The following is a 57,671-nucleotide window of genomic DNA, read 5'->3' on the forward strand; positions in this document are numbered from 1 at the left end:
AAGACTCTTTGCGCCGATGGTACTGCAGGGGGGACCCTGTGGGAGAGTAGGACACCGCCGGACTTAACTTAGTAAAACCAGAAAAGCCACCCTTCGGGGTGGCTTTTCTGCGTTAACGTGCGATTCTTCACGTGCGGGCGAGGAACGGCTACTCTCGGAGACACCAACGCTCACGAACGAAGGAGTTCCGTGGCCAGCAGGGTTGTCATCCGTGCCGAGAGAGCACCCGGCGAAAAGCGCGTCGCCGCCACGCCCGAAAGCGTCAGGAAGCTGCGAGGATCCGGCCTCGAGGTCCGGGTCGAGACGGGTGCCGGTCGCCACGCCGGCATTCCCGACGCCAGTTACCTGGCTGCGGGGGCCGACGTCGAAGCTCGATCTGCTCTGACAGCCGGCGACGTGTTTGTCCATGTCCGGCCGTTGTCGGTGGAGGAGGTTCGCGCCCTGCCGGGGGGCGTACTCACCGTCGGCACCGCCGACCCGTTCCAGCACCCGGACGTGGTGAAGGCATCCGCCGTCACAGGAGTCACCGCATTCGCCCTGGACCTCCTGCCCCGGATCTCCCGCGCCCAGTCGATGGACGTGTTGTCGTCGCAGGCCCTCATTGCCGGCTACAGGTGTGCGCTGATCGCGGCGGACGCCTTCGAGCGCATGTTCCCGATGACCATGACGGCCGCAGGAACGCTCGCCCCCGCCCGGGTCCTCGTGCTCGGCGCCGGTGTCGCCGGGCTGCAGGCGATCGCCACCGCGAAACGGCTCGGAGGTGTCGTCAGCGCCTACGACGTTCGGTCGTCATCGGCCGAGGAGGTCCGTTCGGTTGGAGGAACGTTTCTCACCCTCGACCTTGAGTCGGCGGACGCCGGCGGCGGGTATGCGAGGGAGCTCGGTGAGGAGCGGTCCCAACGGCAGCGGGAACTCCTGACGCCGCATGTGGAAGCAGCCGACATCATCATCACAACGGCGGCGGTCCCCGGACGTGCCGCCCCCCGGTTGATCACGTCGGCGATGATGACGGGGATGCGAGCGGGCTCGGTCGTCGTGGATCTCGCCGCCGAATCCGGGGGCAACGTCGAGGCATCCGTCCCAGGCGAGCGGGTGCCGTTCGCTGTGGACGGCGGGACGGTCACAGTGATCGGGATCCGGGACGTCCACTCCGAACTCGCGGTCGACGCTTCCAAACTTCTCGCGATGAACGTCGCGAACTTTGTCGCGGTGCTCACGGTCAACGGCTCCATCGATCCCGACTTCAGCGATGAACTCGTGAGCGGTTCGTGCCTCACTCGGGGAGGAGCCATCGTCCATCCCCGCCTGGCCGACCTGCTCGCGGAGGAGGTGAGCAGCTGATGGATCTCTTCGGGCTCGTGACGATCACCGTTCTCGCGGTCTTCCTCGGCTTCGAGGTGGTCTCCAAGGTCTCGAGTACGCTGCACACGCCGCTCATGTCCGAGGCGAATGCCATCCACGGCATCATTCTTCTCGGCGCCATCATGGTTGCAGGGCAAGCGGACGACCCCCTCATCCTCGCGGTCTCCCTTCTCGCGGTGGTACTCGCGACCATCAACATCGTCGGAGGCTTCGTGGTCACGGACCGCATGCTTGTGATGTTTGCAGCCAAACCCCGTCGTGCCCGCAAGGACGACGCCTCATGAAGCTCCTCGACGAGTCAGCGGTTCTCGCCGGCTACCTCATTGCAGCCGTGCTCTTCATCCTCGCGCTCAAGGGTCTCAGCTCGCCGCGGCGCGCCCGGCGGGCGAACCGGCTTGGTGCCGCCGGCGCGATCGTGGCGATCGCCGTCTATGTGCTCGGCCACGACATCGCCAACGCGGCATGGATCGCCGGCGCGGTTCTCGTCGGCATTCTCGTCGCCGTCCCCGCTGCCCGGCGGGTCCAGATGACGCAAATGCCGCAGCTGGTGGCCGCGTTCAACGGGGTGGGTGGTGGCGCAGCTGCGCTCGTCGCCGTCGTCGAGTTCACCCACGGACCGGACGGATGGGCACGTTCGGTCATCGCGTTCACGGTGTTCATCGGCGGACTGTCGCTGACCGGGTCATTCGTCACCTTCGGCAAGCTCCAGGGCATCATCACATCGCGGGCGGTGATGTTCCCCGGGCTCGGCGTTCTCCTTGCCGTCCTCGTTGCGGGTGCCGTGGCATCCGCCGTCGCGATGGTCCTCACGGGAAGCATGCTCTACGCGATCGTCCTGCTGGCCCTCGGGCTCGTCGTCGGGGTTCTGTTCGTGCTTCCGATCGGCGGTGCCGACGTCCCGATCGTCATCTCCCTGCTGAACGCCTTCACCGGGCTCGCCGTCGCGGGCTCCGGGCTGGTGCTCTCCAATGTTCTCCTGCTCATCGCCGGCACACTCGTCGGTGCCAGCGGAACCATCCTCACGGTGTCGATGGCTACCGCAATGGGCCGCAGCGTTCCCGGCATCGTGTTCGGCGCCTTCCGTTCCACGTCATCCGGTGGGGTGGATGCCGGTGGCCCCGATCGTCCGGTGCGCACCGTGAGCGCTGCGGACGTCGCGATCCTCCTCGAGTACTCCAGCAGAATCGTGATCGTGCCCGGCTACGGTCTCGCGGTCGCCCAGGCTCACCACGCCGCAGCCGAGCTCGCCGAGATCCTCACGGCGAGAGGTGCCGACGTCGTCTTCGGGATCCACCCCGTCGCCGGCCGGATGCCCGGCCACATGAACGTCTTGCTCGCCGAGGCGAACGTGCCGTACGAGTCGCTCGTGGAGATGGATGTCGTGAACGGACAGTTCAAGTCCACCGACCTGGTGCTCGTCATCGGAGCCAACGACGTCGTCAACCCGGCGGCGCAGTCGTCGCCGGGTTCGCCGATCTACGGGATGCCCATCCTCCACGTCGCCGAAGCTCAGCAGGTCATCTTCCTCAAACGCAGTCTCAAGCCCGGGTTCGCGGGAATCGAGAACGAGCTGTTCTTCGATCCGAAGGTGTCGATCGCGCTCGGAGACGCGAAGGCAACCCTGTCGGAACTGCTGACCGCTGTGAAAGCGGGCGTCTGACGGGAGTTGAAGGAGGCGGCATCCGTCTCTAGGCTGGGAAACCGTTCGTACGAGGGAGGCGATATGGAACAACTGACGGAGGCGCAGATCCGGGAAGCGATGGTGAACTGTTCCCGCCAGGAAGCATCCGCCCTGTTCGTGCCGTCAGGACTCGCGTTCGCCCCGTGGGACGAACTCGACTATTTCGGCTGGGGCGATCCGAACACGCCGGGGCGTTTCTCCCTCGTGTACTGGCGCGGTAACCGGCCGGTGGGCATCGTGCTCCGCCGTGCCGACCGCCGGACGTCTCGTCGACCGCAGATCCACATGTGCAGTTTCTGCCACACCTCTCAGCCGTCTGGCGAGGTCGCGTTGTTCACCGCGCCGCTTGCCGGGGTCGCCGGACGCAACGGCAGCACCGTTGGGACCTACATCTGCGCCGAGCTGACCTGCTCGGCCCACGTGCGGGCGCAGCCGATAGCAGCACCGATCCCGACGACGGCTTCGACGATCCTGCGCGGCAGCAGGACGCAGTTGCTCGAGCGCCTCGATCGCTTCGTGGCCGACGTTCAGCGCCCCAGATAGCGCCGGATCAGGTCTGGCAGCGTGGGCACCAATAGGTGACCCGCTCCTGCAGGTCGGTCGGGCCAAGCTCGCCTGTCCGGATGCGGGTGCCGCATCGACGGCACGGTTGTCCTGCTCGTCCGTACACCCAGGTGCGTCGTCCTGGCCGGGTATCTCCCGTCGTCGTGCGCTCGGTCCTGTCGCGATTGGCGAGGATGAGGCGAGCCGACAGTGCAACGAGCGCTGAGGCATCCGTCTCACCGATCGGATGGGTCGGAAGGATCCCACGGACGAAACAGATTTCGTTGGCGTAGACATTCCCGAGCCCGGCAAGGTTCCGCTGGTCGAGGAGGGCGACGGCCGCTGGACGCTCCGGTGCAGCTTTGAGCCGGGTGAGAGCTTCGGCAGCGTCCCAGTCCTCGCCGAGCAGATCGGGTCCCAGATGACCGACGACGGTGTGTTCTTCCTCACGGGCGATGAGCTCGACGACTCCCAGGTCGAACCCGACGCTGAGCCACTCGGCAGAACCCACGAGCGCTCGGGCCTGGAACGCCGGACGTTTCCAGCGCGAACCCGGCTGGTAGAGGTGCCACGAACCCTCCATCTTGAGATGACTGTGGAGGCTGAAGTCCCCGACGCGGTGAAGGAGGTGCTTGCCGCGGCTGACGACTCCGTCGATTCGCTCTCCGGTGAGATCACTCGTGGCGAACGCAGGGACCCGGATATCCCAGGTCGTGACGACGGCACCGGCGAGCACCTCGTTGAGATGGCGGGCAGCTCGCCAGACCGTATCGCCCTCAGGCATGCCGCATCCTCAGCCCGCGCGGAGTTTCGGTGAACCCCGCTTCGCGGAGAGCAGCGCCCGCTGGCGTGCCGAGCACGAAGCCGCCGTTCACCTTCTCGACGGCGAGTTTGTCGACCCGGCCCTGGCGGACCAGGCCGGCGAGGGATGCCGCGGCAACCCCGAGAACAGCCTCATCATCGGTGAACGCGAGCAGCGTCTTTCCTCCGCGCTCGACGTAGAGGATGAGCGCGCCGTCGACGAGCGTGACGAGGCTTCCCGCTTTGCGGCCGGGGCGGTGCTTCGTGCCCGGGCTGTCGACCGCCGGCCAGCCCAGTGCGGCGCCGTAGGGGTTGGCCGGGTCGGTGGCGGCGAGGCTCACAACGACCCTGTCTGCTGCGTCAGGGACGTCGTTGCCGTCACTGCGCGCGAAGGACCGCAACCGGTCGATCGTGCCCGCGGTTGCGAACTGGGCGGCGCCAAGTCCGTCGATGAAGTACCCGCGCCGGGCCCTGCCGGTGTCTTCGAACGTGCTCAGCACACGATAGGTGAGGGCGAAGCCGCCCGGAACGCCCTCGCTCATCACCGAGCCGCGGGTCACGACGCCGTAGCGTTCGAGCAGGGTTTCGGCCGTCGCCGCGGTGCGCACCGTGGCATCCTGTTCGGCGAGGGGGAGGATCGACCAGCGTCCGCCGAGGGCGGGAGCGACTCGTGTCTTCATGCTGGGGCGGCTGAGCGGACGTCCGCGGTACATCCGCGACCGGGGTGCAGCGCGCTGGGTCCGGTGCGCTCCGCCGCCGTGACCGGTGAGCGTTCGCAACGGAGCGAGGGTGTCGTTGGTGATGAGGCCTGCCCACACCAGTTCCCAGAGGGCGGAGACGAGCGATGCGTCGTCGGCAGCGCCGGTCGCTTCGGCGAGTTGCGGGAAGAAGAACGCGCCTCCGCCACCGAGGGCGAGGAGAACCTCGCGCTGCAGTTCGTCTGGCTGGTGCTCGGGCACGAGCGGAAGGGTGAGGTGCGCGGTCTCAGCGAGATGCATCGCGACCCAGCCGTCGTTGCCCGGCAGCGATCCTGCGCCGGACCAGAGGACCTCTCCGGTCGCCGTGAGCTCGTCGAGCATCGCGGGTGAATAGTCGTGGACTCGCTGCGGGAGAATCAGCGACTCCCACGCCGATGCCGGAATGTGGACTCCGGCGAGCTGGTCGATGACGGATGCCACACCGTCGACCCCTCGCAAACGGCTGCCCACGTTCTGCCAGCTCGGCAGGAACCGTGCGAAGGCATGTTGCTCCACCGGTTCGACTTCGTGCCGGAGAGCCGCGAGGGAGCGGACCCGGAGGCGGCGGAGAACTTCGGAGTCACACCACTCGGTGTTGTCGCCGATCGACTCGCGGCCGGTGGCGAGGAACTCGCCGCGCATCACCCGGCGGGCATCGGCGAGGCGAACCAGAGTGTGCTGAGCAATGGCGCTGCCCAGCCCGAACCGGTCGGCTGCCTCCTGCGTCGTGAACGGCCCATGGGTGCGGGCGTACCGCGCGATGAGGTCGCCAAGCGGGTCGGCGACGGGCTCGATGAATGCGTCGGGAACGCCGATCGGCAGCGGAACCCCGAGCGCGTCACGCAGACGGGAGGCGTCTTCGATCGCCGCCCACCAGTCGCGGCCCGCAAAAGCCACGTTGAGGACGCGTTTCGTGCGTACCAGTTCGGCGAGGTGCACCGTGGCGTCCTCGAGCGGATGCTCCGACTCGAGCCGCTCGGCCGTCTCTTCGAGCGTGAGCGGACCGAGCATCCGCAACAGGTCGGCGACCCCTTCGACGCCGCGGGCCTTGCGGGATTCCGCAAGGCGCTGCAGCTCGCTCTCGGTCTGGGTGATGACACCGGGGTCGAGCAGTTCCCGCAGCTCGACCTGGCCGAGCAGCTCGGCGAGCAGAGCGGAGTCGATCGTGAGCGCGGCAGCCTTGCGTTCGGCGATCGGGCTGTCGCCCTCGTACATGAACGCCCCGACATACCCGAAGAGGAGCGACTTGGCGAACGGCGACGGCGTATCCGTCGTGGTTTCAACGATGCGGATGCCGCGACTCGCGAGCTTCTTCGCGATGCCGAGGAGGGCGGGAAGATCGTAGGCATCCTGCAGGCATTCACGGACCGTCTCGAGGATGATCGGGAACGCAGGATATTTGCGGGCGACGTCGAGCAGCTGCGCCGACCGCTGGCGCTGTTGCCAGAGCGGGGCACGTTTGCCGGGCGAGTAGTTGGGCAGGAGGAGCGCGCGAGCGGCGCACTCCCTGAACCGTGAAGCAAACAACGCGGACCCACCGACCTGCTCGGTGACGACGGCTTCGAGTTCGTCGGCGTCGAAGACGAACAGTTCGGCGCCCGGTGGCTCGAGCTCCGTGTCGGGAATCCGCACGATGATTCCGTCGTCGCTCGCAATCGACGCTCCATCGATGCCGAACCGCTCCTGCACGCGCGCGCCGACGGCGAGGGCCCATGGCGCATGCACCTGCATGCCGTACGGGGAATGAAGGATGACCCGCCAGTCTCCGAGTTCGTCACGCGAGCGTTCGACGACGAGCACCTTGTCGCTCGGGATGTGCCCGGTCGCGGTGCGCTGCTCGGTCAGGTACGCGAGAAGGTTGGTTGCGGCGCGGGAATCGAGGCCGGCCCTGGTGAGCCGGTCGGCGGCATCCGTCGTTGTCGCGGTGTCGATGTCTCGCCTGAACGCTCCGACCGCTTCGCCGAGCTCGGCGGGGCGGCCGAGTCCGTCGCCCTTCCAGAACGGCAGTCGTCCGGGTTGACCGTACGCGGGCGTCACGATGACGCGGTCGTGTGTGATCTCCTGGATCTTCCAGCTCGTCGCCCCGAGGGCGAAGACGTCGCCGACGCGCGACTCGTAAACCATCTCCTCGTCGAGTTCACCGACTCGGGAGCCGGCCCCTGACGCATCGCCAGACGCCATGTATACGGCGAAAAGGCCGCGATCGGGGATCGTTCCGCCGCTCGTCACCGCGAGTCGCTGAGCACCGGGTCGGCCGGTGAGGGTGCCTGCGTCGCGATCCCACACGATGCGGGGACGGAGTTCGGCGAACTCGTCGCTCGGGTAACGGCCGGCGAGCAGGTCGAGGGTCGCCTCGAAAGCCGAGCGCGGGAGCCGGGTGAACGGAGCACTGCGTTGAACCTGTTCGAACCAGACCTCGACGTCGATGGGTTCGAGCGCGGTCGCCGCGACAGTCTGCTGCGCGAGGATGTCGAGCGGGTTCGTGGGAACGGCGAGGGATTCGATCTGCCCGGACACCATGCGTTCGGATGCCACGGCCGAATTGACGAGGTCGGCCCGGTGCTTGGGAAACAGGACTCCACGGGAGATCTCGCCGACCTGGTGGCCCGCCCGGCCGACTCGTTGGAGCCCGCTCGCGACGGAGGGAGGCGACTCGACCTGCACGACGAGGTCGACCTCGCCCATGTCGATGCCGAGTTCGAGGCTCGAGGTCGCAACGACGCAGCGGAGCCGACCGGACTTGAGGTCGTCCTCGATGAATGCCCTCTGCTCTTTCGACACCGATCCGTGGTGGGCTCGGGCGAGTTGCGGGGCTGAGTCGTCGCGCGCGGCCGTCTGACCGCTTGCGCCGAGAAGGGCCGCCGGCGGCCGCGGGCTGCTCGATGCACCGCCGCCCACCGAGATGAGGTCGTCGGCCGGCTGCTGCTCGGCCATGCGCTCGTCGTAGATTTCGTTGAACCGCGCGGTGAGGCGTTCGGCGAGTCGCCGGGAGTTGCTGAACACGATCGTGGAGCGGTGTTCGAGGATCCGGTCGACGATCGCCTCCTCGACGTGGGGCCAGATCGAGCCGGCCCGTTCACCGTCTTCGACGACAGCGCCGGCTGCCGATCCTTCGCGGGGCTGGGCGGCCGATGCGAGGTCGGTCATGTCGTCGACGGGAACGACGACGCGCAGATCGAACCGCTTCGATGCCGGAGGGGCGACGATCTCGACGGGGGCGGTACCGCCGAGGAACCGGGCGACCTCCTCGCGTGGTCGAACGGTGGCGGAGAGCCCGATTCGTTGTGCCGGTTTCTCGAGCAGCGCGTCGAGCCGTTCCAGCGACAGCGCCAGGTGGGCGCCGCGCTTGGTTGCTGCGACGGCGTGGACCTCGTCGATGATCACCGTCTCCACAGACCGCAGGGTCTCGCGTGCCGCTGAGGTGAGCATGAGGAACAGTGACTCGGGGGTCGTGATGAGGATGTCTGGCGGATTCTTGGCGAGATTCCGCCGGTCGGCGGCGGGGGTGTCGCCGGAACGGACGCCGACGGTGACGTTGGGGACGCTGGACCCGTGACGGAGAGCTGTTTGCGTGATGCCGACAAGGGGTGCCCGGAGATTTCGCTCGACGTCGACGCCGAGCGCCTTGAGCGGGGAGATGTAGAGCACGCGAGTGCCCGTCTCCTCCGGCCGCGGTTCGGCGATGAGCCGATCAATCGACCAGAGAAAGGCCGAGAGCGTCTTGCCGGACCCGGTCGGAGCGACGACGAGCGCGTGTGAGCCGCGGGAGATGGCATCCCACGCCCCGGTCTGGGCGTCGGTCGGCGCGGCGAACGCACCCTGGAACCAATCGCGGGTCGCGGGGGAGAACCGCTCGAGAACGTCGCTCACGTTCCCATCCTGCCGCACGCCACCGACATCGATCAGGGGTAGCGGATGCTGCCGGTGCTAGAGCTGGCGTTCGATGAACGCGCGCACATCGGCGAGCTCCTGCTGGGAGATCGCGTGGCTGAGCCCCTCGTACACCCGGCCGACGAGTCGGGAGTGGGCGGGCAGCCACTCGGTGGTGTGTGCGATCGCCCGTGCGGGGATGACGTCGTCGAGGGTTCCGCGGCCCCAGAACACCGGCGGGCGGCGCTCGGCGAGAGCTTCGTCGCCTGGATGGGAGTTGATCGCGCTGTAGCCGGAGAGGTTCACCGCGAACGAGAACCGCTCGGGAGCGGCACGCAACAGCTCGATCGACATCGCGCCTCCCTGCGAGAACCCGAGCAGGCCGACGGAGTCCGGCGTGTACGGAAGGCTGTCGAGCCAGCTGAGCACTGCCGCGGTCGACGCGGCAAGTCCAGTCTCTTCCGGGTGGCCGGGCTGGTCGATCGGATACCAGGACCAGCCGTCGATCGGGAACGGCGCGACCAGCGGAGCGCGGAGCGCGGCGATGACCGGCTCGAGAGGCAGGAACGGCGCGAGCTGGAACAGATCGGCTTCATTCGATCCATAGCCATGCAGAACAATCAGCAGCGATCGCCCCTCACGGTCATCGCCTGATGCCGACCACAGGACGGCATCCTCATCGATGGTGTGCGTGATCATGTATCCGTCTCCCTGGTTTCCGGCCAGCGACCAGCCTACCGACGCCAAACCGGGTGTCCGCCGTGACCGGTGTCAGGGAACCGGGTAAGAATGGAGCATGAGCGTTCGCACCCCAGACCCCGACCAGCCGCAGGACCCGACACCAGACCCCACCCCCGGCTGGCTGAGCGACATCGAGCTGGAAGAAGTGCGGAGGCGGCTTCCGCTCCTGTACGTCGAAGCGGTCCCGGTGCGCGTGGATGGACTCGGCGTCGTCACCGAAGTGGGCATCCTGCTGCGGGCGACAGCGACGGGTCAGATGACCCGCACCCTCGTCTCGGGTCGGGTGATGTACGGCGAAACGCTGCGCGACGCGCTGTTCCGGCACCTCGAGAAGGACCTCGGTCCGATGGCCTTCCCGCTGCTGCCGGCGTCTCCGACTCCGTTCCACGTCGCCGAGTACTTCCCGATGCCCGGCATCTCCGCCTACACGGACGACCGCCAGCACGCCGTCGCGCTCGCCTACGTCGTCCCCGTGACCGGAACGTGCGATCCGCGGCAGGATGCCCTCGAGATCACGTGGATGTCGCCCGAAGAGGCCCAGTCGGATGCTCTCAGTGCAGAGATGGAGGGCGGGCGGGGAACGCTTCTGCGCCTCGCCCTCGCCTCGGTCGGCCGGTTGCGTTAACGACGAAGAAGGCGGATGCCGGTGCATCCGCCTTCTCCGATCGTTCGTCGAACGCTAGCGAACGTAGCGGACTTCGTGGATCTCTTCACCGAGGAACGGCTCTGTGTGCTCGGCGCCGTCAGCAACGAACCCGTTCTTTTCGTAGAAGTGACGGGCGCGGCCGTTCGCCGATGACACCCACAGGTAGGCGGGCTCGTCCTTATCGATGGCGGCGTCGAAGAGCTTCTGGCCGGTACCCGTGCTGCGGAACTCGGCCAGCATGTTGATGAAGTACAACTCGCGATCGCGCGGCGCATCGGCGTCGCGGGCGGGGCCGGAACCGGAGAAGCCGACGATCTCGCCATCCCTGACAGCAGCGAACTGGCGGTACGCGGGGCCCTGGTTCATCCAGTGTGTCCAGAGCTCAGCCATCCGGCGCGGGGAGAGCCGCTCCAGTGCGGCCTTCGAGATGAGCTCGTCGTAGCTTTCGTGCCAGCACTGCGCGTGAACGCGGCCGAGCGACTCTGCGTCAACATCGCGCACGGGGCGAACAATGATCTCTGAAACGGAGGGAGCTGCAACATCGGTGTCCATACCGTGACCATACCCCCGGGTGTGGCGGGGTGTGAAATCGGCGGAACTGCCCCTTGACACCTGCGCGCGAAACCGCGCGACCGCGCGAAAAAAGCCACCGCCCGGCCGGCGCATCCGAAGATGAGCCGGCGCGAACCGGTGGCTGTTTCCGAGGGGTGTCTAGCGTCCGGTGGAGACGCGGCGGTTGGTCCGCTGTCCGCCCGTTGAAGCGCCGCCGGACGTGGCCGGACGAGCCGAGCGCTCGGGGCGTCCCTGAACGGGGCGTCCCTGTGCGGGACGGCCGGAGGGTGCACCCTCGTGGTGACGGGTTGAGGAGCCTGCGGTCGAGGTCGAGTAGTTCCGCGATCCGGAACTCGAACGGGTCCGTCCACCGCCCTGGCCGTCGCGGGCTGCACGCTTGCGCTGGGCGTTGGCGCCCTGTGAGCGTCCGCCACCCTGAGCCTGCACAACGCGGGGGACCGGCTTGACGTATGCGGCGACCTCGCCGATGAGAGCGGTGACTTCGGGAGACGTCGCTGTGACGGAGACCGGGGTCACCTTGATCTCGGCCTTGCGGAGAAGAACGGCGAGGTCCTTCTTCTGGGTCGGGAGGCAGATGGTTACGACGTCACCGGCGCTGCCGGCGCGTGCCGTACGGCCCGAGCGGTGCAGGTACGCCTTGTGCTCCATGGGCGGGTCGACGTGGATGACGAGTTCGACGTCGTCGACGTGCACGCCGCGAGCCGCGACATCCGTTGCCACCAGAACGCGAGCCGAGCCGTCGCTGAACGCGGCGAGGTTGCGGTCACGCTGCGGCTGGGACAGGTTGCCGTGCAGGTCGACGGACGGGATGCCCGAGTCGGTGAGCTGCTTGGCGAGCTTCTTCGCGTGGTGCTTGGTGCGCATGAAGAGGATCCGGCGGCCGGTTCCTGACGCGAGGGCCTCGATGAGCTGCTTCTTGGAGTCGGGGCCGTTGACCTCGAACACGTGGTGGGTCATGGCCGAGACGTGGCTCGTGGCCTCGTCGACGGAGTGCAGGACCTCGTTGTGAAGGAAGCGCTTAACGAGCTTGTCCACACCGTTGTCGAGGGTTGCCGAGAAGAGGAGACGCTGTCCGTTGGACGGCGTCTTGTCCAGGATGCGGGTGACGACGGGGAGGAACCCGAGGTCGGCCATGTGGTCGGCCTCGTCGAGCACGGTGATCTCGACGGCGTCGAGGTTGACGAAGCCCTGCTTCATGAGGTCCTCGAGACGACCAGGGCAGGCAACGACGATGTCGACGCCTGCCTTCAGTGCGGTGACCTGGCGGGTCTGGTTGACGCCACCGAAGATGGTCGTGGTGTTGAGGCCGTATGCAGCCGCGAGCGGTGTGAGCACAGCGGAGATCTGCGTGGCGAGTTCACGAGTCGGAGCGAGGACCAGGCCGAGCGGGCGACCCGGGCGGCGCTTTCCGCCGGCGAGCTTGCCCCCGAGGCGGGCAGCCATCGGAATGCTGAACGCGAGCGTCTTGCCCGAGCCCGTCTTGCCGCGGCCGAGCACGTCACGTCCGCCGAGGGTGTCCGGGAGAGTGTCGACCTGGATCGGGAAGGCGAGCGTTTTACCGTCTGCGGCGAGGGCCGAGACGAGGGCGGCGGGAACGCCGAGATCGGCGAACGTGGTTTCTGGGAGTGTTTCTGACAAAGTGGTGCCTTTCGGGGCATCAGCATCCCGTACGGATCTCGACAGGCGAAATCGCTGGAGCGGGAGAGAGTGGCGAAGGTGGCAAAGGCCACATCCGTTCGCCGTATGAAGAGTCATCGACCCGAAATCCTTATCGGATATGCCGGGGAGAGAGGAAGCGTTCTACGACGCAAGGGGCACAATGATGGGCCCGCAAGTACCCCCAGCCTAGCCCACAAGTCTCCGCGCTGCCTGACAGCGCTCGTCTGCGCGGCGAAACGCGGCACCAACGGCATCCCCTGAACCCCGTTGTCTTCGGCATTCGCCTTTTGAATCGTGTCTCATAGAGGATCGACGATCGACGGCTTCGTGACAGCATTCGAACCCGTGCACCGCCCGTTTTACAAAGGAGTAAGCGATGACCTACGCGTTCTCGCAGCTGCCCGCCGGGTTCCTCGTCGACAAGCTCGGCGCCCGCAAGATGTACTTCATCGCGATCGCCGGCTGGAGCATCGCGACCGCGCTCATGGCGTTCGGCACCAAGCTGTGGCACTTCGTCACTTTCCGTGCCCTCCTCGGCCTGATGGAGTCCCCGAACGGTCCTGCATCTGCCAAGCTCACCGCAGACTGGTTCCCGCGCTCGGAGCGCGGCCAGGCAACGGCGATCTGGGACAGCGGATCCAAGTGGGGCCCTGCGGTCGCGCCTCCCGTGCTCACCTTCTTCCTGATCACGTTCGGTTGGCAGTCGATCTTCGTCTTCCTCGGTGTCATCGGAATCGTCCTCGCCGTCGCGTTCTACATGTTCTACCGGATGCCGGAAGAGCACCGTCGGGTGTCTGAAGAAGAGTTCGCTCACATCAAGTCCGAGCGTGACATCGAAGAGGCCGGCACCACGAAGGCGTCCTGGATCGGCCTGTTCAAGCACCGCCAGGTGTGGGGAATGATGGCCGGATTCTTCTGTGTCATCTGGATCTGGAACATCTTCATCGTCTTCATGCCCCTCTACCTGCAGGACGCACACGGCGTGACCATCGCCGGCACCGGCATCCTCGCGGCCATCCCATACGTCGGCGCCGCCATCCTCGGTATCACCGGCGGCTGGCTGATGACCCGCTACACCAAGCGGTCGGGTCGCGACGCCCTCACGGCGAAGCGCTACTTCATGTCTGGTGCCGCGATCGTGGCCGGCATCCTCGTTGTTCTCATCCCGTTCCTCCCGACGCTTCCGCTTGCTCTCGGCGTCATGACGCTCGCACTCGGTTTCGTGGCGACCATGCAGGCGGCCGCCTGGGCGATGCCCGGCGACATCGTTCCGCGCAGCCAGATCGCATCCGTCGGAGCCATCCAGAACTTCGGTGGTTACTTCGGCGGAGCGTTCGCCCCGCTGCTCACCGGTGTTCTCTATGACGCGACTGGTTCGTACACGCCATCGTTCGTCATCGGTGGCATCATCGCGTCGCTCGCAGCTGTGGCGTACACCGTGCTCGTCCGCAAGCCGATCACCGCGTCGAAGACGGTCACCGCGTGAGCGCGGCCACCGGCTACCTGGTTGCCGTGACGGCGGATGTCGTTCGGCCAGACGGGTCGTCCGTTCACGGTGATCTCGGCTTCGACCGTCTGACGAAGCGGGGAATCGACTGGTCTGTGCTTCCCGGTGACGCCCCGGTGCTCCCGCCCGCGTACTTCGACGACGTCGACGCCGTGCTCGTGATGGGGCACACGCACTTCGACGCCGAGACGGTGGACCGCACTCCGCGGCTGCGGCACATTGCACGCTTCGGAGCGGGTTTCGAAACCGTCGATCTTGACGCGTGCACCCGGGCCGGTGTCGTCGTGACCAACACGCCGACCGCGATCAAGCGGACGTTGTCGACGGCTGCAGTCACGATGATTCTCGGCCTTCTGCACAATGTTGTTCCCAAGGACCGGATGGTGCGCGAGTCGCGTTGGGAAGACCGGGAACACTTCCGGGGTGTCGGCCTCGAGGGGCGGACGCTCGGTATCGTCGGCTTCGGCAGCGTCGGAGCGGATGTCGCTCTGCTGATGCAGAACTTCGACATGACGATTCTCGGCACCAACCGCAGCGGCACGAGCGAAGCGGCCGACCGGCTCGGGGTCGACCTCGTGTCGCTCGACGAGCTGCTGGAGCGTTCGGACGTCGTGCTGCTCACCGCGGCCCTCACCCCGGAGACGACGGGCATGATCGATGCGTCCGCGCTCGCGAAGATGAAGGCATCCGCTTTTCTCGTCAACGTTGGGCGGGGAAAGCTCGTCGACACCGATGCTCTCCGTGATGCCCTGCTCACCGGGGAGATCGCTGGAGCCGGGCTCGACGTGTTCGACCCCGAACCGTTGCTGGCGGACGACCCGATCCTCGGGCTCGACAACGTGCTGCTGAGCCCGCACGCTCTCGGCTGGACCGATCAGTTCACGTCGACGGCGGCGCTTGATGCCATCGTCGCGATCGCCGAAGGGGCAATGCCGGACTCGGTTCTCAACCCCGAGGTGTTCGAGACCGAGGCCTGGCGCCGCAAGGTCGCTGCTGGCTGAGGCTCCTTCGCCGTCAACGCCCGTCCCGTGTATGTCGCGGGGCGGGCGTTGTGCGTTCTCCTGGTGTTGTGGTTAGAGGACGTCGGCGCCGGCGTCGACCTTGTCGGCCGGCGGTCGAGGGTCGAAGCCCCAGTTCGGTGCCATCTCCTTCAGACGGACGCCGCGCCACTGCCACATCGTCCACATCGGCATCCACAGGGCGGCGGCAGCCGGGCCCCCGAAGTCGAGCCGGTCACGGTACAGGGTGCGTGCCGGGTTCCCCGGCGCCGGAGCGACGGCCATCTGGTGTTTCCAGTTGTCGAGCAGGCTGAGCGGACCGGAGAGCGGGCGACCGGAGTCGACGAGGATCCGCACCCCCGGCATCCGGGTCAGGTCGAAGTCGAGGTCGATGCGCTGCCGCCCCACCGGGACGACGCCCGCGCCGCGCACGGTGACGTCCATGCTGCCCGGCTCCCACAGTGTCGGCACCGGTCCACCGGGGTCGAGCTCGAGCAGCGGCGAGTAGAGCTCGCGCAGCACGGCGGGGGAGCGGAGCGCTCGCCAGGCATCGAACGGATCGCAGTCGAGGATCATCTTGAGTTGCACGCGCATGCTCCCAGTCTTCCGCGCGAAACAGGGCGGTGTGCCGAAATGCGGGAATTCGGACCGAACTCCCCGCAAACAGCATCGGATTTCAGCAGTGGGCCGACTCCTGCGACGTTCGGAACACCGGGTGCGCTAGACAGGGAGCATGGCGATTCGATTCTGGCTGGCGGTGGCCTCACGCGACCATGTGCGCAGCGCCGTCGACCAGGGGATCGCGCAGGTCAACCATGGATCACGTGCGGGGCTCGACTCGATGGGCGAGTCCGATGGGCTGGTCTACTATTCGCCGAAGACCGAATACCCCGACGGCGAACCGCTCAAACACTTCACCGCGATCGGCCGGATCGCGAGCAATGAGCTGTACCAGGCGCTGTCGCTCGACCGCCGGCCGTGGCGGCGCAAGGTCGACTGGGACCTGTCCGCCGAACCCGCGCCGATCCGGCCGCTACTGGGTGCTCTCGATTTCACGCGCAACGCGCCGAACTGGGGCTACCAGTTGCGCGGTGGCCTCATCGAGCTCTCGCGGCATGATTTCGAGATCGTTCGGGATGCCATGCGTCGCCCCTCTCCCGACGACCGCCGGTACCCGGAGGAACGTCACTGGCTGTAACACGACAGGGAACGCGAACGAGCCCTCGTTACGCTGGAACCATGTCGAACAGCACTGCCCCGTCAGCCCCACCCGTCGCCACGCCGGCCGCCCAGTCGAAGTACCAGGTCCGCTTCGACGCCGGCGTTGCCGGGCTCGACCGGGTCGCCGACGTGGACCTGCTGATCTGGGTGGATGCGCTCGCGCTCGCCGATGCCAGCGCCGCCCTCGACACGCCGGCAGCCACCGTTGTTGCAGCCAACCTCACCAACCGGAGCGCCGTCGCCGCGTGGGCTCTCGAGCACCAGGTACGCCTGGGCCGCCGGGTCTCTATCGCCGTCGTCGCCGGAGGGACAGGTGCTGCCGATTCCCTAGCCGCCGGCGCCGTCATCGACGCGCTCGTCGTCCGTGGCATCGACTTCACGTCACCGGAAGCCGCGGTCGCGTGTGCGGCATTCGACAGCCTGCGGAACGCAGTCGGGCACCTGTTCACGGCATCCGTCGACGGTCAGGCGCTGATCGCGGCAGGCGACCGGGACCGCGTCGTCGCAGCCGCTCGAGTGGACTCCACCACCGAGGTGGCCGTTCTCCGCGACTGACTCGTCCGCGATCGGATTCTGTGGGCACTCGAGGATTGCGCGCGTATGCTGCAGCCATGAAAGCCACACATCACGACACGGTTCTCGCGGAAGCGCCCGAGAGCGATCTCATCAAGATCGAGGGCAACTGGTACTTCCCGCCGTCGAGCCTCTCCAGTGAACTGTTCACCGAGAGCCCGACTCCCTACACCTGCCCGTGGAAGGGCGAGGCGCAGTACTTCACGGTGACGACCGGCGGAGAACCCCAGAAGGACCTGGCCTGGAGCTATCCGACGCCGTACCCCACCGCATTCGACCGGGTCGGCAAGGACTTCTCCGGTTACGTCGCGTTCGACCGGTCGGTGACCATCACGGATTAGCGGCGCCGTCGTCGCGGCTCGCCCGCGCCCGGTGCGAGCGCACCTTGTGCCGGTTGCCGCAACGCTGCATCGAGCACCAGCGGCGGTTGGCTGCGCGCGACGTATCGAGGTAGATGAGATTGCAGTCCTCGGCGTCACAGCCGCGGATGCGGCCGCCGCTCGTCCCCGAGAACAGGGCGACAGCATCCCGGGCGATCGTCGACAGGGCCTGCGCTGCCCGCGGTTCGGTGCGACCCGCCTGCAGGCTGCCGCCGGCGAGCCGGGGCGGGATGTCCGGGGTCGCCGCATACAGGTTGAGCAGGTCGACGTCGCGGCCATCGCCTGGCGTGCCGGTCAACGCTGCGAGCGAAAGATTGCCGATCGCAGTGCGGAGGGTGATGGCGTCCGCAAGGTCCCGGTCGGTTGCCGGTGTGCTCGGATGACGGGCGCCGAGCCACTCGGTCAGCCCTGCGGCGTCGCGGAGCGTGTCGCCGGAATGCCCCGAGGGGATTTCGCCGCCGACGGGTCCTGTCCAGGCGAAGTCGAGCGCGAGCGAGCCGGAGTCGAACCACCAGCGAGTTCCTTCGACCGAGACGAATTCCTGGCCGGTTGCAGGGCTCCACCCGGTCACGTCACTCATGCCTTCAACTGTATGTGTTCGGGCGCGAAGGCCAGTGACGCCCGGAGGTCACCCGTTCAGAGCAGTTTGCGCAGTGTGCGCAGATTCCGGGTGGTCGTGAGCACCGGTGTCGACTTCGCCGTGCGCTTCGAGAACGTGCTGTCGGTCGACAGCCCCTTCTTCACCTCCCAGTAGAGGACGCCGTCACCGGCCCGCACGCGCTCGATGCTCTCGTCGAGGTCAACGGCTTGATCGGCGAGTGAACGGATGTCACCCGGTTCCGATACGAAGACGACGTACGGTTGCCGGTCGTCGATCTCGTCGAAAGGATAGGCCTCGACGATCTGTCGCACCGCGGCCTGGTCGGTGAGGATCACGCGGGCGGTATAGCCGAACTCTGCCGAGAGCGCCTTCTCGATCGCCGTCGTCTGCTCGGTGCGGCTGCCGGACCCGGAAAAGAGCACGTTGCCGCTCGCGAGCACCGTTTTGACGTCGGAGAAGCCGAGCCCGCGGAACACGTCGGCGAGGGCCTGCGACTTCACCGTCACTCCTCCCACGTTGACGCCGCGGAGGAGCGCGATGCTGAGGTTCGTGGAACTCATGAGGCTCGTGCTGCCGCCCGCTGCCGCATCGCCGGGGTGATGACGCGGTGCTCCCAGGAGAGCGCGAATCGGGGGTCGAAACGGCGCGAGCACACGCCGCATGAGGTGTGGTTCTTGGGTTGGCGATACCGGTACAGCGTGTGGCCGTTCGGGCAGGACCCGACCCAGGGGGCGAGTTCGTCTGCCGTCTCGCCGTGGTGCACCCGGGAACCCTCGTAACCGAGGTCGGCGGCGATGCGCTTCCACGCCTGGCCGTGGCCTGCGCGGGGGCCGGCGAGGGCGTGGGCGACCTCGTGCAGAAGAATCTGGTGGATCTCGTCGTCGTCGAAGCGGGATGCAAGGTACCGCGACACCGTGATCCGTTTGGTCGTGAAATTGCACAGCCCGGCACGCCGCTTCGCGTTGTCGAACCCGAACGACCACACGGAAGGATCGAGGTGCAACTTAATCAGTGAGTCGGCCCACAACCGGACTCGAACCAGATCGGACATGGCAATACGCTAGCGCGTGCCCCCGACATTCGCCCGGAACCGCGCTCAGCGGCCGACGAACGACTCCGTGACGGCGACCGCGATGAGGGCGGATTCGAGCTGCTCGTCTGTCGCGCCGAGATCGGTCCGGAGCCGGACAGCGGTACGGAAGTCGGCGAGCGCTGGACCATACTCGCCCTGGTCGAAGTACACCCGGCCGCGGTGCTGCAGTGCGAGAGCTTCGAGCAGGGTCCACTCGTGGGTGTGGGCTTCGTTGGCGAGGGACGAGAGCTCGTGCAGGGCTTCGTCATATGCGCCCCGGAATTGCAGAACCTGGGCACGAAGCATCCGGGGCTGCATGAGTCCCTTGCGGTCGCCGGTGAACCGGGCGAGCCGCACGCACTGGTTGGCCACGTCGAGGGCTTCGTCGAGCTGGCCGGCGACCTTGAGCAGCCACGCCTTCTCGCAGAGGGCGCTCAGGCTGCGCATGTCGCCCAGCTCAGAGAGCCGATCCCCAACAGCCTTGAGGTCGACTTTCTCGCGCAGGGTTCCGGCGTCATAGCCAAGGATGATGCTCAGGGTGTACTCCAACGATGTCGGGAGCCCGGAAGGTGATTCGAACCCGGGCTCTCCTCGACTTTAACCCGCGCTCCGGGCAAGGCGAGTCAGCCGCGCGCGCCTGTCGTCTTTCGCGAATCGAAATCTCAGCCTTCGACGAGGGGAGCGAGTTCGACCTGGATGAGCCGGTCGTCATCCGGGCCGGCAGACCCGCGACCGTCTGTGTTGTTCGTGATCAGCCACAGGGTGCCGTCCGGCCCGGGAGCCACGTCGCGGATCCGACCGAATTCACCCTCGAAATAAGCGGATGCCGAGACGACACCTTCGAGGCCGTGGCTGCCCTCCGGAACATGGATGCCGTCGAGAATCCCCCACAGGCGCTCGCCGCGCAGGGCGGCCATGAACAGGGTGTTGTTCACCATCGTGAGGCCGCTCGGGCTCGCCTCGCTCGTCGACCACTGGTAGGCGGGATCCACGAAGTCGGCGTTGCCTGCCTGTCCCTCGACGACCGGCCAGCCGTAGTTCCCGCCCGGCTCGATGAGGTTCAGCTCATCCCAGGTGTTCTGGCCGAACTCACTCGCCCAGAGTCGCCCGTCTGCGTCCCAGGCGAGGCCCTGCGGATTGCGGTGCCCCAGCGAGAACACGGCGGAGCCGTCGACGGGATTGTCCTGCGGAACATCCCCGGTCGCCGTGACGCGGAGGATCTTCCCGTTGAGAGAGCCCGGGTCCTGCGCGGAATCGGCGTCGCTCGCGTCGCCGACGGTGACGTAGAGCATCCCATCCGGCCCGAACGCGATCCGGCCCCCGTTGTGGTTGCCCGCTTTCGCGAGCCCGTCGAGAACGACCTGGGGTGTGCCCAGGGTGAGGCTCCCCGGGGAGCCGCCGAGCGGCATCCGCACGACCCGGTTGTCGTCGCTCGCCGTGAAGTAGGCATAGATCCAGTGCTGCTCACCCTCGGCGCGTGCGGCGAGTCCGAGCAGCCCACCCTCGCCTCCGGCGTCGACGCCCGGCACGACGGTGGCCTCACGGAGTTCGTCTGCGGGGGTGAGCTCCATGATCTGGCCGGTGTCGCGGTAGCTGAGCAGCGTGCTGTCGCCGAGGGGGAGGATCGACCATGGAGCCTCGAGGCCCGTCGCGAGAACGGTCGTCTCCCCGGTCGGGTACACCGGTGGCGCTCCCGACGGTGCGGGCGCTGGAGTGTCAGGCCCCGCCGGTCGTTCGCTCGGCAACGGGGCTGACGCGGTGCAGCCGGCCAGGAGCAGAACGGCGGTGAGAGCCACGAGTACCGGGATGCGCCTCGACATCACTACTTCCCTGATCGGAGCTGGAAGATGGTTTGGGCTGGGGTCGGTGAGGGCACCGCGGTGTCATCGGTGACGACCGCTGCGCCGGCGACGAACTGACGCAGCTCCTTCCCGGTCACGGCCTTGGCCGGATGGGGGCCGCCGGCGAGCAATCGCGGAATGAAGTGCATGGGCAGCTCGGAGGGTGAGCCGATCAGCACGACGTTCCCGAAGCGCCTGCCCTTGAGGATCTGGGCCTCGGCGAGCACGGCGGCATGGCCGAGCACGTCCTGCACGGTTGCTGCCTGGCCGCGGGCGAACGCGAGACCGGGGCCGTCGGCGATGTTGACGACGAGGATGCCGTCCGGTGCGAGCAGGGCTGCCGCCTGCCGGTAGAACTCGACACTCGTGACGTGGGCGGGCGTTCGGGCGCCGGAGAAGATGTCGACGACGACGAGGTCGACGCTACCGGCGAGCCCGGCGGGGAACCGGCCGAGTACTTCGCGGGCGTCGCCGTAGCGGACCCGGATCGCTGCACGCTTGGACCACGGAAGGTGCTCGCGAACGAAGTCGATGAGGTCCTTCTCCAGTTCGACGACCTGCTGCCGGCTTCCCGGGCGAGTGGCATCGATGTAACGGGGGAGGGTGAGAGCACCTGCGCCGAGGTGCACGGCGGTGATCGGTTCGCCCGGCGCACGGACCTCATCGATGACGTGGCCGATCCGCTGGATGTATTCGAAGAACAGGCTCGTCGGGTCATCGACATTGACGTGCGACTGTGGTGTCCCGTCGACAACGAGCTGAAAGCTCCCCTGCACCCACTTGTCCGCTTCGATGACCGCCACCTGGCCGCTCGACGCGAGACGGATCCGGGGGTTGTCTGTCTCTCGCGTTGCCATGCGTCGAGCCTACCTTCGGCGGTAGCCTGAGCGTATGCGCGTCGATCTCAACTGCGATCTCGGCGAGACGGTGGACGGCCGTCCGACCGCCGACGACGCGGCCCTTTTTCCCCTCATCTCGAGTGCGAACGTCGCCTGCGGATTCCACGCAGGCGACGCCGACTCGATGCTCGCGTCCTGCCTCCTCGCCGTGCAGCACGGTGTGAGCGTCGGTGCCCACGTCTCCTACCGTGACCGCGCCCACTTCGGGCGGTCCGACCTCGAGGTGTTGCCGGCCGTTCTCGCTGACGACGTGGTCGAGCAGCTCACTGCCCTCGCGAGCATCGCGGAGAAGGCGGGCGCCGGCATCCGTTACGTGAAACCGCACGGTGCCCTCTACAACCGCATCGTCCACGACGATCGAAAAGCGGATGCCGTCGCGAGTGCCGTCGCACGGTTCTCGCCCGGTCTTCCCCTCATGGGCCTTGCCGGGTCGCGGGTGGAGGCGGCCGCCGCGAAGCATGGGCTTCCGTTCCTGCGGGAGGCGTTCGTCGACCGGGCGTACCAGCACAATGGATCCCTCGCGCCGCGGAAGTGGCCGGGTGCCGTTCTGCACAGCGTCGACGAGGTCGCGGATCGTGCTGTGCGGATGGTGACGGAAGGTACGGTGCGAGCGCTCGACGGCACGATGCTGCGGCTCGAGGTCGACTCGCTGTGCGTGCACGGCGACACCCCGGGGTCCGTTGCGATGGCGACGGAGGTCCGGCGGGCGCTCGCCGCAGCCGGCATCGACGTGTTGGCGGCGGTATGACTACGCTGCGGGCCGTCGGCGATCGCGCGGTGATCGTCGATTGCGCCGATCTCGAGGCGGTTCTCGCCCTGCACGCCGCGCTCGCCGCCTCGCCGCCCGACGGTGTGATCGACCTCGTGCCTGCGGCGCGCACGGTGCTCGTCACCTTTGACCCGTCGATCCTCGCGGGGGATCGGGTCGCGGGGTGGATCCGTTCGACGCCGCCGGTGCGCCCGGGCGCGCTCGGCGACGCCGGCGATGCCCTCGTCCTCGACGTGGAGTATTCGGGGGAGGACCTTGGCGAGGTCGCCTCCCTTCTCTCCCTCACCGAACGGGAGGTCGTCGACCTGCACACGGCATCCGTCTGGCGGGTTGCCTTCGTCGGCTTCGCACCGGGGTTCGGCTATCTCGTGACCGACTCCACCCGCCTTGCCGTTCCCAGGCGGTCGAGCCCGCGGACGAGCGTTCCCGCCGGTGCCGTCGGCCTCGCGGGGGAGTACACGGGCGTGTACCCGCGGTCGTCGCCCGGTGGCTGGCAGCTGATCGGGCGAACGGATGCTCCGCTCTGGAATGCGGATGCCTCACCTCCCGCTCTCCTCACCCCCGGCAGGGTCGTGTGCTTCCGGGAAGCATCATGACCGCCTTGGCCGTGCTGCGCGCCGGCCCCCTGACGACGGTGCAGGACCTCGGCCGGCCGGGTCTGGCTGCGCTCGGCGTCAGTGGCTCTGGCGCGCTTGATCGTGGGGCGCTTCGCCTCGGCAACCGGCTCGTCGGGAACGACGAGGGTGCCGCCGCGCTCGAGATCACCGTGGGTGGTTTCTCCGGGGTCGTCGACCGTGACGTCTGGATCGCGGGGACCGGGGCGTGGGGTCCCGTGACGCTCGGGAACCGGGCAATCGACCCGAACCATCCGGTCTTCGCCGCCGCGGGAACTCCGATCGAGATCGGAGTCGCCACCTTCGGGCTGCGGTACTACCTCGCGGTGAGCGGGGGCGTTGCGGTCCCTTCCGTCCTCGGCTCGCGGTCGCGCGACATCCTCTCCGGAATCGGGCCGCCTCCGCTCCTGGACGGCGACACAGTGCCGATCGGCTCGCCGCGAACGGGAGCGATCCCCGCCCTCGATGTCGCGCCGTGGAGCCCGCCGGACCCTGAGACCGTGACCGTCCCGCTGCACGCCGGGCCGCGGGAGTCGTGGTTCACGCCCGCGTCACTCGACCTCCTGTTCTCCGAACCCTGGACGCTCGGTTCGGCGTCGAACCGGGTCGGTGCGCGACTGGAGGGGCCGGTGCTCGAACGCTCCGCCGCCGGCGAAGGCGAGCTGCCGAGCGAGGGCATGGTCGCCGGGGCGCTGCAGGTGCCGCCGTCGGGGCAGCCGACGGTGCTGCTTGCCGACCACCCGACGACCGGTGGTTATCCGGTGATCGGAGCCGTGGCATCCGCTGCCCTTGACGTGTTCGCGCAACTGCGCCCCGGCCAGCGCGTGCGTTTTCGGCACGCGCGCCCGCTCTGACCCGCGAGTTGCCCACTTTCGCGGGTGTTCGCCGCTCACAACCCGCGAGACTGGGCAACTCGCGAAGCGATGTGGCGACGGATGCGCTCGATCAGGCGGCGAGGATCGCGCAGGTCTTCGGCGGTGACGCGAATAATGCGCCACCCCTCGTCCTCGAGTGCGTGAGTTCGGTCGATATCCCGTTGCCATTGCGCCCGATCTGTGAGGTGCTGGAGGCCCTCGTATTCGAGAATGAGCCCGAATGCTCGAAAGAGGAGGTCCGCGCGGGCAAGGAAAACACCGTGGGAGTCGAACAATTCGACGTTCACTTCCGGGTTCGGCAGGCCCGCGAGCACGATCTCGACCCGCAGTCGTGACTCACGTGGCGACTCGGCATGGCCGTTCAGCAGGGTGAAGGCGAGTCGTAGCTTTTTGACGCCCCGCTGCGAGGAGTATCCAGCGACGGCAGCCGCGAGCCGCGCGAGATTCGTCCGAGCGGACCGCCAATAGATCAGCCAGTCGCCCGCTGCGACCAGGTCGCCGAGCGCAAGCGTTCGAGCCAGGTCACACCGGTGCGCTCGAGGGAGGTGAGTCGGCAGCCGTCCCTGACGATGACCTCGTCGGGGTGGATGTCGTAGCTATGGCCGGACACTCCGACGATATGGACGGCACGCGTGTTTTTCGGTAGCCCGACGTGCAGGGCCGGTATTTCCGCCGGCATGGTGGGTATGGGGATGCCGTGGAGGAGCGCCGCTGTCGGCCCGCAGAAGAAAGCGTCCTGCGGCATCCGCAGCGCGTACGCCCTGCACAGTTGTCGCGTGAGGTCGCGGTGAGTCTCGAAGACATTACGTCCTTCCTGCGGGTGCGAAGCCGGCATCCGCACCCGCGAGAAAGGAGTGACGAGGTCGTTGGCCGAAAGGCGGCCGGGGCTGACACCGTGAGCGCGAGCCTCCGTCGTGGAGAACGGTCGGTCGGTGAGGTCAGCGGGGAGAGGGGTTCGTCGGGTCATACCGTCAGCGTGCGACGCATACCGCTTCGCGCGGATGCCGGTACGGATACTGTGAATCCGCCGGGCGGTTGCGGGACCTGTGAGGAACCCAGCATCTCGCGAGTTGCCCGGATTCACGGGTAATCCGCGCCCCACACTCGCGAGAGTGGGCAACTCGAGCCCACGGTTATACCGCAGGGAGCGGAACTCGTCAAGGAACGTGCTGGACACGGCGCGTCAGAAGACCTATGATTGATCTTTGCGCTCCCAGACGTTCCCTATGCCTTCATATTGCGGTCGGCCCAGTGTTTCTTTCTCAAGAAAGACGCACCATTTTTGATGGCGTTTGACGAGTTCTCCATTACTACCAGTAACTAGAGCCTGTACGAGGGCCCACGGAGGTTATTTCCTTGGCTGCTGCGCGCAACGCATCCACCAACTCACCCAAGAACGGCCGCGACGCATCGCGTCTGTCGTTCGCGAAGATCACCGACACCCTGACGGTTCCGGATCTGCTTGCTTTGCAGACCGAGAGCTTTGACTGGCTCGTGGGCAACGACGTGTGGAAATCACGCGTCGAAGAAGCCACGAAGGCCGGACGCCAGGACCTGCCGACTCACTCCGGACTCGACGAGATCTTCGAGGAGATCTCACCCATCGAGGACCTCGGCGAGACGATGCAGCTGAGCTTCACCAGCCCCTTCCTGGAGCCGGAGAAGTACTCGATCGACGAGTGCAAGGAGCGTGGCAAGACCTACGCCGCTCCTCTCTACGTCGAGGCAGAGTTCATGAACCACCTCACCGGTGAGATCAAGACTCAGACCGTGTTCATGGGCGACTTTCCGCTCATGACCGAAAAGGGAACGTTCATCATCAACGGCACCGAGCGTGTCGTCGTGTCCCAGCTCGTTCGTAGCCCCGGCGTCTACTTCGACCGCGCCCAGGAGAAGACCTCCGACAAGGACATCTTCTCTGCTCGCATCATCCCGAGCCGTGGTGCATGGCTCGAGTTCGAGATCGACAAGCGCGACCAGGTCGGCGTTCGCATCGACCGCAAGCGCAAGCAGTCGGTCACCGTGTTCCTCAAGGCCCTCGGCCTGACGAGCGAAGACATCCTCGAGAAGTTCAAGGGCTTCGAGTCGATCGAGCTCACCCTCGAGAAGGACACAATCCTCACCAAGGAAGACGCGCTTCGCGACATCTACCGCAAGCTCCGTCCGGGAGAGCAGGTCGCCGCTGAGGCTGCCCGCGCGCTCCTCGACAACTTCTACTTCAACGGCAAGCGCTACGACCTCGCGAAGGTCGGCCGTTACAAGATCAACAAGAAGCTCGGCCTCGACGCTCCGCTGAGCGACTCGGTCCTGACCGTCGACGACATCGTCGAGACGATCAAGTACCTCGTTCGCCTGCACTCGGGTGAGACCAGCTTCACCGGTCTGCGCGACGGCAAGAAGGCTGAGATCCGCCTCGACATCGACGACATCGACAACTTCGGAAACCGTCGTATCCGCGCCGTCGGCGAGCTCATCCAGAACCAGGTCCGCACCGGTCTGTCCCGCATGGAGCGCGTCGTTCGCGAGCGCATGACCACGCAGGACATCGAAGCGATCACCCCGCAGACCCTGATCAACGTGCGCCCCGTCGTCGCCGCGATCAAGGAATTCTTCGGTACCTCGCAGCTGTCGCAGTTCATGGACCAGAACAACCCGCTCGCGGGCCTCACCCACAAGCGCCGCCTGTCGGCTCTTGGCCCCGGTGGACTGTCACGTGAGCGTGCAGGTGTCGAGGTTCGAGACGTTCACCCGTCCCACTACGGCCGCATGTGCCCGATCGAAACCCCTGAAGGCCCCAACATCGGTCTGATCGGTTCGCTCGCGTCGTTCGCTCGCATCAACGCATTCGGTTTCATCGAGACCCCGTACCGTCGCGTCGTCGACGGACTGGTCACGAAGGACATCGACTACCTCACGGCAATGGAAGAGGACGACTACATCGTCGCCCAGGCCAACGCACCGCTGAAGGACGATGGCCGCTTCACCGAGGACCGCGTTCTCGCCCGCCGTAAGGGCGGAGAGGTCGACCTGTTCCCGGCTGAGGACATCGGCTACATGGATGTTTCGCCTCGCCAGATGGTGTCGGTCGCGACGAGCCTCATCCCGTTCCTCGAGCACGACGACGCAAACCGCGCGCTCATGGGTGCGAACATGCAGCGTCAGGCTGTCCCGCTGCTCCGCTCGGAGTCGCCGATCGTCGGAACCGGTATGGAGGGCTACGCAGCCATCGACGCCGGCGACGTGATCACCGCCGACAAGCCCGGTGTCGTCATGGAGGTGTCGGCCGAGGTCGTCACCGTCCAGCTCGACGAGGGTGGAACACAGGACTACTACCTGCGCAAGTTCGACCGCTCCAACCAGGGCACGAGCTTCAACAACCGCGTCATCGTCTCAGCGGGCGACCGCATCGAGGCCGGCGAGGTCATCGCAGACGGTCCAGCAACGGAGAACGGCGAGCTCGCACTCGGAAAGAACCTCCTCGTGGCATTCATGTCATGGGAAGGCCACAACTTCGAGGACGCGATCATCCTGAGCCAGAACCTGGTGAAGGACGACACCCTCTCCTCGATTCACATCGAGGAGTACGAGGTCGACTCCCGCGACACCAAGCTGGGTAAGGAAGAGATCACGCGTGACCTTCCGAACGTCAGCCCTGAGCTCCTGAAGGACCTCGACGAGCGCGGAATCATCCGCATCGGCGCCGAAGTCCGCCCCGGTGACATCCTCGTCGGAAAGGTCACGCCGAAGGGCGAGACCGAGCTTTCCGCCGAAGAGCGCCTGCTCCGCGCGATCTTCAACGAGAAGAGCCGCGAAGTTCGCGACACGTCCCTGAAGGTTCCCCACGGTGAGCGCGGCACGATCATCGCCGTCAAGGAGTTCAACGCCGAAGACGGCGACGACGAGCTCGGCTCGGGCGTCAACCGCCGCGTCGTTGTCTACATCGCCCAGAAGCGCAAGATCACCGAGGGTGACAAGCTCTCCGGTCGTCACGGCAACAAGGGTGTCATCTCGAAGATTCTGCCGATCGAGGACATGCCGTTCCTCGAAGACGGAACCCCGGTCGACATCATCCTCAACCCGCTCGGTATTCCGGGTCGAATGAACTTCGGCCAGGTCCTCGAACTCCACCTCGGCTGGATCGCTCAGCAGGGCTGGAAGGTCGAAGGAAAGCCGGCGTGGGCAAAGGGTCTCCCGGCCGAAGCGCTCGAAGCTGCCCCTGGCACGAAGGTTGCAACGCCGGTGTTCGACGGTGCGTCCGAGATCGAGATCGCAGGTCTCCTCGACTCGACCACGGTCACCCGTGACGGCGACCGCCTCATCGGCTCAAGCGGAAAGGCCAACCTGTTCGACGGCCGTTCCGGCGAGCCGTTCCCGGAGCCGATCTCAGTCGGTTACATGTACATCCTGAAGCTGCACCACCTCGTCGACGACAAGATCCACGCTCGTTCGACCGGACCGTACTCGATGATCACCCAGCAGCCGCTCGGTGGTAAGGCACAGTTCGGTGGCCAGCGGTTCGGAGAGATGGAAGTGTGGGCCCTCGAGGCCTACGGCGCGGCGTACGCGCTCCAGGAACTCCTCACCATCAAGTCGGACGACATCCTCGGCCGCGTGAAGGTGTACGAGGCCATCGTCAAGGGTGAGAACATCCAGGAGCCGGGTATCCCCGAGTCCTTCAAGGTTCTGATCAAGGAAATGCAGTCCCTCTGCCTGAACGTGGAAGTGCTGTCTGCCGACGGCACCGCGGTCAGCCTCAAGGACACCGACGACGACGCCTTCCGCGCAGCGGAAGAACTCGGAATCAACATTTCCTCCAGGTTCGAGTCCTCGTCAATCGACGAGATCTAAGCCTGGCCAACCGAAGACTTCAGAGACCTTTCTTTAGGAGAGAAATTGCTCGACGTAACAACATTTGACGAGCTTCGCATTGGCCTGGCTACCGCTGACGACATCCGTCGTTGGTCGTACGGTGAGGTCAAGAAGCCCGAGACAATCAACTACCGCACGCTGAAGCCCGAGAAGGATGGTCTGTTCGGCGAACAGATCTTCGGACCGAGCCGTGACTGGGAATGCTCCTGCGGCAAGTACAAGCGTGTCCGCTTCAAGGGCATCGTGTGCGAGCGCTGTGGCGTTGAGGTCACCAAGTCCTCCGTGCGCCGTGAGCGCATGGGGCACATTGAGCTGGCTGCGCCCGTCACCCACATCTGGTACTTCAAGGGCGTTCCGTCGCGCTTGGGATACCTGCTCGACATGGCACCGAAGGACCTCGAAAAGGTCATCTACTTCGCTGCATACATGGTCATCTCCGTTGACGAGGATGCTCGTCACCAGGACATGCCAGGACTCGAGAACGAGATCCGCCTTGAAATCAAGACGCTCGGCGACCAGCGGGACTCCCGCATCGCCGACCGGCTGAAGAAGCTCGAAGACGACCTCGTCGCCCTCGAAGCCGAAGGTGCCAAGGCCGACCAGAAGCGTCGCACCAAGGACGCCGCCGAAAAGGAGATGAGCCAGGCCCGCAAGTCGTACGACGAGCAGATCGCTCACCTCGAGCGTGTGTGGGAAGACTTCCGCACCCTCAAGGTCGGCGACCTCAAGCCTGAGGATGCCGTCTTCCACGAACTGCAGGACCGGTTCGGCCTGTACTTCGAAGCGTTCATGGGTGCAGAGGCCATCAAGAAGCGTCTCCTGAGCTTCGACCTGGCCGCCGAGAGCGAACTGCTGCACACGCAGATCGCCGAGGGCAAGGGTCAGAAGAAGATCCGTGCCATCAAGCGACTCCGTGTCGTCAACTCGTTCCTGTCGACCGGCAACTCGCCGGCCGCCATGGTTCTCGATGTCGTCCCGGTGATCCCGCCCGAACTGCGCCCGATGGTGCAGCTCGACGGTGGCCGCTTCGCGACCTCCGACCTCAACGACCTCTACCGTCGTGTGATCAACCGCAACAACCGTCTTCGTCGGCTTCTTGACCTCGGTGCCCCCGAGATCATCGTCAACAACGAGAAGCGCATGCTTCAGGAGGCCGTCGACGCACTGTTCGACAACGGCCGCCGCGGTCGTCCGGTCACAGGAACGGGAAACCGTGCCCTCAAGTCCCTGAGCGACATGCTCAAGGGTAAGCAGGGTCGTTTCCGCCAGAACCTGCTCGGAAAGCGCGTCGACTACTCCGGTCGTTCGGTCATCATCGTCGGTCCGCAGCTCAAGCTGCACCAGTGTGGTCTTCCGAAGCAGATGGCTCTCGAGCTGTTCAAGCCGTTCGTGATCAAGCGCCTGATCGACCTGAGCCACGCTCAGAACATCAAGGCCGCGAAGCGCATGGTCGAGCGCAGCCGTCCCGAGGTCTGGGACGTTCTCGAAGAGATCATCCGCGAGCGCCCGGTCATGCTGAACCGCGCTCCAACGCTGCACCGCCTGGGCATCCAGGCCTTCGAGCCTCAGCTCGTCGAAGGTAAGGCCATCCAGCTGCACCCGCTCGTCTGTGCTGCGTTCAACGCAGACTTCGACGGTGACCAGATGGCTGTCCACCTGCCGCTCTCCGTTGAGGCACAGGCCGAAGCCCGCATCCTGATGCTCGCGTCGAACAACATCCTCAAGCCGTCCGACGGCCGCCCGGTCACCCTGCCCACGCAGGACATGATCATCGGCCTGCACCACCTCACCACCCTCAAGGAGGGTGTCGAGGGCGAAGGCCGTGCGTTCTCCTCGATCGCGGAAGCAATTCTCGCGTTCGACCAGAAGACGCTCGACCTCAACGCCAAGGTGCGGATCCGCCTGCACGACATCACCTTCGGCAAGGGCGAAGGCCCCGAAGGTTACGACGGCAGCGGAGTGGCACTTGTCACGACGACCCTCGGCCGCGCTCTCTTCAACGAGGCGCTCCCGGCGGACTACCCGTACGTCGAGGACGTTGCAGACAAGGGCAAGCTCTCGTCGATCGTCAACGACCTCGCCGAGCGGTACCCGAAGACCGTCGTCGCAGCAACGCTGGACAACATCAAGGATGCCGGTTTCCACTGGGCAACCCGCTCCGGCGTCACCGTCGCACTGAGCGACGTTCTCACCCCGCCGAACAAGCGCGAGATCGTCCAGGGCTACGAGAAGCTGGCCGCGAAGGTTCAGGGCCAGTTCGAGAAGGGACTCACGACCGACGCCGAGCGTCGCCAGGAGCTCATCAAGATCTGGACCGAAGCAACCGAAAAGGTCGCAGAGGCCATGCGGGCGAACTTCCCCCAGGACAACACGATCAACCGCATGGTGACATCCGGTGCTCGTGGTAACTGGCTGCAGATCCGCAACATCGCGGGTATGCGAGGCCTGGTGAACAACCCGAAGGGTGAGATCATCCCTCGCCCGATCATCTCCTCGTACCGCGAGGGCCTGAGTGTTGCGGAGTACTTCATCGCAACCCACGGTGCTCGTAAGGGACTGGCAGACACGGCGCTTCGTACGGCCGACTCGGGTTACCTCACACGTCGACTCGTCGACGTGTCGCAGGACGTCATCATCCGCGAAGAAGACTGTGGAACGACCAAGGGCCTCGAGCTCGCGATCGCCGCTGTCGACTCCACCGGAACCCTCGTGCGTGACGCAAACGTGGAGAACTCCGTGTTCGCCCGTTCGCTCGCCGCTGAGGCCGTCGACCCGAAGGGCACCGTTGTCGCCGAGGCCGGTGCTGACGTCGGAGACGTTCTCATCGACAAGCTCGTCGAGGCCGGTGTCGAGAGCATCAAGGTGCGCTCGGTCCTGACCTGTGAGTCCTCCGTCGGAGTGTGTGCAGCCTGCTACGGCCGTTCACTCGCCACCGGACAGCTCGTCGACATCGGAGAGGCCGTCGGCATCATCGCGGCCCAGTCGATCGGTGAGCCGGGAACCCAGCTCACGATGCGTACGTTCCACACCGGTGGATCGGCATCCGCTGATGACATCACGCAGGGTCTTCCCCGTGTGCAGGAGCTCTTCGAGGCTCGTACCCCCAAGGGTGCGACTCCGATCGCCGAGGCCCCCGGCCGCGTCACGATCGAAGACACCGACCGGAGCCGCAAGGTCATCCTCACGCCGGACAACGGCGACGAGGCAGTGATCTACCCGGTGCTCAAGCGTGCAACTCTCCTCATCGAGGACGGGCAGCACGTCGAGCTCGGTCAGCCGCTGCACCTCGGTGCCGTCGACCCGAAGGAAGTTCTCCGGGTTCTCGGTGTCCGCGAAGTTCAGAAGCACCTCGTCGGTGGCGTCCAGGGCGTCTACCGCTCGCAGGGTGTGCCGATCCACGACAAGCACATCGAAGTCATCGTCCGCCAGATGCTCCGCAAGGTGACCGTGGTTGACCACGGTGACACCGGACTCCTGCCGGGTGAGCTTGTCGACCGGATGAAGTACAACGAGCTGAACCGCGCTGCTCTCACCGAGGGCAAGAAGACCGCATCCGCCCGCCAGGAAGTCATGGGTATCACCAAGGCTTCTCTTGCGACCGAGTCGTGGCTGTCCGCCGCCTCGTTCCAGGAGACGACCCGCGTTCTGACGCAGGCCGCCATGGAAGGCAAGAGCGATCCTCTGCTCGGCCTCAAGGAAAACGTCATCATCGGTAAGCTCATCCCCGCTGGTACCGGCCTCGGCAAGTACCGCAACGTCACCGTTGAGGCGACGGAAGAGGCGAAGGCTGAGCGCTACCCGAACCGCATCTTCGCAACGGATGGTGTGTTCGACGAGTCCGACCTCGGATTCGTCGACTTCGACACCTTCTCGAACGACGATTTCACCCCGGGAACCTACAACTAAGTTGTTCTCCCGGCACGGCTACTGAGTAGCTGAGCACGAAAGGCCCCGGCTTCGGCCGGGGCCTTTCTGTCATTAATCGTTACCCGACTGCGGCGTCGACGACTTCGCGAGCACGGCGCCGCACGGGTAGGCTCGCGGGCGAACACCAGTACTGAAAGTGGAGAGACATGCGTCAAGCAGCATCACCCTCGACCGTGCGCGGGCGTGTCATGCGCCGCATCGCGACGGCGGGAGCCGCAGCGTTCCTCACCGTCGCATTCGTGAGCGGATGCTCCGGCGCAACACCCCCAGACGACGCCTCCGCCCCGACTCCCACCGCGACGGAGGAGGGGCCCCGCCCCACGCCGTCCGCCGTTGCGGAACCCACGCCGGTCGGCACGATCATCCCCGGCGAGTGCGAGGACATCTACGGTCCCGACATGTTCGCGGGCCTCCAGGACGACATGCCTCCGCTCAACGACCCGTCCATGGCGGACCCGAACTTCTCCAACGTCGACGAGCTCGAAGAGCTGGTGCGGTCGGTCGAGTACCTGCAGTGCACATGGGGCGGAGCCGGTGAGATGGGCATCGTGACCGCGGTCGCCAAGGTCTCCGAAGAGCAGTCGACCGAAGCCCAGGCCATCATGGAGTCGAACGGATACGACTGCTACCAGCAACTCCAGGGAACGCGTTGCGTCAACCGCGAAGAGCTCGAGGGCAACACCGTGGGCGAATCCCACTTTCTCCGCGAGGACGTCTGGCTGTCGACCCTGTGGGTGAACGCGCCGATCCGCGGGTACACCGAGAACATCGTCAACGCGATCTGGGGCTAGCTCGAACCTCCGCGCGCGCCAATGTAGTGCGTTCTTACCCGCACGGATGCCATCAGCCGGCGTCCCTGTGACCCTTCCGCTTTCCCGGTCGCGGGGATACGCTGGCGGGGCGAGGGGATCGTTTCGAGAGAGGCTCCTCATGCGCACCGCCGCAGCGTCCCCGTCAACCCGGCGAACGGCATCCGCTCGTGCCGGTGTCTGTGCGACCGTGCTCCTGGTTTCACTGTTCCTCACGTCGTGCGGCGCGTCGTCACCGCCGGATGCTGCGCCCCCTCCCGCCTCGGACGAGGACCGGACACCGGCAGCAACGCCGGTACCCACGCCTACGCCGGAGCCCGTGACCGTTCCGACGTCGTGCGAGGAGATCTACAGCGGCGAACTGATCGCGGCGCTGTCGAGCAAGCACGCACCCCTCAACGACGCGAGCATGGCGGACCCGAACTATTCGAACACGGAGGGTGTCGAGGAACTCCTCCGCACGCTCGACCCGCTGCGGTGCACGTGGGGAGTGGCCGGACCGGTCGGAATCGTCACCGGGGTCGCCGCCGTCACGGCGGAACAGTCCGCTGCCGTTCTGGAGATGCTGACCTCGAGTGCGTTTGCGTGCGGTGACGAGAGTGGCGGAACCAAATGCGAGTTCAGGAGCGAGGGAGAGAAGGAGTTCCTCCTGGGAGAGTCGCACTTTCTCCGCGATGGCATCTGGGTGTCGACCTTCTGGATCAACGCCGACATCACCGGCTACACCGAGGACATCATCGCAACCATGTGGGCGTAAGCAGGTGTCGGGCGCACCCTCCTGCGATCCCGCCGCGGGAACGACACCGGATCGTGATCTGGTGCTCCTATCGCCGCCCGACTCCCTTCGATAGCTTGAGCAATATCAGGCAAGCGGAGGAAACCTCATGTCACACGACGGCCGGGACGGAGCGTTCCCACCATCTCAACCGATCGGGGATTCTCCGAAGCGCCGCCGCCGGGCGATACTGACCGGAGCCGTCGTCTCCGCCCTTCTTCTCGGAAGTATGACCGCGGCCTACGCTTTCGGTACCGCGGCCGCGCCGCCGCCGGTGGCAACGCCTGCGGCAGAGGAGCGAGTCGTATCCGACCCAGCCATCCCGTTGCCGCCCGTCGCGGAGGATCGGCTCCCGGTGGCGGAGCAGCCGCGCGAAGATCTTCCCATTCCTGCCCCACCTCGCGACTCAGAAATGACGCCAGTCCCCGTGCTGCCCGTCGACCTGGAGACGATCGAGATTCCCGACGAGTGCGTCGATCTCTACAGCGCGTCCATGTTCGAGTACCTCTCGGTCGACGAGGAGCTGCCGCTCAACGACGGCACGACGCTCGACCCCCCGTTCTCGAAGATCGCGCCGGTCGCCGCGCTGCAGGAGGGGCTGCCCGGGCTGGCCTGTACGTGGGGGTCTGCCGGGCACTTCGGGCTGCTGACTCAGGTGAACGAGGTCTCTGCGGAACAAGCCGACGCCGCTGAACAGACTCTTCGTTCCGTCGGCTTCGCCTGCGAAGACCGCGACGGCGGCACTCGCTGCGTCACGAGCGACACCGAGGAGGGCGAAGCGTGGGGTGAAACCCACTTCCTTCGCGGCAACGTCTGGCTCTGCACGTTCTGGGCGAACATCGCACCCCGCGGATACACCTCCGACATGGTCGACGCTCTCTGGGGCTGACCGAGGGAAACACGAGGGCGGATGCCGCGGCATCCGCCCTCGTGTTTCGTGTCGCGTCACGCGAATGGGGGCTGTCCAATCCCCAACGGGGGACTGTGCCGGGGTGCCGACGCCCAAGTAGCTTTGCAAGGCTGCCTGTACCCGGAGGTGATCGATATGGCATCCATCATGGAAACCCTGATCCTTCAGGGCATCCTGCCGTTCGACCAGCTCGATCGAGTCAGCCGCAGCCAGGCCGACGACGAGACGGCGCTGTCCGGCCTGGTCACGCAGGGCCTCGTCACTCCGGTTCAGCTCGCCCGCGCCCGCGCGACCCAGGCGGGCATCGGATTCGTTGAGCTTCTCGAGTACCCCGTCGACCGCACCGCCGTGAGCCTCGTGCCCGCGATGCTGTGCCGACGGCACGACGTGCTGCCGATCACGCTCGACGGCAAAGTGCTGAAGCTCGCCATGGTCGACCCGGGCAACGTGTTCGCGATCGACGACATCCGCGCCGCCACCCACCTCCGCGTGGAGCCCGTGCTCGCGGAGAAGGCTGACCTGCTCGCTGCGATCGACCGTTACCTCCGCGCCGACGGTGAACTCAGCGATCTCACGACGACGCTCGAGGAGGAGTCAGGACCCCAGGAGTCTGACCTCGCCATCGGCGACGCGCACGACGATGAGGCCCCGATCGTCCGGTTCGTGAACCTGCTCGTGTCGCAGGCGATCCAGGACAACGCGTCGGACATCCACATCGAGCCGGGGGAGTACGAACTCCGCGTGCGGTACCGCATCGACGGGGTGCTGCACGAGATGCAGAGCGCACCGAAGAGCATCCAGAACGGTGTCATCTCGCGGCTCAAGATCATGAGCGACATCGACATCGCCGAGCGGCGCAAGCCGCAGGACGGCCGGATGTCTGTCATGCACGGCGGTCGCAAGATCGACCTCCGCGTCGCGACGCTGCCGACCGTGTGGGGCGAGAAAGTCGTCATGCGAATCCTCGACAACTCGAACACGAGCCTCGACCTGCGCGACCTGCAGTTGCTCGACCGGAACTTCGAGGCGTACAAGGCCTCATACTCCAAGCCGTACGGCATGATCCTCGTCACCGGTCCGACAGGGTCGGGCAAGTCGACGACGCTCTACACGACGCTCAACTCGGTCGCCCGGCCGGAGATCAATGTGATCACCGTCGAGGACCCGGTCGAGTACCGCATGAAGGGCATCAACCAGGTGCAGGTGAACCCGAAAGCGGGGCTCACCTTTGCGAGCGCACTGCGGTCGATCCTGCGATCGGACCCGGATGTCGTCCTGCTCGGTGAGATCCGTGACCACGAGACCGCGCAGATCGCGATTGAAGCCTCGCTCACCGGCCACCTCGTGCTCTCGACCCTGCACACCAACGACGCACCGAGTGCTGTCGTGCGGCTGACCGAGATGGACATCGAGCCGTTCCTCGTCGGGTCGGCGCTCGACTGTGTCGTCGCCCAGCGTCTCGCCCGCAGGCTCTGCGATCGCTGCAAGGAGCCCGCCGAGTACACGGACGAGGACCTCGCTCGATTGAAGTTCCCACAGGTGCAGATCAGCCGGCGCATGCCCGGGCTGTTCAAGCCGATGGGCTGCCAGCAGTGCTCGATGACCGGCTACCGTGGCCGGATCGCGCTGCACGAGGTCATGACGGTGACCGAGGAGATCGAGCGGCTCGCTGTCGCCCGCAAGTCGAGCGCCGAGATCGGCCGGGTCGCGCGTGAGCAGGGGATGCTCACGCTCCGCGAGGACGGCTTCACCAAAGCGACGATGGGGCTCACGTCGCTCGAGGAGATCCTCCGCGTCGTCGTCTAGCCCACAGTTTTCTGCATTCAGACGTATCTGCCAGCTACACATTTCTGCCAACACACAGCACAACTGCACACACAGCAAAAAGCACACAGAGGGAGTGGACGCTTGAGCGACCCAATTTACGAGATTCCGGTTCTGCCGCCGGGAGCAAATGTCGACGGCTGGACCCCGGGCATCCGTCGTCGGAGCCGCGCCGAAGCCTCGGCTGCCCTTCCGCCCGAGTTCGACGCCGGTTTCGCGGCGGCACCGCCCGAGGTCGTGCCTGCGGCTGCGCCGCCCGCTCCCGCTGCACCCACCATGGCGTATGCCGCACCCGCCCCCGCTGCAGCCACCATGGCGTATGCCGCACCCACCCCGTCTGTTGCCGCATACCCCGACCCGACCGGGCAGCCCATGAGCAGAAGCGAACTGAACCGGCTCGCGCAGGAGGCGGCGGCATCCGCTGGTCGTTCCTCGTACGGGCAGGCCGAACCGGAACCCGCCGAGCTGCACGAGATCTCGCTCGCCGAGGCGCTGCACACGGTCGTTCGGCTCGGTGCGTCCGACCTGCATGTGACGGCGGATGCTCCGCCGATGGTCCGCGTGAACGGTGGCCTGCGTGCGATCGACGGCGCCGCGCCGTGGTCGCGCGAGAAGATGACGGCTGAGCTCGCCGCGATCGTCAACGACAAACAGCGCGAGCTGTTCTACGAGGTGCTCGAGCTCGACTTCGCGCACACGCTGACGGAGGAGAGCCGCTTCCGTGTGAACTACTACATGCAGCGGGGCGTCATCGGGGCGGCGTTCCGTCTCATCCCGACCGAGATCAAGCGACTGAGCGACCTCGGTGTGCCCGATTCGGTCAGCCGGTTCGCTGCGCTGCCCCGTGGGCTCGTGCTCGTCACCGGTCCGACCGGCTCGGGTAAGTCCACCACGCTCGCCGGGCTGATCGACCTCGTGAACCGTACGCGCGCCGACCACATCGTGACGGTCGAGGACCCGATCGAGTTCATGCACAAGAACCAGAAGTCGATCGTCAACCAGCGTGAGGTGGGTGCGGATACGCACAGCTTCGCGAACGCGCTCAAGCACGTGCTGCGGCAGGACCCCGATGTCATCCTCATCGGTGAGCTCCGCGACCTCGAGACGATCTCGGTCGCCCTCACCGCGGCGGAGACCGGTCACCTCGTGTTCGCCACGCTGCACACGCAGGATGCCGCGCAGACGATCGACCGTGTCATCGACGTGTTCCCGTCGCACCAGCAGGATCAGGTTCGCGTGCAGCTCGCCGGTACGTTGCAGGGGGTTGTGAGCCAGACGCTCGTACCGAAGGCGAGTGGTTCCGGCCGCGTCGTCGCCACCGAGGTCATGGTAATCACACCGGCGCTGTCGAACCTCATCCGGGAGGGCAAGACGTACCAGATCCTCTCCGCCATGCAGGCAGGCAAGGAGCTGGGCATGCACACGATGGACCAGCACCTCGCTGAACTCGTGAACAGCGGCCGGGTGACCCGGCAGGCTGCGGAGGCGAAAGCCCACGACCCCGAGGGCTTCACGCGCATGCTGAACGGCGTGCAATCGCCGACCGAGCAGTCGACGCGAGCCATGCAGCAGTCCGGGATCGACTTCGGCGACACCTACTCCGCGAGACTGGAGCGATAGATGGCAACCACCGTCGGTTACGCGTACAAGGGACGCGACGCTGCAGGCAAGATCGTCAAGGGCAAGCTGGATGCCTCGAGCGAGGCGGCCGTTGCGGCTCGCCTGCGCACGATGGGGCTCTCACCCGTGTCGATCGATGCGGCGCCAGACGGTACCGGACTGAGCCGTGAGATCACGATCCCCGGTTTCTCCAAGGGTGTGACGCTCAAGGACCTTGCGATCATGAGCCGGCAGATGTCGACCATGACGAGCGCCGGGTTGTCGCTCATGCGCACCCTGTCGATTCTGGCCGAGCAGACGGAGTCGAAGCCGCTGGCGAAGATCCTGGTGACGGTGCGCGACGACGTCGAGACCGGTGTCTCCCTGTCGGATGCCATGCGCAAGCACGACCGGGACTTCCCGCCAATCATGATCAACATGGTCAAGGCGGGGGAGACGGGCGGGTTCCTCGACAAGGCGCTCGACACGGTCGCGAAGAACTTCGAGAAGGAGTCGGAGCTCAAGAACAGCATCAAGAGCGCGATGACCTACCCGATCGTCGTTGTTGGGATGGTGGTGCTTGCGGTTGCCGGCATGCTCATCTTCATCGTGCCCGTGTTCAAGGACATGTTCGAGGGGATGGGCGGCAGCTTGCCGTTGCCGACGCAGATCCTCGTGACGCTGTCGGAGCAGATGATCTGGCTCGGGCCGCTCATCCTCGTGGTCTCGATCGTCGGGTCGATCTGGTGGAAGAAAAACAAGCACACCGAAGGTGTTCGCAAGGCGCTCGATCCGCTCAAGCTCAAGATGCCCGTGTTCGGGATGCTCATGACCAAGCTCGCCGTCGCACGGTTCTCTCGGAACTTCGCCGACATGATCGGGGCCGGCGTACCCATCCTGCAGTCTCTTCAGATCGTCGGCGAGACGTCGGGCAACTACGTCATCGAGCGCTCATTGGTGAAGGTGCAGGACTCGGTGCGCCAGGGCAAGTCCATTGCTGCGCCGCTGGCCGAGGAAGCGGTGTTCCCGCCCATGGTGATCCAGATGGTCGCCGTTGGTGAGGACTCGGGTGCGTTGCAGCAGATGCTCGACAAGATCGCCGACTTCTACGACCAGGAGGTCAAGACGATGACCGACCAGCTCACGTCGCTGATCGAGCCGCTGCTGATCGCGTTCCTCGGCATCGTCGTCGGTGGCATGATCGTGGCGCTCTACCTGCCGGTCTTCAACATCGCCACTTTGATGCAATAACCTGAGATTCCCTCAGCTATATGCTCAACAGCCCCCGCTCTGGGGGCGAGAAATGCCCAATATACCCCCATAGGCGTGTCTTCACGAAGGGGCTGGCTCCCATAAAGTCATAGATCGGTGGGCCGGTCTGGCTCTCCCCTGCACCAGCCAGTACCCCCTCAATCAGAAGGAAAGCCTCATGGTTTCTCGCCTCACCGCTGCTCTCGCGGCTCGTTACAAGACCATCCAGGAGAAGGAAAAGGGCTTCACCCTGATCGAGCTTCTCGTCGTCGTCATCATCATCGGCGTTCTCGCCGCGATTGCGATCCCGATCTACATCGGCGTCCAGAACAACGCCAAGGACAGCGCGGTGCAGTCGGACCTCACCAACGCCAAAATCGCCGTAGTCGCGTACTACACACAGGAAAACGCTATGCCGACTCTGGACAAGGCGACCCTCGGAACTCTCGGATTCACTGAGGGAGACAACACTGCTCCTGGATCCATCGCTTTCGGAGGTACAACGACCGCAGCCGAGAACTTCTGTATTGAGGCTGCTCGTAAGGACGAGACGACCAAGTTCTTCCACATCAACTCTGATGGTGGCGTCAAGCCCGGAGCATGCTCATAGCAAGAGCTCGCCGTAGTCATTGATCGCGCTGGTAGGGCGCCGCCTGGTCAGGCGGTGCCCTACCAGTTCCAGCAGCGGGGTCGAAATCTAAGGGCATAGACCGCCAGCCCGTCGCACCGGAAGGAGGTGGCACCCAGTGCAGCATGCTTCCTCGAAAATCGGGCAAGACAACCACGACGGCGGTCTCACCCTCATCGAACTCGTGGTCGCCATGATGGTTTTCGCAATGATCGCTGTCGGTGTCTCCATGTCGATCACGGGTGTTCTCACCATGACATCCGATTCCCGCGCCCGGGTTGCGGCTACCAATCTCGCCGCCAGCGAGATCGACCTCGCTCGCTCGTACGACGACGTCTTCAAGGTTCTGTCCAGGACTGAAACAAAAACAGTGGACAACACCCCGTTCACGGTGAAGCGCTCCATCTCATGGGTCTCCACCGCGGGCACCGATGTGAGCTGCAGCACTGCCGGCGGCGCCCTCCAGTACAAGCGCGTCAATGTGACGGTGACCTGGCCGGGCAACACGTCGGCCAAGGTTCGATCGGACACCATTCTGACGCCCGGCAGCCGCATCAACGAACCGACGACAGGAACGATTCTCGTGTCTGTAAAAGGGGCGTCCGGGGAGGGAACCCCTGGCGTCGTCGTGAGCGCGGCGGCCACCGCAGGAGGCGGACCGGTGACGACAACAGCTCCGAAGACCGACTCGGACGGCTGCAGCTATCTCCTTAAAGTGGTTCCCGGGACGTACAACGTCTCGCTGTCCAAAGCTGATCACGTCGACAACCTCCACAATCCCTCACCGACGCAGCCGGTGACCGTTCTTGCTGGCCAATCAACAGCCGTGCTGTTCGCCTACGACACCGCGGCGACATACAACGTCAAGTACGCAGCCATGCCGACACCGGTATCGCCACTCCCCGGTCCGATTATCGTGCCGTCCACCATGGATGTGAGCATTTTCGGCGGTGACACTCCCGTCGTGAGGGATCTTTCGTCGACGTTGAAGCTCTACCCACAGACTGCGGGCTACCAGATGGTGACAGGAGCGTTTGCTGTTGAAACCGCGACAAAACCTTGCACGGTCGTCGATCCGACCTCCTGGCTCGACGATGTGTCCGTTACCCCGCCGAAGATAGGACATCTGCCGAGCCTGGTGGGTACGGTTCCTCCCACGCCGGTTGACATCTCAGTTCCAGTGGGAGTCGTAACGATCAAAGGCGACACCACGGCCGCCCGTTGGCTCTTCGCTGAGCGGGTGATCTCAGGAGCGGATCCATCATCTGGACGCCCCGCTTGTATGCAGCCGGTCACGCACAAATTTGGGAGCGCGGTGATACCGAGCGGCGTAGGAAATACCGTGACAGTGGGTCTCCCGTTCGGCGCGTGGAAGTTCTACTCGAGCACCCACGCCGACGGGCGCTCCCCGCTCTGGCTCAACACGAGCCGAGTGACCGTGCAGACCTCCGCGCAACCTGCGCCAGGGTCCTCCGTCTTCACACTTGATCCTCGCTCGGTGACCCCGTGATGGCCGTTCGAACTCGCGTCGCGCGGGCGCGAACGGGAACCGAACGGGGCATCACAATGGTTGAGTTGCTCGTTGCGATGCTCCTGCTGTCGATCGTCATGACCGTCGTGATCGCACTACTGAGCAGTCTCACGAAGGCGGCGAGCATGAGCCAGGGAATCGACGCCAGCAGCAAGACAGCCTCGAACGCTATGAACGAGTTGGCCCTGGTTATTCGCAACGGAGCATCCGTTCCGGTGAGAAATAACATCGTGCCGCTGGCGGCCTTTGCCGCCGCCTCGCCAGAGTCCATGACCATTCACTCAGTTCTGTCGTCAACCGGATCTGTGCTGGCCCCGGTGAAAGTCGGTTTCACGGTCAACGCACAACGGCAGCTGATCGAGCAGCGTTGGACCGCTTCCGTATCGGACGGGTATTACTCCTGGCCAGCCAGTGCGACTGTCTCGACCCGAAACCTCAGCGGCTCGCTTCTCATTCCGGAGGCGGGGGGCACCTCGCTCTTCACGTATCTCGACAGCACCGGAACCCCGATACCCATGGGTGCGGGCAACAAGATCATCGCGGCAAATCTGGAGAAAGTTCGATCGGTCATCATCACCATGCGTGTCGAAGCCGAAGGTGGTGCGGCGGGCGAAATCGTTGAACTGGTCAATACGGTCGGCGTGCCCAACCTCGGAGAGGTCAGGACCGAATGAGGTATTCAGTGTCGCGATTCTTGCGGTGGCGTGGCGAGGAGGGTGCAGCTCTCGTCATGGTCATCGTTCTCGGCGCCGTCATGATGATGGTAGCTACGACAGCGGTGACGATAGCCGTCAGCGGAACGAGGAGTTCCAAATCCAGTGAAGACTGGAACGCGGCTCTGGCCGCTGCGTATGCCGGGGTCGAGGAATACCAGAACCGGCTCGCGAACGACAGCACCTACAGCAAGTACGGCAATCCAGCTTCGTCGTTCTCGGCCGCCTCGGGCAGTTCCGTTTCGCTTCCAACCGCGCCTGCGAACCCCGCTTTTGGTGTCGGTAAGGCAGGAACGTGGGCCTCTGTCCCGGGAAGCGACGCGAGAGCGAACTTCCGATACGAGGTCGATAACTCTAAATACTCCGCAAAGGGAGTGCTGACTCTTCGATCGACGGGGAGGGTGGGAACGACTACTCGCACAGTCGTCGCCGACCTGAAGCAAAAGGGCTTCATTGATTTTCTCTACTTCACGAACTACGAGGTGAGGGATCCGAGCCAGGGTGGCGCATCGTGCACACCTTCTTGGAGTTGGGAGAAGGCCAACTCCTGCACCAAGATTCAATTCGCGCCGTCCGATGAGATGAACGGCCCCATGCACTCCAATGACACTCTGAGCCTGTGCGGCCGGTTCAAAGGCGAAGTAACCACGGCTAACAACAAATCACCGAACTTCGAAAAAGCGTGCACAAGTCCTGTATTCGAAGCCGGTCAACCTAAGACAAGTCAAACAATCGGAATGCCACCGACCAATGCAGAGATGAAGCGTGAAACGCGCTCCGACCTGCCGCAGGACGTACCGCGACCGGGGTGTTTGTACACGGGCCCAACCCAAATAACCCTTCTCGACACAGGCAAGATGCGGGTGATTTCGCCGTACACGAAATTCACCAATGTGGCTGGGAACAACTCGTCTTCCGGCACAAATCCCGCTAAATGTGGTCAACCGGGGACGACGAACGGGAATCTCGGGTCACCGGGCGGTGCTGAAATCGACGTCATCAACGAGAACCTCGTCTACGTTCAGGACGTGCCGACGACGTCAGTGGACAAAAATTACACCGCCACCGGCGTCTATCCGACCTCGTTCTCCTGCACCAACGGAGACTCGAACGCTACGAAGGGCGGCTGGGTCTTCTCGTCGGGCGCCGCTGCATCGCGGTACCCGATGAGGGACGAGGTAGCGCCCGCTGCCGTGACCCCAGCTCACTACGGCTGCCGCAAGGGCGATGCATATGTCGAGGGAACGTTGAAGGGCACGATGACGATCGCGGCTCAGAACTATGTTTACGTCGTCAATGATCTTCTCTACAAGGACGCCGGGACCAACATCCTCGGGCTCGTTGGCGGCAACTCGGTTTGGGTCTGGAATCCAATCAAATGCACAAGATACGACACGGATTGGCGGGGTAACCCGACGACGACATGTGACCGCTCTGAATTTGAGCTTGATGCTAACCGCACGATCAACGCGGCAATCCTCGCCGTTGCTCACTCCTTTTCGGTCCAAAATTACGACAAAGGATCAAGCAAGCGCGGCACGTTGACCGTAAACGGCGCGATTGCGCAAGTGTTCCGTGGGCCCGTCGCCACAACGGGGAGCACCGGGTACGACAAGAGTTACAACTACGATCTCCGGCTTCGGGTGACAGCGCCTCCCAAGTTCCTCTCTCCCACCTCCACCACGTATGGCGTGAGCCAGATCGGAAGTGTCGGGAACGCTTACAACGCGGACGGGTCGGCACCGTGACCGGCCTCGAGCAGAACGTCGTACTCATCACCGGGACGGTGTTCATCGGAGTCTTCGGGCTGCTGATCGGCTCCTTTCTCAACGTCGTCGTGTACCGCGTTCCGAATGGCCTGTCGGTGGTCTCGCCGCCGAGCGCGTGCCCCGGGTGTGACAGCGAAATCAAGGCCTATGACAACGTGCCCGTCCTGTCGTGGCTCGTGCTTGGCGGCAAGTGTCGTTCCTGCCGTGAGCCAATTTCCAAGAGGTATCCCCTGGTTGAAGCGGGCGTTGGCGTCTTCTTCGGGATTGTCGGCGTCTGGTGGTGGGTTGTAGCGGGGGGAGCTGACGCTCTCTCGGGGTCCGAGATTTCGACAGGCTCAATCACCGGATCTGTGCTTGTGTTGGTCGCATTTCTGTGGCTCGCCGGCGTCAGCGTTGCACTCGCTTTGATCGACCTCGACACGCACAAGCTTCCCAATGCGATCGTTCTGCCGAGCTACGTCGTCGGGGGAGTGTTGCTGGCGGCCGCCGGCATCCTCAACGGTGATGTGGATGCTCTCGTCCGTGCCGGGATCGGGATGGGGGCGATGTGGTTCGCATACTTCCTGATGGCGATGCTCTACCCGGGCGGCATGGGCTTCGGCGACGTCAAGCTCGCGGGTGTTCTCGGTATCTACCTCGGCTTCGTCGGTTGGGGTGCGCTTCTTGTGGGCGCGTTCGCGGCGTTCTTCTTCGGCGGTATTTACGCCATCGCGCTCGTGATTCTCAAGAAGGCGGGCCGGAAGAGCGGTATCCCCTTCGGACCCTGGATGCTCGTCGGGGCCTGGACCGGAATTTTCGCCGGCAACACACTATGGACTTCCTATCTCTCGCTGCTCGGCGTGGCCTAGGTACGGGAAAGCACGAGGAGAAACATGTCTACCAACGTTGTGGGTATCGATATCGGGAGCGCCGCCATCCGGGCGGTCGAGCTCCGGGACCCGGACAAAGCCAAACCGACCGTGATGCGGTATTCGGAGCTGCCGCTGCCCGCTGGCGCTGTCAACCGCGGTGAAGTGATCGAGCCGAATACCGTCTCGTCGGTTCTCAAGCAGTTGTGGTCCACCGGTGGATTCACCAGTAAGAACGTCGTCATCGGGATGGGCAACCAGCGGGTTCTGGCCCGTGACCTCACTCTCCCGAAGATGTCGCAGACACGCATTCGTGAGGCGCTGCCGTACCAGGTTCAGGAACTGTTGCCGGTCCCGGTGACGGAGGCGATGCTCGACTTCTATCCGGTGTCGGAAGAACAGACCGAGGGCGGTCCTGTCGTCCACGGACTCCTGATTGCCGCCATCAAGGAGGCGGTGCTCGGGAACGTTCGAGCTGTGGAGAAGTCCGGCCTGACGACGTTGGGGGTCGACCTCATCCCGTTCGCCCTGACCCGCGCTCTCCTGCGCGAAGGTGCAGGGGCGGGGACCGTCGCGATCGTCGACATCGGCGCGAGCGCCACGACGATCGTGATTGCATCGAATGGCGTGCCGCAATTCCTCCGAATCATTCCGGCCGGTGGGGATGACCTCACCACGGCGCTCGCGCAGCGGCTGGAAATCGACTCACTGCAGGCAGAAGGAATCAAGCGCGGTGTCGGCCTGCGGACGCGAGTCGACGACCCACAGTTCCAGCGCCCGATGGAGATCATCAATGAGGTGACGAGCGAGCTCCTTAGCAGCGCACGCAACACGCTCGACTATTTCAGCCAGGCCCGACCGGATGCCCGTGTCGAACGCATCCTGCTCACCGGAGGTGGAGCGCAACTGAGCGGTTTGCCGGATGCTCTCGCTGAGTTGACGCGAACCCCGGTTGTCCCCGCGGATCCGTTCGCCAGCCTCGGGCTGGCGAAATCATTCAGGCCCGAGCAGCTTGGTCAGAACAAGTCGAGCATCCTCGTCGCGCTCGGCCTCGCCTTAGGAAGTGCGGCATGAGCAAGATCAACGAGAGTCTGATCGTCGGGGGTGCGCCACGAGCAGATCTCCTGCCGCCGGAGATCCGCCAGGAGCACAAGGGCAAGCGCACTCGCCGCAAACTCATCTGGGGAGTCCTCGGGGTTGTGCTGCTCGTGTTCGTCGGAACGGGCGCGAGTTACTACCTGTCCCTGACGTCGGCGATTCAGCTTGTTGCCGCGCAGGAGCGCACCAACGAGCTGCTTGTCGAGCAACAGAAATACACCGAAGTGCGGGTGGTGCAGGACGAACTCGCGTCCGTCGAAGCGGGTCAGCGTGTCGGCGCGGCGACCGAGGTGGACTGGAAGGCCTACATCGACAAGATCGAGGCGAGCCTGCCCGACAACGTGTTGATCATGGAAGTGACGATTGACGCGGCATCCCCCCTCACCGATTACGAACAACCTGACGCTCCACTCCTCGGGATGCGCGTCGCCACGCTGAGATTCGGAGCGTGGACATCTGCTCTGCCCGACACGGATGCCTGGCTGGTCGCCTTGAGTGCGCTGCCCGGGCACGCCGATGCGAACCCTGACTCCATTGAATTTGACGACGACACCCGGCTCTACGAAACCTACGTCACGATGCACATCGACGAGCGGGCGTGGTCGGAACGCTTCATCTCCGACGAGGAGAAGGCAGCCAAGAAGGAAGCCAAGAAGGAAGCCGCGGACGCCGAAAAAGACGCTGTGGCGAAGGAAGAGGACTGATCATGGACAAGACAAAGATCTGGATCCTCGCCTCTGCCATCGTGATGGTCGGCATCCTCGCCCTCGGCTGGTTCGTTGGTGTGGACCCGCAGCTGAAGGCGAAAGCATCCACTGACGAGCAGCGTGTCTCCGTCGAAGCGCAGAACACGGCAACCGAGCTCGCCATCGTCAAGCTCAAGAAGGACTTCGAGTCGATCGACGAGCTCAAGACCGAACTCGCCGGTCTTCGCTCATCCATTCCCGCGGCTGGTGAACTTCCCGATTTCCTGACGCAGCTGGACAACCTCGCCGCTGGCAGCAAGACCAAGGTGATTTCGTTGACGGTCTCCGAGGCGATTCCCTATACGGTGCCCGCAACGGCCGTGCCGCCGGTTGCGGCGCCGGTCGACGGTGAGGAGAGTGCTGAGCCGGAGGCTGATCCTGTCGCGGAACCGGTCGCGCCGGAGGGTCCTGCCGTTCCGACGACGATCACTGATCCGCGCATCACTCCTGAGAACTTCGTCGCAATCCCGGTGGATGTCACGGTGGAGGGCGAGCGGGATGCCGCACGGTCGTTCATCGACAAACTCCAGCATGGGCCGCGTTTGTTCATGGCGACCTCGATTGCCATCATGCCGATCGAGGAGCGACCCGGAATCTTCACGACTCAGGTCACCGGGTATGTGTACGTGCTGCTTCAGAAGTAGCTCGTTCTTCGCGCTCAACCGGCGCCGGTGAATGTCGGTGGTCGGGTGTTCACTTGAGCTATGGATAGGCAGTTCAGTGAAGAGGGAATTACGCGGGTCACGTGCTGTTTTGCAGTGTGTTCTCGGGTGAAAATAGTTTCTAATTCCACTGTGGATAACTCCTTTGAGATTCGTACATTTTGGTAGAATGAAGCATGGCTAAAGTATCCGAGCAGATTCGAGAGGTCGCCCTCCGCGTGTGCGATCAGCTCGCTCGATACGAAGATGCCATTGCGGCCGCTGAAGCGGCGAGCTCGGGTGCCCGGCCCGGTCATGAAACCGGGTCTCGCCAGGAGTCACCGACCGGCATCGCTGAATACAGCGGTGCCGGTTCGTCGTTTCGAGGGCATTCGTCAAAGCTCGGACTGGCTGCCAACGCGAGCGGTGAAGCGACGGGACTGCCGGGCGGGCAAGATTCGTTGGTTGCCGCACCGTTGTCGATCGTGCTCGATCAGGCAGCAAACGCCGATCTCGAAGCGCTGCTGCGAGACGCGGCTCGAGTGAAGTCTGAATTCGACGAGGTGATCGCCGCGGGTGCCGGCGTCGTCGCGAAGCGCTCGACGCGAGAGTTGGGTTACGCGGGGTGGGCGCAGTCGACGGGCGATCGAACGGCCGTCAACCTCGTTCAGCGGCTGACCGGGTCGACCAAGACAGAGGCGTTTCGGCAGGTGCGGCTCGGTGAGGCGATGGGAGAAGCGGATGCCGCGGCTCACCCCGTCGCGTTCCCGCCCGATCCGTCGGGGAGTGATCTGCTCGATCCGAACCGGTTGCTCGACGAGGGGCTCGACCCCGATCGTCTCGGCGGTGCAAGCGAGCACGCCGGTGGAGAGCCGGTACGCCCTGCCCCGGTCGTTCCCTGGCACCAACCGCTGACGCGTGCGGCGCGTGAGGGGGTCATCCGCTCCGAAGCGGTGACCATCATCATGCGCGGACTCGGCGCGCCCAACGAGCGTGTTGGCGCGGGGACGCTGCGGGCGGCTGCCGAAGAGATCGTGGCGGATGCCGCCGGCGTGCACGCTGACGAACTCGGCTTCCGTGCGCGCCAGATCCGTGACCGCATCGATCCGGCCGGTGTGCAGCTGAGGTGGGATGAACGCCATGCCAACCGAAAGTGGCGCTTCGGGCGTACCGAAGACGGAACAAAGACCGCGTACGTGACCTTCGAAGACGAAGGAGCGGCGTGGATGGAGTCAATCGTCGGTGCGGCGATGCGGGCTCGCCGAGGAGGTCCCCGAATGGTGGATCCCATCGAGGCAGAACGAGCTGAGAAGCTCCGGCTCGATCCGCGGACGAACGATCAGATCGTCTACGACACCCTGATGGGCGCGCTGCGCACCGGTGTTCAGGCCGATCCATCGACCACTTTCGGTTCCCGGCAGCCGGGTGTGCGACTGGTCATCACTCAGGAGCAACTGGACACACGGACCGCAGACGATGTCGATGTCGATGGTCCGGTCGGCACCGGCTATTTCGAAGACGGCAAGGATGCCGTTCCCACAGGCATGGTCGAGAAACAGATCTGTGTCAGCGGTATTCGTCCGGTGTTGATGGACACGTCAGGCTCGCCGCTCGATGTAGGTCGGGAACAGCGACTGTTCACGACAAAGCAGCGAATTGCGATGTCGATTCGAGACGGCGGTTGTCGCATCGAAGAATGCGAGGCGCCGCCGTCACAGTGTGAAGCCCACCACATCGACGAATGGGTCGCCCACGACGGGCTCACGGACCTCGCCGCCGGGGTGCTTCTCTGCCCGTTCCACCACCATCTCGTTCACAATTCGGGGCACCGGGTCGTGCGAATGGAGGGTGAGTACTACGTGGTTCCGCCGCCACGAGTCGACGGTGAGCGAAAACCGATTCGGATGCCGTCGAAGTCGCCACTTGAGAAGGAGCGGCTGCGTCGCAAGGCGGTCGAGGTTGCGGAGGCCGCCGAGCGGGCTGCCGCTCGTGCTCGATCGGAATCGACCAATGAGGTCCTGCGAAATCTCGAGCCTTGGGTTCCGGGGGAGAGCTCCGTCTACCCGCCGCCGCAAAGGGAGCGGCGAGTACTGATCGAGTAGTCAAGCGGGAGCGTGTCGAGAGGGGTCTCGATACGCGTTCTCGCTTCGCTCGGTCGCTACTCGACCGACGAGGAGGCGCTCGGCATTCGACAAGCCGGGGAGCGGCCAGACCCGGACAAGGAAAGAGGTCGCCTAATTCAGCCTGAATCGGCATAAAGAGACACACCCAGGCGTTAGAAGAACCGTAACCGTGCGTCACCAAGTTTGGGGCGTGCCCACAGGCGGCTTACGCTCACTGAGGCATTCGCAGAGGTCCGATCGACCCGGATGCCACGCTCCAGATCGAAAAAGGAAACCCACCTATGTCTTCACGCCTCTCCAAAATCGTCGCAGCTACCGTTGCAGCCGGACTCGCCGTCACCCTTGCCGGGTGCGCGACAGCATCCGAAACCGGAGGAGAAGAGACGCCGACGAGTGCGCTCGAGCGTGTCACCGAAGCCGGGGTGCTCGTCGTCGGAACGGAAGGCACGTACAAGCCGTTCAGCTACCACGAGGGTGGTGCAGGGAAGCTGACCGGATACGACATCGACGTCGTCACAGCAGTTGCCGAAAAGCTCGACCTCGAGCTCGAGTTCCAGGAGACCCAGTGGGACGGCATCTTCGCCGGTCTTGAAGCAGAACGCTTTGACATCATCGCCAACCAGGTCTCGATCAACGAAAAGCGGCAGGAGCAGTACACACTGACCGATCCATACACGGTCTCACCTGGTGTGCTCATCGTCGCCAAGGACAACACCGACATCACCTCGCTCGACGACCTCGAGGGCAAAACCACCGCTCAGTCAAACACGAGCAACTGGTACGGCGTCGCAGAAGAAGCCGGCGCGACCGTCGAAGCCGTCGAAGGCTGGGCACAGGCCGTCGAACTGCTCGAACAGGGCCGTGTCGACGCCACTGTCAACGACCAGCTGACCTACCTCGACTACCTCAAGACCACGCCGGATGCCGGCATCAAAGTCGTCGCCGAGACCGAGGAAGCATCGCACAGCGCCTTCGCACTGAAGAAGGGCAGCGACGACCTCGCCGAAGCCATCAACGAAGCACTCGCCGAACTGAGCGAAGACGGCACGCTCGCCGAGATTTCCGAGAAGTACTTCGGTGAGGACGTCAGCAAGTAGGGCTCCGGCTGAGATACTGCCCTCATGACCGAGTGGCATCTCCTTCCGACGGCGGTGAGCGCGTCGGCTGACGGAGCAGGCACCAATTGGGAGCTTGCCCTCAGCTCGCTCTGGCCGCTCATCTCCGGCGCGATCATGGGCACGATCCCGCTCGCACTGAGTTCGTTCGCGCTCGGGCTCGTGCTTGCGCTCGTCGTCGCCCTGATGCGGCTCTCACGCAACAGGATCGTGTCCGGTATCGCGCGTGCGTACGTGTCCGTGATCCGCGGAACGCCGCTGCTCGTTCAGCTTTTCGTGATCTTCTACGGCCTGCCATCGATCGGCGTCAAACTCGACCCATGGCCCAGCGCGATCATCGCGTTCTCCCTCAACGTCGGCGGTTACGCCGCCGAAGTCATCCGAGCGGCGATCCTCTCGGTACCCAAGGGCCAGTGGGAAGCCGCGTACACGATCGGAATGTCACGAACACGGGCTCTTAGCCGCATCATCCTGCCTCAGGCCGCACGTGTCTCCGTTCCTCCGCTGTCGAACACGTTCATCAGCCTCGTCAAGGACACCTCACTCGCGTCGCTCATCCTCGTGACCGAAATGTTCAAACAGGCGCAGAAGATCGCAGCGTTCTCGAGTGAATTCATGCTCGTCTACATCGAGGCTGCCCTGATCTACTGGATCATCTGCCTCGTCCTGTCCTCAGGACAGAGCGTCATCGAGAAGAGGCTGGACCGCTATGTCGCCCACTGACCCGCACGCAACAACCGAACCACTCCTCAGCGTGACCGGCCTGCACAAGGCCTTCGGCGACCATGAAGTCCTCCGCGGCATCGACCTGTCCGTCGACCCGGGCAAGGTCCTCGTGCTGATCGGGCCGTCGGGCTCCGGCAAGACGACGGTTCTGCGCTCGATCAACGGTCTCGAGATTCCGGATGCCGGTGTTGTCACCGCGACGGACGGCATCCGCGTCGATTACGCCGCGAATCCGCCGCGCAAAGACATCCTCGCCCTGCGCGACCGCACCGCGATGGTGTTCCAGCACAACAACCTGTTCCCGCACATGACCGTGCTCGAGAACATCATCGAGGGCCCGGTCCAGGTCAAGGGCATCAGCAAGAAGGACGCGACAGCGGATGCCGTCGAGCTGCTCGGTCGCGTCGGTCTCGCTGAAAAACGCGACGCCTACCCCTTCCAGCTCTCCGGCGGACAGGCACAGCGAGTCGGGATCGTCCGCGCGCTCGCGCTCAAACCGCAGCTACTGCTCTTCGACGAGCCGACAAGCGCGCTCGACCCCGAACTCGTCGGAGAAGTGCTCGCCGTGATGAAGGAACTCGCCGACGAAGGCTGGACCATGGTCGTCGTCACCCACGAGCTCGCCTTCGCTCGCCAGGTCGCTGACGAAGTGCTCTTCATGGACGGTGGCGTCATCGTCGAACGCGGCGCCCCGCGTGACATCTTCACCGCGCCGAAGCAGGAACGCACCAAGCAGTTCCTGCGCCGGATCCTCTCGCCCCTCGACTGAACACCCGCCGGAAACGGTCGGCTCACGCGCCGCCAGCTTGCGCAGAAATGCGAGCGCTCGCCGGTATCGTGACTCGAACGGGGCCGGACCAGGCCTCAATCGACGAGGAGTGTCACCATGAGCAACACCACCCCCGGCCCTGGCGAAGAGCACATCGACGGCACCGAGCCGACGAATCCCGCCGCGAACGAGGACTCCTCGCAGAACACCACTCGCGAGTATGACGCCCCACTCGCCCCGGCGATCCCGGCTGACGAGTACGCACCATCCGATGACTCGCGTACGGATGCCGCCGCTCCCGTCTCCGAGGAATTCGACCCCGACGCGTTCCGCGACTCCGTTCCCGCCGAGGACACGGCCCCTGACCGCGCGCCCGCCGAACCGGTCTTCTCCGACGCGACCGCCGACACCGACAGCGCTTCAGCCGAGCACCACCACGTGCCAGAGATCGCCGACGAGGCATACTCTGAGCCCGCAGACACCCATGTCGTCTCGTCTTCCGAGCCGACGGTCCTCACGCAGGCCGACCTGCGCGAAGAACAGGTCCGTGCCGAAGAGGCCGACAGGGCCGTGTACTCCGACTCGAGCGCTCCCGTCGTGCCTGCCCCGGCGGCAGGAGAGCGCCAGACATCCGAGCCCGAGCGAGCGCCAGAACCGCAGGCGCCACCGGCGCCGATGCGGCAGCCGGTCTACGTCCAGGCGCCGAGCGAACCGAAGCCCAAGGGGAACCGCGGTTTCGGCATCCTCGTGTCGCTTCTCGCGACCGTCGTCTTCGCCGTTCTCTACGCCGCCGTCCTCGCGCTGCTGCTTCTCGTCAACCTGGGAAACGTCGATATCGTCGGAGACGTTCTCGTCCAGGCTCCGTTCTGGATCCCGGTCATCTTCTTCTTCCTCGGCATGGTGCTCCTCGTCTCGGTGGTCAACCGTGGCGGCTGGTGGGCGTACGTTCTCGGTGGTTTCGTGGTCGCCGCGATCGTCTACGGCTCGTACCTCGGCGGCGTCCTGATCGAACAGGCAGCCGAGATCGCTCCAAGCCAGGTCGGAGGGGTCGTGCAGCGTGCCCTGCTCTCGCCGGCAGCAGTCATCTCCTTCGTCATCGCCCGCGAGGTTCCGATCTGGTTCGGCGCCTGGGTTGCCTCCCGCGGACGCAAGGTCAGGGAGCGCAACGCCGAAGCTCAGCGCGAGTACCAGCGCATCCTCGACCAGGGTCCCGTCCTCGCCTCGTAATGAGGTGCGTGGCGGAGGATGGGTAGTTCTCCCCGCCGCGCATTCGAGGTCGCTTGGCTAAGCTGAAGGCCGAGCGGATGCCCGCTCTCGACGATCGGCCGCTTCAGGCCACCACTGCCTACGGCCCTGCTTTGCGCGGTCAGACCCAAGGAGCGACTGTGACCGTCTCCCGCGACGCCTCCCTCGAGCCTGGGTTCCTCCCCGACGGTAAACCGGATTCGGAGTACGCTCGCGAGCTGGGGTTGCTCGCGGCTGGGAAGGGGCGCCGTTCACTCGCTTTCGCTTTCGATGCGATCCTGTGGCTGACGATCGCTTCGATCGGAATTTTCGGCACGATGCCGCTGTGGGGAGACATCCGCCCCGACCCAGACGCGTTGTCGGCGATCGTGCGAAACGACGCTTTCGGCACGGCGATCATCTTCTACGTCGTCAGCCAGGGTCTTCTGACCGTCCTCGGTCTTGTACAGCTGATCATGCACGGCATCCGCGGTGTCACTTTCGGCAAGATGATCTTCAAACTCCGCACCGTGCGGGTGACCACCTTCGCCAAGCCGGGTTTCTGGCGCATCGTCGCCCGCGCACTCGTGATGTATCTCGCCGCGGTCGTCGTGCCGTTCCTCGGTGCCGTGGTCTTCCTGATCTCCCCGGTCTGGGACCCGCAAGGGCGTGGTCGCGGCTGGCACGACCGCTTCGTCGGAGCGTGGATGATCGACACCAAAAAGGGATTGGATCCGACCGACGCCAAGGCGCTGCGCCTCGCGCGCAAGGCCGCAACATCCACCCCGGTCGCTGATCTGGCACCTCTTCCATCCCTGGCAACACGGGCGGGGCATGCGGCTGACGTCGACTTCGTCCCGAGTGCACGCTCGAGCTCTGGCGTGATCGCCGCCCATGCCTCCCGCGAGCCCAGTGTTCCGCTGGCGCCGCTCGAACCCTGGGAAGCGCCGGTCATCGGCAGCCCGGAGGCGCCGGGCTCGCCGCCGCCAGCCAGTTCAACGGCCGTTCCCCCCGCTGCGCCCGCTTCCCCCGTGCCGACATCGCGCGTGACCGAGTCCGCGCACCCGGTACCGACTGCGTCGACACCACCTGCGTCGACACCTCTGGCCGAGTCACCTGCACGCGCCGTACCGGCCGCCGCCCCCGCACGGGGAAGCTTCTCTGCTGAACTCCGATTCGACGATGGCATCCGCGTGCCCGTCCACGGTTCCGGCTTGCTCGGCCGTAACCCGGACCCGCGCCCGGGCGAGCACATCGACCACCTCATCCCCGTGGCGGATGCGACGCTCCAGATTTCGAAGACGCACGCCAGTTTCGGGTTCGATGAGCAGGGTTTCTGGGTGTCAGATCGCAATTCGAGCAACGGTACGACGGTGATTCCGCCGTCTGGAGACCCCGTCGACCTCGCCGTCGGTCAGCGCCTGCACCTCGCACCGGGAACCGCCGTTCTGATCGGCGGTCGCCGCTTCACCGTGGAACTCTCGTCCACCTCATGACTCCCCGCGCCCGACAGCACTCGAAGAAAGATGGCGAATGAAGGTCAAGCTCACGCTCCAGCGCGATTCCGGCACAGCGGTCGACATCATCATCACCGCAGACTCCACCGCCACCGTGCAGGACATCGCCAGGTCCATCGCTGAGACCGACCCGCTGACCTCCCACCTTTCCCGCCCCGGCGAGCACATGCTCACCCTCTCGGTCGCTCCTCCCACGTCGACAACGATGGTGCCGCTGCACCCTGACGTGCTCATCGGTGAGGCTCCGCTCGGGTCCGGGTTCCAGGCATCCGTCATCTCCCTGGGATCGAGTGCGCGTCGAAGCGCCCAGGATCTCGAGTCGAGTCCCGTTGCCGCGGTCGTCAGGGTTCACTCGGGCCCGGACGCCGGCAAGGACTTCCATGTGCCGCAGGGGCACAGCACCATCGGTCGTGGAGCCGACGCGGACATCATCCTCAACGATCCGCTCGTCTCCAAGAGACACTCCCGCCTCGAAGTCTCCGGCGGACTCGAACTCGTCGACCTCAACTCCGCCAACGGCGTTCTCGTTGACGGGGGACTCGTACAGCGGGTGAAAGTGATCCCCGGCCAGCGCATCATCCTCGGTGACAGTGAGATCAGCATCACCCCGGTCGGTGCTGCGCTCTCCGGCTCCGACGTGGTCCTCGAGCGTGGTGGCGGTCTGATGTTCAACCGTTCGCCCAGGGTCGAAGTGCGATACCCGGGAGTCGAGTATCCGCACCCGAAGGTGCCGTCGGAAGCCGATCCGCGGATGTTCCCGTGGCCGATGGTGGTCGCTCCCGCCATTCTCGGTTTCGCGATGTTCTTCATCTTCGAGCGACCGACCGCTCTGCTTCTCGTCTTCATGTCGCCACTTATGATGCTCGGCAACTTCGTCGGGCAGCGCGCGCAGAGCGGCAAGAAACTCAAGCGAGAAATCGACACCTTCGAGCAGCAGATCGAGAAGCTCGAGGACGACCTCGTCGGCCAGGTCGCCGTCGAGAAGGAGCGGAGACACGCCGAGGCACCCGCAACCGCTACCGTCTATGAACAGGCAATGCGACTCGGCGGGATGCTGTGGACGCGACGTCCGGAACACTGGAACTTCCTCTCGATCCGGCTCGGTGTCGGCCGTGCCAAGAGTCGAAACAGCGTCGCCAACGGTGCGAACGACGCCGGGATTCCCGAGTACTCGAGGCGTGTCGAAGAACTGACATCGAGCTACGAGTGGGTCGACGACGTCCCCGTCGTCGAGTTGCTGCCGAGTGCCGGTGCGATCGGAATCGCCGGGTCCCGTGAAGTCGCCGCGGACATCCTCCGCGGTTTTGGTGTGCAACTGTTCGGATTGCATGCCCCCAACGAACTCGTCACCGCCGCCATCGTCGACCCATCGTGGACGAGCGAGCTCGAGTGGATGAAATGGCTGCCGCACACCACGAGCCCGAAGTCACCATTCGCCGAGATGTCACTCGCCGACAGCCAGTCAGCAGGGACCGCGCTGCTGAACGGACTGGAAGAAGCGATCCTCGGCCGGCTCTCCGGAACCCCGACGCGGCTCGGACCCCTCCGCGACAGCGAGACGTCGATGGTGCTCGGCTCACGAGTCGGCGAGACCGGAGCCGGCAGCGGAGCGCTCGAAGGCGACGTCGCGCTGTTGCTCATCGTCTCGAGCGACGCTCCCGTCGACCGGCCACGGCTCACCCAGGTGATCGAGCGCGGACCAGACGCCGGCATCTACACGATCTTCGTCGGCCCGACCGTCGAGTCGCTTCCGGCCGCGTGCCGCACCTTCGTCGACGCGACCGCCGGGCTCGACGCTGCCCGCGTCGGCTATGTGCGTGCGGGTGAGGACTACACGGATGTCACGGTCGAGGGCGTGTCCAACGCTTACGCGCACCTGTTCGCCAAGCGACTCGCTCCCGTCGTCGACTCCAGCACCGTCACCGCTGACTCGAGCGACCTCCCGCGCAGCGTCTCGCTGCTCAAGCTCGTCGGTTCCGACCTCGCCACCCAGCCAGCCGCGGCACTCGAACGCTGGGAGCAGAACAATTCCATCATCGACCGCTCCGGTGCGCAGCTCGGTCGGCTCAAGCGGGCGGGGACCCTCAAGGCGTACATCGGGCAGGCCAGTCCGGATGCCATGTCGCTCGATCTGCGAACGCAGGGACCGCACGCTCTCGTCGGTGGAACAACCGGCTCGGGTAAATCCGAGTTCCTGCAGGCATGGGTACTCGGGATGGCTGCGGAATACAGCCCCGACCGGGTGACCTTTCTCTTCGTCGACTACAAGGGCGGGTCCGCGTTCGCGGACTGTGTC

50 protein-coding genes (1 of these 50 running past the window's edge) are annotated in these 57,671 nt (G+C 65.2%); 36 read left to right on the forward strand and 14 right to left on the reverse strand.

Going from position 1 to position 57,671, the window contains the following annotated elements; genetic code table 11:
• Positions 1–189 precede the first annotated feature (189 nt).
• The 4 genes from D9V29_RS05560 to D9V29_RS05575 all read left to right on the forward strand — a co-directional run bounded on the left by D9V29_RS05560 (position 190) and on the right by D9V29_RS05575 (position 3,586).
• Complete coding sequence (locus D9V29_RS05560) at positions 190–1,341, forward strand: NAD(P) transhydrogenase subunit alpha (RefSeq protein WP_121672351.1); 1,152 nt, start codon at positions 190–192, stop codon at positions 1,339–1,341.
• Positions 1,341–1,646 carry an NAD(P) transhydrogenase subunit alpha part 2 gene (locus D9V29_RS05565; protein ID WP_121672352.1) on the forward strand — a complete coding sequence of 102 codons (306 nt, stop codon included), beginning with the start codon at positions 1,341–1,343 and terminating at the stop codon, positions 1,644–1,646. The genes D9V29_RS05560 and D9V29_RS05565 overlap by 1 nt, the downstream gene beginning before the upstream one ends.
• On the forward strand, positions 1,643–3,022 hold the full coding sequence (locus D9V29_RS05570; RefSeq protein ID WP_121672353.1) for an NAD(P)(+) transhydrogenase (Re/Si-specific) subunit beta: 1,380 nt from the start codon (positions 1,643–1,645) through the stop codon (positions 3,020–3,022). Before D9V29_RS05565 ends, D9V29_RS05570 begins: the two co-directional genes overlap by 4 nt.
• 63 nt (positions 3,023–3,085) lie before the next feature.
• On the forward strand, positions 3,086–3,586 hold the full coding sequence (locus D9V29_RS05575) for an FBP domain-containing protein (protein WP_121672354.1): 501 nt from the start codon (positions 3,086–3,088) through the stop codon (positions 3,584–3,586).
• A 7-nt stretch (positions 3,587–3,593) separates the two neighbouring features.
• On the opposite strand, the gene D9V29_RS05580 is transcribed toward D9V29_RS05575, so the two are convergent.
• Genes D9V29_RS05580 through D9V29_RS05590 form a run of 3 tightly spaced genes read right to left on the reverse strand, consistent with a single transcriptional unit; the run spans position 3,594 to position 9,693 of the window.
• Positions 3,594–4,370, reverse strand: coding sequence for a DNA-formamidopyrimidine glycosylase family protein (locus D9V29_RS05580; protein WP_121672355.1), 777 nt, complete (start codon positions 4,368–4,370; stop codon positions 3,594–3,596).
• Positions 4,363–8,994, reverse strand: a complete 4,632-nt coding sequence (locus D9V29_RS05585; RefSeq protein WP_121672356.1) for an ATP-dependent helicase — start codon at positions 8,992–8,994, stop codon at positions 4,363–4,365. Before D9V29_RS05585 ends, D9V29_RS05580 begins: the two co-directional genes overlap by 8 nt.
• A 57-nt stretch (positions 8,995–9,051) precedes the next feature.
• Complete coding sequence (locus tag D9V29_RS05590) at positions 9,052–9,693, reverse strand: alpha/beta hydrolase (protein ID WP_121672357.1); 642 nt, start codon at positions 9,691–9,693, stop codon at positions 9,052–9,054.
• A 97-nt stretch (positions 9,694–9,790) separates the two neighbouring features.
• Between D9V29_RS05590 and D9V29_RS05595 the strand changes: the two genes are divergently transcribed.
• Positions 9,791–10,360 carry an NUDIX hydrolase family protein gene (locus D9V29_RS05595; protein WP_121672358.1) on the forward strand — a complete coding sequence of 190 codons (570 nt, stop codon included), beginning with the start codon at positions 9,791–9,793 and terminating at the stop codon, positions 10,358–10,360.
• 54 nt (positions 10,361–10,414) lie between these two features.
• On the opposite strand, the gene D9V29_RS05600 is transcribed toward D9V29_RS05595, so the two are convergent.
• Positions 10,415–10,933, reverse strand: a complete 519-nt coding sequence (locus tag D9V29_RS05600) for a GNAT family N-acetyltransferase (RefSeq protein ID WP_121672359.1) — start codon at positions 10,931–10,933, stop codon at positions 10,415–10,417.
• Positions 10,934–11,092: 159 nt separating this feature from the next.
• Positions 11,093–12,709, reverse strand: a complete 1,617-nt coding sequence (locus D9V29_RS05605) for a DEAD/DEAH box helicase (protein ID WP_121672360.1) — start codon at positions 12,707–12,709, stop codon at positions 11,093–11,095.
• Positions 12,710–12,989: 280 nt separating this feature from the next.
• Between D9V29_RS05605 and D9V29_RS05610 the strand changes: the two genes are divergently transcribed.
• Both D9V29_RS05610 and D9V29_RS05615 read left to right on the forward strand, forming a co-directional pair.
• Positions 12,990–14,099: an MFS transporter gene (locus tag D9V29_RS05610; RefSeq protein WP_121672361.1), complete on the forward strand. Its 1,110-nt coding sequence runs from the start codon at positions 12,990–12,992 to the stop codon at positions 14,097–14,099.
• Positions 14,096–15,121 (forward strand): 2-hydroxyacid dehydrogenase, encoded by a 1,026-nt coding sequence (locus tag D9V29_RS05615; protein WP_121672362.1) that lies wholly within the window; start codon positions 14,096–14,098, stop codon positions 15,119–15,121. The genes D9V29_RS05610 and D9V29_RS05615 overlap by 4 nt, the downstream gene beginning before the upstream one ends.
• Positions 15,122–15,193: 72 nt before the next feature.
• Here D9V29_RS05615 and D9V29_RS05620 read toward each other — a convergent pair whose 3' ends face one another.
• Entirely contained in the window at positions 15,194–15,712 is a 519-nt protein-coding gene (locus D9V29_RS05620; RefSeq protein WP_121672363.1) for a hypothetical protein, read from the reverse strand.
• A 139-nt stretch (positions 15,713–15,851) separates the two neighbouring features.
• Between D9V29_RS05620 and D9V29_RS05625 the strand changes: the two genes are divergently transcribed.
• From D9V29_RS05625 to D9V29_RS05635, 3 genes are read left to right on the forward strand one after another with little or no spacing between them, the layout of a single operon-like run.
• Complete coding sequence (locus tag D9V29_RS05625; protein WP_121672364.1) at positions 15,852–16,316, forward strand: EVE domain-containing protein; 465 nt, start codon at positions 15,852–15,854, stop codon at positions 16,314–16,316.
• Positions 16,317–16,357: 41 nt separating this feature from the next.
• On the forward strand, positions 16,358–16,894 hold the full coding sequence (locus D9V29_RS05630) for a 2-phosphosulfolactate phosphatase (RefSeq protein ID WP_121672365.1): 537 nt from the start codon (positions 16,358–16,360) through the stop codon (positions 16,892–16,894).
• Positions 16,895–16,950: 56 nt separating this feature from the next.
• A complete protein-coding gene (locus D9V29_RS05635) occupies positions 16,951–17,253 on the forward strand; it encodes a DUF427 domain-containing protein (protein ID WP_121672366.1) in 303 nt (100 codons plus the stop codon).
• On the opposite strand, the gene D9V29_RS05640 is transcribed toward D9V29_RS05635, so the two are convergent.
• The 6 genes from D9V29_RS05640 to D9V29_RS05665 all read right to left on the reverse strand — a co-directional run bounded on the left by D9V29_RS05640 (position 17,243) and on the right by D9V29_RS05665 (position 21,663).
• Positions 17,243–17,872 (reverse strand): CGNR zinc finger domain-containing protein, encoded by a 630-nt coding sequence (locus D9V29_RS05640; protein ID WP_121672367.1) that lies wholly within the window; start codon positions 17,870–17,872, stop codon positions 17,243–17,245. The two genes, D9V29_RS05635 and D9V29_RS05640, sit on opposite strands and share 11 nt — an antisense overlap.
• Before the next feature lie 56 nt (positions 17,873–17,928).
• Positions 17,929–18,453, reverse strand: a complete 525-nt coding sequence (locus tag D9V29_RS05645) for a DUF1697 domain-containing protein (RefSeq protein WP_121672368.1) — start codon at positions 18,451–18,453, stop codon at positions 17,929–17,931.
• Positions 18,450–18,944: a SprT-like domain-containing protein gene (locus D9V29_RS05650; RefSeq protein ID WP_121672369.1), complete on the reverse strand. Its 495-nt coding sequence runs from the start codon at positions 18,942–18,944 to the stop codon at positions 18,450–18,452. The genes D9V29_RS05645 and D9V29_RS05650 overlap by 4 nt, the downstream gene beginning before the upstream one ends.
• A 45-nt stretch (positions 18,945–18,989) precedes the next feature.
• Positions 18,990–19,514 (reverse strand): hypothetical protein, encoded by a 525-nt coding sequence (locus tag D9V29_RS05655; RefSeq protein ID WP_229790486.1) that lies wholly within the window; start codon positions 19,512–19,514, stop codon positions 18,990–18,992.
• A 113-nt stretch (positions 19,515–19,627) separates the two neighbouring features.
• Positions 19,628–20,785 (reverse strand): PQQ-dependent sugar dehydrogenase, encoded by a 1,158-nt coding sequence (locus D9V29_RS05660; RefSeq protein WP_121672370.1) that lies wholly within the window; start codon positions 20,783–20,785, stop codon positions 19,628–19,630.
• 2 nt (positions 20,786–20,787) lie between these two features.
• Positions 20,788–21,663, reverse strand: a complete 876-nt coding sequence (locus D9V29_RS05665; RefSeq protein ID WP_121672371.1) for a spermidine synthase — start codon at positions 21,661–21,663, stop codon at positions 20,788–20,790.
• A gap of 34 nt (positions 21,664–21,697) precedes the next feature.
• Between D9V29_RS05665 and D9V29_RS05670 the strand changes: the two genes are divergently transcribed.
• Genes D9V29_RS05670 through D9V29_RS05680 form a run of 3 tightly spaced genes read left to right on the forward strand, consistent with a single transcriptional unit; the run spans position 21,698 to position 23,942 of the window.
• Positions 21,698–22,453 carry a LamB/YcsF family protein gene (locus D9V29_RS05670; protein WP_121672372.1) on the forward strand — a complete coding sequence of 252 codons (756 nt, stop codon included), beginning with the start codon at positions 21,698–21,700 and terminating at the stop codon, positions 22,451–22,453.
• Complete coding sequence (locus D9V29_RS05675; protein ID WP_121672373.1) at positions 22,450–23,070, forward strand: 5-oxoprolinase subunit B family protein; 621 nt, start codon at positions 22,450–22,452, stop codon at positions 23,068–23,070. The genes D9V29_RS05670 and D9V29_RS05675 overlap by 4 nt, the downstream gene beginning before the upstream one ends.
• Positions 23,067–23,942, forward strand: a complete 876-nt coding sequence (locus tag D9V29_RS05680; protein WP_121672374.1) for a 5-oxoprolinase subunit C family protein — start codon at positions 23,067–23,069, stop codon at positions 23,940–23,942. Before D9V29_RS05675 ends, D9V29_RS05680 begins: the two co-directional genes overlap by 4 nt.
• 35 nt (positions 23,943–23,977) lie before the next feature.
• Here D9V29_RS05680 and D9V29_RS15235 read toward each other — a convergent pair whose 3' ends face one another.
• Entirely contained in the window at positions 23,978–24,277 is a 300-nt protein-coding gene (locus tag D9V29_RS15235) for a DUF559 domain-containing protein (protein ID WP_183084926.1), read from the reverse strand.
• Positions 24,278–24,432: 155 nt separating this feature from the next.
• Positions 24,433–24,930, reverse strand: coding sequence for a hypothetical protein (locus D9V29_RS05690; RefSeq protein ID WP_147436224.1), 498 nt, complete (start codon positions 24,928–24,930; stop codon positions 24,433–24,435).
• Between the two features lie 389 nt (positions 24,931–25,319).
• Here D9V29_RS05690 and rpoB point away from each other — a divergent pair, with 389 nt between their 5' ends.
• From rpoB to D9V29_RS05805, 23 genes are all read left to right on the forward strand, one after another.
• On the forward strand, positions 25,320–28,811 hold the full coding sequence (gene rpoB / locus D9V29_RS05695) for a DNA-directed RNA polymerase subunit beta (RefSeq protein WP_121672377.1): 3,492 nt from the start codon (positions 25,320–25,322) through the stop codon (positions 28,809–28,811).
• Positions 28,812–28,856: 45 nt separating this feature from the next.
• Complete coding sequence (locus tag D9V29_RS05700) at positions 28,857–32,738, forward strand: DNA-directed RNA polymerase subunit beta' (protein WP_121672378.1); 3,882 nt, start codon at positions 28,857–28,859, stop codon at positions 32,736–32,738.
• A gap of 167 nt (positions 32,739–32,905) precedes the next feature.
• On the forward strand, positions 32,906–33,550 hold the full coding sequence (locus tag D9V29_RS05705; protein ID WP_121672379.1) for a hypothetical protein: 645 nt from the start codon (positions 32,906–32,908) through the stop codon (positions 33,548–33,550).
• A gap of 139 nt (positions 33,551–33,689) precedes the next feature.
• Positions 33,690–34,325 carry a hypothetical protein gene (locus D9V29_RS05710; protein WP_121672380.1) on the forward strand — a complete coding sequence of 212 codons (636 nt, stop codon included), beginning with the start codon at positions 33,690–33,692 and terminating at the stop codon, positions 34,323–34,325.
• Between the two features lie 127 nt (positions 34,326–34,452).
• Positions 34,453–35,232 (forward strand): hypothetical protein, encoded by a 780-nt coding sequence (locus D9V29_RS05715; RefSeq protein WP_121672381.1) that lies wholly within the window; start codon positions 34,453–34,455, stop codon positions 35,230–35,232.
• Between the two features lie 156 nt (positions 35,233–35,388).
• Positions 35,389–37,059, forward strand: a complete 1,671-nt coding sequence (locus D9V29_RS05720) for a GspE/PulE family protein (RefSeq protein ID WP_121672382.1) — start codon at positions 35,389–35,391, stop codon at positions 37,057–37,059.
• A 102-nt stretch (positions 37,060–37,161) separates the two neighbouring features.
• On the forward strand, positions 37,162–38,697 hold the full coding sequence (locus D9V29_RS05725) for a type IV pilus twitching motility protein PilT (RefSeq protein WP_308428568.1): 1,536 nt from the start codon (positions 37,162–37,164) through the stop codon (positions 38,695–38,697).
• Positions 38,698–39,927, forward strand: a complete 1,230-nt coding sequence (locus D9V29_RS05730; protein ID WP_121672383.1) for a type II secretion system F family protein — start codon at positions 38,698–38,700, stop codon at positions 39,925–39,927.
• A gap of 178 nt (positions 39,928–40,105) precedes the next feature.
• A complete protein-coding gene (locus tag D9V29_RS05735; RefSeq protein ID WP_121672384.1) occupies positions 40,106–40,537 on the forward strand; it encodes a type IV pilin protein in 432 nt (143 codons plus the stop codon).
• Between the two features lie 136 nt (positions 40,538–40,673).
• Entirely contained in the window at positions 40,674–42,065 is a 1,392-nt protein-coding gene (locus D9V29_RS05740) for a hypothetical protein (RefSeq protein WP_121672385.1), read from the forward strand.
• Positions 42,065–42,760, forward strand: coding sequence for a PilW family protein (locus tag D9V29_RS05745; protein ID WP_121672386.1), 696 nt, complete (start codon positions 42,065–42,067; stop codon positions 42,758–42,760). The genes D9V29_RS05740 and D9V29_RS05745 overlap by 1 nt, the downstream gene beginning before the upstream one ends.
• Positions 42,761–42,816: 56 nt before the next feature.
• The gene (locus D9V29_RS05750; protein WP_229790488.1) at positions 42,817–44,547 is read left to right on the forward strand and encodes a hypothetical protein; all 1,731 of its coding nucleotides are present in this window, start codon (positions 42,817–42,819) and stop codon (positions 44,545–44,547) included.
• Positions 44,544–45,416 carry a prepilin peptidase gene (locus tag D9V29_RS05755; protein ID WP_229790489.1) on the forward strand — a complete coding sequence of 291 codons (873 nt, stop codon included), beginning with the start codon at positions 44,544–44,546 and terminating at the stop codon, positions 45,414–45,416. The genes D9V29_RS05750 and D9V29_RS05755 overlap by 4 nt, the downstream gene beginning before the upstream one ends.
• Before the next feature lie 24 nt (positions 45,417–45,440).
• Positions 45,441–46,490, forward strand: a complete 1,050-nt coding sequence (pilM, locus tag D9V29_RS05760) for a type IV pilus assembly protein PilM (protein WP_121672388.1) — start codon at positions 45,441–45,443, stop codon at positions 46,488–46,490.
• Positions 46,487–47,218, forward strand: a complete 732-nt coding sequence (locus D9V29_RS05765) for a hypothetical protein (protein WP_121672389.1) — start codon at positions 46,487–46,489, stop codon at positions 47,216–47,218. Before pilM ends, D9V29_RS05765 begins: the two co-directional genes overlap by 4 nt.
• A gap of 2 nt (positions 47,219–47,220) precedes the next feature.
• Positions 47,221–47,904: a hypothetical protein gene (locus D9V29_RS05770; RefSeq protein WP_121672390.1), complete on the forward strand. Its 684-nt coding sequence runs from the start codon at positions 47,221–47,223 to the stop codon at positions 47,902–47,904.
• A gap of 194 nt (positions 47,905–48,098) precedes the next feature.
• Positions 48,099–50,003, forward strand: coding sequence for a DUF222 domain-containing protein (locus D9V29_RS05775; RefSeq protein WP_121672391.1), 1,905 nt, complete (start codon positions 48,099–48,101; stop codon positions 50,001–50,003).
• 302 nt (positions 50,004–50,305) lie between these two features.
• A complete protein-coding gene (locus D9V29_RS05780) occupies positions 50,306–51,121 on the forward strand; it encodes an amino acid ABC transporter substrate-binding protein (RefSeq protein ID WP_121672392.1) in 816 nt (271 codons plus the stop codon).
• Between the two features lie 24 nt (positions 51,122–51,145).
• On the forward strand, positions 51,146–51,862 hold the full coding sequence (locus tag D9V29_RS05785; protein WP_121672393.1) for an amino acid ABC transporter permease: 717 nt from the start codon (positions 51,146–51,148) through the stop codon (positions 51,860–51,862).
• Positions 51,849–52,634, forward strand: a complete 786-nt coding sequence (locus D9V29_RS05790) for an amino acid ABC transporter ATP-binding protein (RefSeq protein ID WP_121672394.1) — start codon at positions 51,849–51,851, stop codon at positions 52,632–52,634. Before D9V29_RS05785 ends, D9V29_RS05790 begins: the two co-directional genes overlap by 14 nt.
• Positions 52,635–52,751: 117 nt before the next feature.
• The gene (locus D9V29_RS05795; protein WP_121672395.1) at positions 52,752–53,861 is read left to right on the forward strand and encodes a hypothetical protein; all 1,110 of its coding nucleotides are present in this window, start codon (positions 52,752–52,754) and stop codon (positions 53,859–53,861) included.
• 158 nt (positions 53,862–54,019) lie between these two features.
• Positions 54,020–55,354, forward strand: a complete 1,335-nt coding sequence (locus D9V29_RS05800; RefSeq protein ID WP_183084928.1) for an RDD family protein — start codon at positions 54,020–54,022, stop codon at positions 55,352–55,354.
• 37 nt (positions 55,355–55,391) lie between these two features.
• Positions 55,392–57,671, forward strand: the 5' portion of a protein-coding gene (locus D9V29_RS05805; protein WP_121672397.1) for a type VII secretion EssC family protein. It continues 2,229 nt past the right edge of the window; 2,280 of the gene's 4,509 nt are visible here — the first part of the coding sequence; it begins with the start codon at positions 55,392–55,394; its stop codon lies off the right edge, out of view.

It is taken from the genome of Mycetocola manganoxydans, from assembly GCF_003667545.1.
Classification (GTDB): domain Bacteria; phylum Actinomycetota; class Actinomycetes; order Actinomycetales; family Microbacteriaceae; genus Mycetocola_A; species Mycetocola_A manganoxydans.

Bases quoted from the DNA above. Each gene is read 5' to 3' on its own strand.
- D9V29_RS05565 (WP_121672352.1), top strand. From the start codon at position 1,341: ATGGATCTCTTCGGGCTCGTGACGATCACCGTTCTCGCGGTCTTCCTC.
- D9V29_RS05570 (WP_121672353.1), top strand. From the start codon at position 1,643: ATGAAGCTCCTCGACGAGTCAGCGGTTCTCGCCGGCTACCTCATTGCA.
- D9V29_RS05575 (WP_121672354.1), top strand. From the start codon at position 3,086: ATGGAACAACTGACGGAGGCGCAGATCCGGGAAGCGATGGTGAACTGT.
- D9V29_RS05580 (WP_121672355.1), bottom strand. From the start codon at position 4,370: ATGCCTGAGGGCGATACGGTCTGGCGAGCTGCCCGCCATCTCAACGAG.
- D9V29_RS05590 (WP_121672357.1), bottom strand. From the start codon at position 9,693: ATGATCACGCACACCATCGATGAGGATGCCGTCCTGTGGTCGGCATCA.
- D9V29_RS05595 (WP_121672358.1), top strand. From the start codon at position 9,791: ATGAGCGTTCGCACCCCAGACCCCGACCAGCCGCAGGACCCGACACCA.
- D9V29_RS05600 (WP_121672359.1), bottom strand. From the start codon at position 10,933: ATGGACACCGATGTTGCAGCTCCCTCCGTTTCAGAGATCATTGTTCGC.
- D9V29_RS05605 (WP_121672360.1), bottom strand. From the start codon at position 12,709: ATGACTCTTCATACGGCGAACGGATGTGGCCTTTGCCACCTTCGCCAC.
- D9V29_RS05610 (WP_121672361.1), top strand. From the start codon at position 12,990: ATGACCTACGCGTTCTCGCAGCTGCCCGCCGGGTTCCTCGTCGACAAG.
- D9V29_RS05620 (WP_121672363.1), bottom strand. From the start codon at position 15,712: ATGCGCGTGCAACTCAAGATGATCCTCGACTGCGATCCGTTCGATGCC.
- D9V29_RS05625 (WP_121672364.1), top strand. From the start codon at position 15,852: ATGGCGATTCGATTCTGGCTGGCGGTGGCCTCACGCGACCATGTGCGC.
- D9V29_RS05630 (WP_121672365.1), top strand. From the start codon at position 16,358: ATGTCGAACAGCACTGCCCCGTCAGCCCCACCCGTCGCCACGCCGGCC.
- D9V29_RS05635 (WP_121672366.1), top strand. From the start codon at position 16,951: ATGAAAGCCACACATCACGACACGGTTCTCGCGGAAGCGCCCGAGAGC.
- D9V29_RS05640 (WP_121672367.1), bottom strand. From the start codon at position 17,872: ATGAGTGACGTGACCGGGTGGAGCCCTGCAACCGGCCAGGAATTCGTC.
- D9V29_RS05645 (WP_121672368.1), bottom strand. From the start codon at position 18,453: ATGAGTTCCACGAACCTCAGCATCGCGCTCCTCCGCGGCGTCAACGTG.
- D9V29_RS05650 (WP_121672369.1), bottom strand. From the start codon at position 18,944: ATGTCCGATCTGGTTCGAGTCCGGTTGTGGGCCGACTCACTGATTAAG.
- D9V29_RS05660 (WP_121672370.1), bottom strand. From the start codon at position 20,785: ATGTCGAGGCGCATCCCGGTACTCGTGGCTCTCACCGCCGTTCTGCTC.
- D9V29_RS05665 (WP_121672371.1), bottom strand. From the start codon at position 21,663: ATGGCAACGCGAGAGACAGACAACCCCCGGATCCGTCTCGCGTCGAGC.
- D9V29_RS05670 (WP_121672372.1), top strand. From the start codon at position 21,698: ATGCGCGTCGATCTCAACTGCGATCTCGGCGAGACGGTGGACGGCCGT.
- D9V29_RS05675 (WP_121672373.1), top strand. From the start codon at position 22,450: ATGACTACGCTGCGGGCCGTCGGCGATCGCGCGGTGATCGTCGATTGC.
- D9V29_RS05680 (WP_121672374.1), top strand. From the start codon at position 23,067: ATGACCGCCTTGGCCGTGCTGCGCGCCGGCCCCCTGACGACGGTGCAG.
- D9V29_RS05690 (WP_147436224.1), bottom strand. From the start codon at position 24,930: ATGACCCGACGAACCCCTCTCCCCGCTGACCTCACCGACCGACCGTTC.
- D9V29_RS05705 (WP_121672379.1), top strand. From the start codon at position 32,906: ATGCGTCAAGCAGCATCACCCTCGACCGTGCGCGGGCGTGTCATGCGC.
- D9V29_RS05710 (WP_121672380.1), top strand. From the start codon at position 33,690: ATGCGCACCGCCGCAGCGTCCCCGTCAACCCGGCGAACGGCATCCGCT.
- D9V29_RS05715 (WP_121672381.1), top strand. From the start codon at position 34,453: ATGTCACACGACGGCCGGGACGGAGCGTTCCCACCATCTCAACCGATC.
- D9V29_RS05720 (WP_121672382.1), top strand. From the start codon at position 35,389: ATGGCATCCATCATGGAAACCCTGATCCTTCAGGGCATCCTGCCGTTC.
- D9V29_RS05730 (WP_121672383.1), top strand. From the start codon at position 38,698: ATGGCAACCACCGTCGGTTACGCGTACAAGGGACGCGACGCTGCAGGC.
- D9V29_RS05735 (WP_121672384.1), top strand. From the start codon at position 40,106: ATGGTTTCTCGCCTCACCGCTGCTCTCGCGGCTCGTTACAAGACCATC.
- D9V29_RS05745 (WP_121672386.1), top strand. From the start codon at position 42,065: ATGGCCGTTCGAACTCGCGTCGCGCGGGCGCGAACGGGAACCGAACGG.
- D9V29_RS05750 (WP_229790488.1), top strand. From the start codon at position 42,817: ATGGTCATCGTTCTCGGCGCCGTCATGATGATGGTAGCTACGACAGCG.
- pilM (WP_121672388.1), top strand. From the start codon at position 45,441: ATGTCTACCAACGTTGTGGGTATCGATATCGGGAGCGCCGCCATCCGG.
- D9V29_RS05765 (WP_121672389.1), top strand. From the start codon at position 46,487: ATGAGCAAGATCAACGAGAGTCTGATCGTCGGGGGTGCGCCACGAGCA.
- D9V29_RS05770 (WP_121672390.1), top strand. From the start codon at position 47,221: ATGGACAAGACAAAGATCTGGATCCTCGCCTCTGCCATCGTGATGGTC.
- D9V29_RS05775 (WP_121672391.1), top strand. From the start codon at position 48,099: ATGGCTAAAGTATCCGAGCAGATTCGAGAGGTCGCCCTCCGCGTGTGC.
- D9V29_RS05780 (WP_121672392.1), top strand. From the start codon at position 50,306: ATGTCTTCACGCCTCTCCAAAATCGTCGCAGCTACCGTTGCAGCCGGA.
- D9V29_RS05785 (WP_121672393.1), top strand. From the start codon at position 51,146: ATGACCGAGTGGCATCTCCTTCCGACGGCGGTGAGCGCGTCGGCTGAC.
- D9V29_RS05790 (WP_121672394.1), top strand. From the start codon at position 51,849: ATGTCGCCCACTGACCCGCACGCAACAACCGAACCACTCCTCAGCGTG.
- D9V29_RS05795 (WP_121672395.1), top strand. From the start codon at position 52,752: ATGAGCAACACCACCCCCGGCCCTGGCGAAGAGCACATCGACGGCACC.